The sequence below is a fragment of the Psychromonas algicola genome (assembly GCF_004378355.1).
In the GTDB taxonomy this organism is placed as follows: Bacteria; Pseudomonadota; Gammaproteobacteria; order Enterobacterales; family Psychromonadaceae; genus Psychromonas.
Window position 1 is genome coordinate 1 of record NZ_SNUB01000024.1, and the last position, 55,183, is coordinate 55,183.

At 36.8% G+C, this 55,183-nt stretch carries 50 protein-coding genes; 33 read left to right on the plus strand and 17 right to left on the minus strand.

What is annotated here, in order from left to right; genetic code table 11:
- The first annotated feature begins 393 nt into the window (after positions 1-393).
- The 3 genes from speA (at position 394) to E2R67_RS11840 (ending at position 4,036) form a co-directional block, all read left to right on the plus strand.
- Entirely contained in the window at positions 394-2,286 is a 1,893-nt protein-coding gene (gene speA / locus E2R67_RS11830; protein ID WP_166739380.1) for a biosynthetic arginine decarboxylase, read from the plus strand.
- On the plus strand, positions 2,287-3,234 hold the full coding sequence (gene speB, locus E2R67_RS11835; RefSeq protein ID WP_134291167.1) for an agmatinase: 948 nt from the start codon (positions 2,287-2,289) through the stop codon (positions 3,232-3,234). It begins immediately after the preceding gene.
- A gap of 190 nt (positions 3,235-3,424) precedes the next feature.
- A complete protein-coding gene (locus tag E2R67_RS11840) occupies positions 3,425-4,036 on the plus strand; it encodes a DNA-J related domain-containing protein (protein WP_208379519.1) in 612 nt (203 codons plus the stop codon).
- 7 nt (positions 4,037-4,043) lie between these two features.
- On the opposite strand, the gene E2R67_RS11845 is transcribed toward E2R67_RS11840, so the two are convergent.
- Together E2R67_RS11845 and E2R67_RS11850 are read right to left on the minus strand one after the other, a co-directional pair.
- A complete protein-coding gene (locus E2R67_RS11845; protein WP_134291168.1) occupies positions 4,044-7,259 on the minus strand; it encodes an EAL domain-containing protein in 3,216 nt (1,071 codons plus the stop codon).
- Between the two features lie 511 nt (positions 7,260-7,770).
- Positions 7,771-8,169, minus strand: a complete 399-nt coding sequence (locus E2R67_RS11850) for a hypothetical protein (RefSeq protein ID WP_134291169.1) — start codon at positions 8,167-8,169, stop codon at positions 7,771-7,773.
- A gap of 419 nt (positions 8,170-8,588) precedes the next feature.
- Between E2R67_RS11850 and E2R67_RS11855 the strand changes: the two genes are divergently transcribed.
- Positions 8,589-8,942, plus strand: coding sequence for an Imm51 family immunity protein (locus E2R67_RS11855; RefSeq protein ID WP_134291170.1), 354 nt, complete (start codon positions 8,589-8,591; stop codon positions 8,940-8,942).
- Between the two features lie 103 nt (positions 8,943-9,045).
- On the opposite strand, the gene pgl is transcribed toward E2R67_RS11855, so the two are convergent.
- The gene (pgl, locus tag E2R67_RS11860) at positions 9,046-9,765 is read right to left on the minus strand and encodes a 6-phosphogluconolactonase (RefSeq protein WP_134291171.1); all 720 of its coding nucleotides are present in this window, start codon (positions 9,763-9,765) and stop codon (positions 9,046-9,048) included.
- Positions 9,766-9,996: 231 nt separating this feature from the next.
- Here pgl and E2R67_RS11865 point away from each other — a divergent pair, with 231 nt between their 5' ends.
- Entirely contained in the window at positions 9,997-10,584 is a 588-nt protein-coding gene (locus tag E2R67_RS11865) for an LURP-one-related family protein (RefSeq protein ID WP_134291172.1), read from the plus strand.
- A 119-nt stretch (positions 10,585-10,703) separates the two neighbouring features.
- On the opposite strand, the gene ald is transcribed toward E2R67_RS11865, so the two are convergent.
- A complete protein-coding gene (gene ald / locus E2R67_RS11870) occupies positions 10,704-11,822 on the minus strand; it encodes an alanine dehydrogenase (RefSeq protein ID WP_134291173.1) in 1,119 nt (372 codons plus the stop codon).
- A 201-nt stretch (positions 11,823-12,023) separates the two neighbouring features.
- Between ald and lrp the strand changes: the two genes are divergently transcribed.
- From lrp to katE2, 7 genes are all read left to right on the plus strand, one after another.
- Complete coding sequence (lrp, locus tag E2R67_RS11875) at positions 12,024-12,488, plus strand: leucine-responsive transcriptional regulator Lrp (RefSeq protein ID WP_208379523.1); 465 nt, start codon at positions 12,024-12,026, stop codon at positions 12,486-12,488.
- Between the two features lie 162 nt (positions 12,489-12,650).
- On the plus strand, positions 12,651-13,529 hold the full coding sequence (locus tag E2R67_RS11880; RefSeq protein ID WP_134291175.1) for a DMT family transporter: 879 nt from the start codon (positions 12,651-12,653) through the stop codon (positions 13,527-13,529).
- Between the two features lie 343 nt (positions 13,530-13,872).
- A complete protein-coding gene (locus tag E2R67_RS16655) occupies positions 13,873-14,025 on the plus strand; it encodes a hypothetical protein (RefSeq protein WP_166739379.1) in 153 nt (50 codons plus the stop codon).
- 48 nt (positions 14,026-14,073) lie between these two features.
- On the plus strand, positions 14,074-14,715 hold the full coding sequence (locus tag E2R67_RS11885; protein WP_134291176.1) for a DUF4303 domain-containing protein: 642 nt from the start codon (positions 14,074-14,076) through the stop codon (positions 14,713-14,715).
- Between the two features lie 280 nt (positions 14,716-14,995).
- The gene (ahpC, locus tag E2R67_RS11890) at positions 14,996-15,553 is read left to right on the plus strand and encodes an alkyl hydroperoxide reductase subunit C (protein WP_134291177.1); all 558 of its coding nucleotides are present in this window, start codon (positions 14,996-14,998) and stop codon (positions 15,551-15,553) included.
- 225 nt (positions 15,554-15,778) lie between these two features.
- Positions 15,779-17,368, plus strand: a complete 1,590-nt coding sequence (ahpF, locus tag E2R67_RS11895) for an alkyl hydroperoxide reductase subunit F (protein ID WP_134291178.1) — start codon at positions 15,779-15,781, stop codon at positions 17,366-17,368.
- 296 nt (positions 17,369-17,664) lie between these two features.
- Positions 17,665-19,116 carry a catalase KatE2 gene (gene katE2, locus E2R67_RS11900; protein WP_134291179.1) on the plus strand — a complete coding sequence of 484 codons (1,452 nt, stop codon included), beginning with the start codon at positions 17,665-17,667 and terminating at the stop codon, positions 19,114-19,116.
- A gap of 178 nt (positions 19,117-19,294) precedes the next feature.
- Here the strand turns inward: katE2 and E2R67_RS11905 are convergent, their stop codons facing one another.
- Positions 19,295-20,164 (minus strand): flagellar protein MotY, encoded by an 870-nt coding sequence (locus E2R67_RS11905; RefSeq protein ID WP_134291180.1) that lies wholly within the window; start codon positions 20,162-20,164, stop codon positions 19,295-19,297.
- A 125-nt stretch (positions 20,165-20,289) separates the two neighbouring features.
- On the opposite strand from E2R67_RS11905, the gene rnt reads away from it, so the two are divergent.
- Positions 20,290-20,904, plus strand: coding sequence for a ribonuclease T (gene rnt / locus E2R67_RS11910; RefSeq protein ID WP_134291181.1), 615 nt, complete (start codon positions 20,290-20,292; stop codon positions 20,902-20,904).
- 67 nt (positions 20,905-20,971) lie between these two features.
- Here rnt and grxD read toward each other — a convergent pair whose 3' ends face one another.
- On the minus strand, positions 20,972-21,304 hold the full coding sequence (grxD, locus tag E2R67_RS11915; RefSeq protein ID WP_134291182.1) for a Grx4 family monothiol glutaredoxin: 333 nt from the start codon (positions 21,302-21,304) through the stop codon (positions 20,972-20,974).
- A 205-nt stretch (positions 21,305-21,509) separates the two neighbouring features.
- Here grxD and sodB point away from each other — a divergent pair, with 205 nt between their 5' ends.
- Positions 21,510-22,094, plus strand: coding sequence for a superoxide dismutase [Fe] (gene sodB, locus E2R67_RS11920; RefSeq protein WP_134291183.1), 585 nt, complete (start codon positions 21,510-21,512; stop codon positions 22,092-22,094).
- A 239-nt stretch (positions 22,095-22,333) separates the two neighbouring features.
- Here sodB and cysZ read toward each other — a convergent pair whose 3' ends face one another.
- Positions 22,334-23,119, minus strand: a complete 786-nt coding sequence (gene cysZ, locus E2R67_RS11925) for a sulfate transporter CysZ (protein ID WP_134291184.1) — start codon at positions 23,117-23,119, stop codon at positions 22,334-22,336.
- Between the two features lie 190 nt (positions 23,120-23,309).
- Between cysZ and zipA the strand changes: the two genes are divergently transcribed.
- The 3 genes from zipA to E2R67_RS11940 all read left to right on the plus strand — a co-directional run bounded on the left by zipA (position 23,310) and on the right by E2R67_RS11940 (position 26,602).
- Positions 23,310-24,194 (plus strand): cell division protein ZipA, encoded by an 885-nt coding sequence (zipA, locus tag E2R67_RS11930; protein WP_134291185.1) that lies wholly within the window; start codon positions 23,310-23,312, stop codon positions 24,192-24,194.
- A 91-nt stretch (positions 24,195-24,285) separates the two neighbouring features.
- On the plus strand, positions 24,286-26,310 hold the full coding sequence (ligA, locus tag E2R67_RS11935) for an NAD-dependent DNA ligase LigA (protein ID WP_134291186.1): 2,025 nt from the start codon (positions 24,286-24,288) through the stop codon (positions 26,308-26,310).
- Between the two features lie 31 nt (positions 26,311-26,341).
- A complete protein-coding gene (locus tag E2R67_RS11940) occupies positions 26,342-26,602 on the plus strand; it encodes a DUF5062 family protein (protein ID WP_134291187.1) in 261 nt (86 codons plus the stop codon).
- A 96-nt stretch (positions 26,603-26,698) separates the two neighbouring features.
- Here the strand turns inward: E2R67_RS11940 and dsbB are convergent, their stop codons facing one another.
- Positions 26,699-27,229: a disulfide bond formation protein DsbB gene (dsbB, locus tag E2R67_RS11945; RefSeq protein WP_134291209.1), complete on the minus strand. Its 531-nt coding sequence runs from the start codon at positions 27,227-27,229 to the stop codon at positions 26,699-26,701.
- A 211-nt stretch (positions 27,230-27,440) separates the two neighbouring features.
- Between dsbB and fadR the strand changes: the two genes are divergently transcribed.
- From fadR to serS, 6 genes are all read left to right on the plus strand, one after another.
- Positions 27,441-28,169, plus strand: coding sequence for a fatty acid metabolism transcriptional regulator FadR (gene fadR, locus E2R67_RS11950; RefSeq protein WP_347876782.1), 729 nt, complete (start codon positions 27,441-27,443; stop codon positions 28,167-28,169).
- A gap of 58 nt (positions 28,170-28,227) precedes the next feature.
- Positions 28,228-30,774 (plus strand): DNA translocase FtsK, encoded by a 2,547-nt coding sequence (locus tag E2R67_RS11955; protein ID WP_134291188.1) that lies wholly within the window; start codon positions 28,228-28,230, stop codon positions 30,772-30,774.
- Between the two features lie 3 nt (positions 30,775-30,777).
- Positions 30,778-31,392, plus strand: coding sequence for an outer membrane lipoprotein periplasmic chaperone LolA (lolA, locus tag E2R67_RS11960; RefSeq protein ID WP_134291189.1), 615 nt, complete (start codon positions 30,778-30,780; stop codon positions 31,390-31,392).
- A complete protein-coding gene (locus tag E2R67_RS11965; protein ID WP_134291190.1) occupies positions 31,392-32,720 on the plus strand; it encodes a replication-associated recombination protein A in 1,329 nt (442 codons plus the stop codon). Before lolA ends, E2R67_RS11965 begins: the two co-directional genes overlap by 1 nt.
- An 80-nt stretch (positions 32,721-32,800) precedes the next feature.
- Positions 32,801-33,187 (plus strand): fluoride efflux transporter CrcB, encoded by a 387-nt coding sequence (crcB, locus tag E2R67_RS11970; protein ID WP_134291191.1) that lies wholly within the window; start codon positions 32,801-32,803, stop codon positions 33,185-33,187.
- 8 nt (positions 33,188-33,195) lie between these two features.
- The gene (gene serS / locus E2R67_RS11975) at positions 33,196-34,482 is read left to right on the plus strand and encodes a serine--tRNA ligase (protein ID WP_134291192.1); all 1,287 of its coding nucleotides are present in this window, start codon (positions 33,196-33,198) and stop codon (positions 34,480-34,482) included.
- A gap of 81 nt (positions 34,483-34,563) precedes the next feature.
- Here serS and E2R67_RS11980 read toward each other — a convergent pair whose 3' ends face one another.
- The 4 genes from E2R67_RS11980 to E2R67_RS11995 form a co-directional block, all read right to left on the minus strand.
- A complete protein-coding gene (locus E2R67_RS11980; RefSeq protein ID WP_134291193.1) occupies positions 34,564-34,767 on the minus strand; it encodes a YaeP family protein in 204 nt (67 codons plus the stop codon).
- Between the two features lie 157 nt (positions 34,768-34,924).
- Positions 34,925-35,341 (minus strand): SulA-like leucine-rich domain-containing protein, encoded by a 417-nt coding sequence (locus E2R67_RS11985; RefSeq protein WP_134291194.1) that lies wholly within the window; start codon positions 35,339-35,341, stop codon positions 34,925-34,927.
- A gap of 318 nt (positions 35,342-35,659) precedes the next feature.
- On the minus strand, positions 35,660-36,850 hold the full coding sequence (purT, locus tag E2R67_RS11990) for a formate-dependent phosphoribosylglycinamide formyltransferase (RefSeq protein WP_208379520.1): 1,191 nt from the start codon (positions 36,848-36,850) through the stop codon (positions 35,660-35,662).
- A gap of 131 nt (positions 36,851-36,981) precedes the next feature.
- Positions 36,982-37,905, minus strand: a complete 924-nt coding sequence (locus E2R67_RS11995; RefSeq protein ID WP_243837011.1) for a phospholipase A — start codon at positions 37,903-37,905, stop codon at positions 36,982-36,984.
- Positions 37,906-38,174: 269 nt separating this feature from the next.
- Between E2R67_RS11995 and E2R67_RS12000 the strand changes: the two genes are divergently transcribed.
- Both E2R67_RS12000 and E2R67_RS12005 read left to right on the plus strand, forming a co-directional pair.
- A complete protein-coding gene (locus tag E2R67_RS12000; protein ID WP_134291195.1) occupies positions 38,175-38,591 on the plus strand; it encodes a GNAT family N-acetyltransferase in 417 nt (138 codons plus the stop codon).
- A gap of 41 nt (positions 38,592-38,632) precedes the next feature.
- Complete coding sequence (locus E2R67_RS12005; protein WP_134291196.1) at positions 38,633-38,980, plus strand: SpoIIAA family protein; 348 nt, start codon at positions 38,633-38,635, stop codon at positions 38,978-38,980.
- Positions 38,981-39,046: 66 nt separating this feature from the next.
- Here the strand turns inward: E2R67_RS12005 and E2R67_RS12010 are convergent, their stop codons facing one another.
- The 3 genes from E2R67_RS12010 to rdgC form a co-directional block, all read right to left on the minus strand.
- Entirely contained in the window at positions 39,047-40,810 is a 1,764-nt protein-coding gene (locus E2R67_RS12010) for a flotillin family protein (protein WP_445177042.1), read from the minus strand.
- Positions 40,811-40,869: 59 nt separating this feature from the next.
- Complete coding sequence (locus tag E2R67_RS12015) at positions 40,870-41,487, minus strand: OB-fold-containig protein (protein ID WP_134291198.1); 618 nt, start codon at positions 41,485-41,487, stop codon at positions 40,870-40,872.
- Between the two features lie 266 nt (positions 41,488-41,753).
- Positions 41,754-42,662, minus strand: a complete 909-nt coding sequence (rdgC, locus tag E2R67_RS12020; RefSeq protein WP_134291199.1) for a recombination-associated protein RdgC — start codon at positions 42,660-42,662, stop codon at positions 41,754-41,756.
- A gap of 227 nt (positions 42,663-42,889) precedes the next feature.
- Between rdgC and phoB the strand changes: the two genes are divergently transcribed.
- Positions 42,890-43,573: a phosphate regulon transcriptional regulator PhoB gene (gene phoB / locus E2R67_RS12025; protein ID WP_134291200.1), complete on the plus strand. Its 684-nt coding sequence runs from the start codon at positions 42,890-42,892 to the stop codon at positions 43,571-43,573.
- Between the two features lie 39 nt (positions 43,574-43,612).
- On the plus strand, positions 43,613-44,902 hold the full coding sequence (phoR, locus tag E2R67_RS12030) for a phosphate regulon sensor histidine kinase PhoR (protein WP_134291201.1): 1,290 nt from the start codon (positions 43,613-43,615) through the stop codon (positions 44,900-44,902).
- A 294-nt stretch (positions 44,903-45,196) separates the two neighbouring features.
- Here phoR and E2R67_RS12035 read toward each other — a convergent pair whose 3' ends face one another.
- Positions 45,197-46,987: an aminopeptidase P family protein gene (locus tag E2R67_RS12035; protein WP_134291202.1), complete on the minus strand. Its 1,791-nt coding sequence runs from the start codon at positions 46,985-46,987 to the stop codon at positions 45,197-45,199.
- Positions 46,988-47,163: 176 nt separating this feature from the next.
- Between E2R67_RS12035 and E2R67_RS12040 the strand changes: the two genes are divergently transcribed.
- The 6 genes from E2R67_RS12040 to E2R67_RS12065 all read left to right on the plus strand — a co-directional run bounded on the left by E2R67_RS12040 (position 47,164) and on the right by E2R67_RS12065 (position 53,151).
- The gene (locus tag E2R67_RS12040) at positions 47,164-48,477 is read left to right on the plus strand and encodes a CinA family nicotinamide mononucleotide deamidase-related protein (protein WP_134291203.1); all 1,314 of its coding nucleotides are present in this window, start codon (positions 47,164-47,166) and stop codon (positions 48,475-48,477) included.
- A 110-nt stretch (positions 48,478-48,587) separates the two neighbouring features.
- Positions 48,588-49,343 (plus strand): Nif3-like dinuclear metal center hexameric protein, encoded by a 756-nt coding sequence (locus E2R67_RS12045; protein ID WP_134291204.1) that lies wholly within the window; start codon positions 48,588-48,590, stop codon positions 49,341-49,343.
- Between the two features lie 153 nt (positions 49,344-49,496).
- On the plus strand, positions 49,497-50,600 hold the full coding sequence (gene leuB / locus E2R67_RS12050; protein ID WP_134291205.1) for a 3-isopropylmalate dehydrogenase: 1,104 nt from the start codon (positions 49,497-49,499) through the stop codon (positions 50,598-50,600).
- 102 nt (positions 50,601-50,702) lie between these two features.
- On the plus strand, positions 50,703-51,236 hold the full coding sequence (locus E2R67_RS12055; protein WP_134291206.1) for a YaeQ family protein: 534 nt from the start codon (positions 50,703-50,705) through the stop codon (positions 51,234-51,236).
- 90 nt (positions 51,237-51,326) lie between these two features.
- Positions 51,327-52,781 (plus strand): tRNA uracil 4-sulfurtransferase ThiI, encoded by a 1,455-nt coding sequence (gene thiI, locus E2R67_RS12060; protein WP_134291207.1) that lies wholly within the window; start codon positions 51,327-51,329, stop codon positions 52,779-52,781.
- A 187-nt stretch (positions 52,782-52,968) separates the two neighbouring features.
- On the plus strand, positions 52,969-53,151 hold the full coding sequence (locus E2R67_RS12065; protein ID WP_208379521.1) for a DUF1737 domain-containing protein: 183 nt from the start codon (positions 52,969-52,971) through the stop codon (positions 53,149-53,151).
- Between the two features lie 254 nt (positions 53,152-53,405).
- Here E2R67_RS12065 and E2R67_RS12070 read toward each other — a convergent pair whose 3' ends face one another.
- Entirely contained in the window at positions 53,406-54,380 is a 975-nt protein-coding gene (locus E2R67_RS12070) for an integron integrase (protein ID WP_347876783.1), read from the minus strand.
- Positions 54,381-55,183: the final 803 nt, after the last annotated feature.

Genomic DNA, 55,183 nt, shown 5'->3' on the forward strand with positions numbered 1-55,183 from the left:
TTGATGTGCGAGCGAGTGCTTCTGAAAGTTCCATAAAAAAATCCCATGACCTTTTGAGTCATAGGATTTTGATCTTCTTACGTTAAAAATCAACTAATTTTTCTTAACTGATCGGCATTACTCCTTTGAGCGGTTTTTTAATACTAAATTTTATTAATTTATCACTTAACTCCTGTATTTTAATTTTCTTTAACTCCCTATTTTCAAGCCTTCTAGGTCAATGTCTTGTATGTGCATTTTATTTTGTCAATACGACAAAAATAATTTGATAGACCGTGGTGATTTATTCGCCATAATCCGCCTCATCAATACTTTGTCAGGTTTAAATTTAAACAAGCTGACATTCATTACTTTATTTTTTTGTGAGATACGAATTTGCAACATTCAATTGATATGGAACGCATCCGAGCGGAATACAATGTTCGTTATTGGAGCCAAGGTTTTTACGGAATCAACGATCACGGTGACGTTTATGTTTCACCACGTAGTGACAATGCTTATCAAGTCGCGTTAAGTGATATTGCTGGCGAACTTGAAAAACGTAATTTAACTATGCCTGCATTAGTGCGTTTTCCTCAAATACTGCACCAACGTGTGCACAATATTTGTGATGCATTTAATCAAGCAATTCAAGAAGTGGATTACGAAAATCGCTATTTATTGGTTTACCCAATTAAAGTGAATCAACAAAAAGAAGTGGTTGATGAAATTCTAGCAAGCCAAGCAGAGTTAGAGCATAAACAACTAGGGCTTGAAGCGGGTAGTAAGCCTGAATTATTAGCTGTGTTAGCGCTTGCTCAAAAAGCAAGTTCAGTGATTGTGTGTAATGGTTACAAAGACAGAGAATATGTGCGCTTAGCCTTAATTGGTGAAAAACTAGGACACAGTGTTTTTATTGTTCTAGAAAAATTATCTGAACTTGACTTAGTGTTAGAAGAAGCGCGTTCATTAGGTGTAAAACCACGTATTGGTGTGCGTATTCGTTTAGCATCTCAAGGTGCGGGTAAATGGCAATCAAGTGGTGGTGAAAAATCTAAGTTTGGTTTAGCTGCATCACAGGTATTAACCGTGGTTGAGCGTTTAAAAACAGAGAATCAATTAGACTCATTACAGTTAGTACATTTTCACTTAGGATCACAAATGGCTAACATTCGTGATGTTCGTAATGGCGTCAGTGAGGCGGCACGTTTTTATTGTGAATTACGCAATGTTGGCGTACCACTTGAGTATTTAGATATTGGTGGTGGTTTAGCGGTTGATTACGATGGAACGCGTAGCCAATCACATAACTCAATGAACTATAGTTTAGCTGAATATGCACGTAATATTGTGATCACCATTAGTGATATTTGTGGTTTATATGAGCAACCAAAACCTGTGATTATTTCTGAATCTGGTCGTTCATTAACGGCTCATCATGCGGTGTTAATTACTAATGTTATTGGTGCTGAAACTTATCAACCGGAGCAGTTTGATGCGCCAGAGCAAGAAGCGCCTTTGTTGTTGCAAAATATGTGGAACAATTGGCAGTTATTGTCTGCGGGGAGTGATGACCGTGCATTAATTGAAATCTACAATGATACACAAAGTGATATCGTTGAAGTACATAACCAATTTGCAACGGGCGTATTAAGCTTGCATCAACGTGCTTGGGCAGAACAAGTCGCATTGCGTATCTATTACGAATTGAGCTTACAAATGAGCACTAAAAATCGTTTTCATCGTCCGATTTTAGATGATTTAAATGAGCGTTTAGCGGACAAGTTTTTTGTTAACTTTTCGTTATTTCAATCATTACCAGATGCATGGGGAATTGACCAAGTTTTCCCGATTTTACCCCTTTCTGATTTACAGAAAGCCGGTGAGCGACGCGCGGTATTATTAGATATTACTTGTGATTCTGATGGTGTGATTGATCAGTACGTTGAAGGGCAAGGTATTGAAACTACTTTACCTGTGCCACCTTGGACTGCAGATAAACCTTATCTTATGGGCTTCTTTTTAGTCGGTGCATATCAAGAAATTTTAGGTGATATGCATAACCTATTTGGCGATACGCACAGTGTTGTTGTGAATATGGATGAAAAGGGTGGATGGGAGATTGAATCAATCAACGAAGGCGATAGCGTTGAAGATATGATGAAATATGTACATATTGATGTTGAAGCTATTCGTGATAATTATCGCGCCTTAGCGTCTTCTCGTGTTTCGAAAGAAGAGCAACAAAGTATTTTAGATGAATTAGAGCAAGGGTTAGCGGGTTACACTTACCTTGAGGGATTTTAAATGACAGCGCAGTTTAACGATTTATTCAATAAAGAAGATTACTCTTTATATTCTAATGCGATGACGTTTATGCGTCGTCCTTTAGTGAAAAATCCACTCGCAGAGAAAGCTGATGTAGTTGTGTTTGGCGTGCCATTTGATATGGCGACTTCAGGTCGTTCTGGTGCGCGAATGGGGCCAGATGCCATTCGCCGTGCTTCGGTTAATTTGTCTTGGGAAAGTAAAAAATTCCCTTGGGATTTTAAATTATTCGACCATACACAAGTGATTGATGCTGGTGACTTGGTCTTTGATTGTGGAGATGCCGAAGATCTAACATTACGTCTTGAAGCGGCTGCAGATCATATTTTAGAAAGTGGAAAAATGTTATTGGGGTTAGGTGGGGATCATTTTATTACCTTGCCGTTATTACGTGCTTACAAAAAGCATTATGGTGAAATGGCATTAATTCATTTTGACGCGCATACGGATACTTACAATAACGGCAGTCGTTATGATCATGGGACTATGTTTTATCATGCGCCGAAGGAAGGATTGATTGATCCTGCTTCATCTGTGCAAATCGGTATACGTACAGAATATAAACAGCAAGGCCATGGTTTTAATGTGATTAATGCCATGCAAGCAAATGATTTATCCGCTGATCAAATCGTGTCACAGATAAAGCAAATCGTAGGTGATAAACCTGTTTATTTAACTTTTGATATCGATTGTCTCGATCCTGCTTATGCGCCAGGTACCGGTACACCTGTATGTGGTGGCATCAGTTCAGATAAAGCATTAAAAATTATTCGTGCATTACAAGGTATTAATTTAGTTGGGATGGATGTCGTTGAGGTTTCACCTGCTTATGACCAAAGTGAAATAACCGCACTCGCTGCAGCAACCATTGCATTAGAGCTATTATATGTTTGGACTGCTAATAAATTATCAGCGGCGACCAACTAATTACTTTCATTCAAAACCTTAATAAATGAACAGCTTACATTAATGTTAAGCCGTTCATTTTTATTATTGCCTACAAGTTACTTCGATAAACTCAACTTTACTGCGTCTTATTTATGTGAGCATAAATTTATACCTTTCCTTGATATCTGCTATTGTTGTTAAATTCGCAGAAATAGAGGAGTTTTCGTTAGTGATAGATTATCAAAACAGTGCATTGTTAAATCTGATTAAAAGCCAGCCAGCAGGCATTAAAGAATATGATTTACTAAAGTTATTACAAGAACAACTACCAGAAAATGAAAGAGTGACGCGTTTTGATAACTTAGTCTTATTTCAACAACATTTTCTTTTATTCCACGCACTTTATAAATTAAATGATCAACTCCACGCCGATCAAGCAGGGCAATTGTTAATTGGCGCTTTAAACATTCAATGGTTACCTCATACTACTGACAATAATGTGAACAGCTTAGTCGGGCATATACCTTTTGACCTTGTTAAAAGTGACCCGTTACGTGAATATTATTTAGATATCAAAAACCTGCAAGACACATCAAGTGAAGATGTTGATAATTTGCTGGCTAGTTTTTGGATGAATTTAGATGATGATGAAGAAAAAGCATCGGCATTAGCATTATTTGAGCTCAATGAGCCTTGTGATTTGGTTATGATTAAAAAACGTTATAGAGAGCTATTATCAGTGCACCACCCTGATAAAGGTGGGTGCGTTGAAATGACACAATCATTAAATGATGCAATGGCTGTATTAAAACGTTGTTATACTTGCAACCCTGCCATATAAATTGCCCTTAATGAGTCCAAGCAATGTCGGGTGTCCAGTCTGCAATCCATGCAGCCATATTTTCTGCAGGCATAGGTCTTGCTATTCCATAACCCTGTGCAAGCTCACATCCCATTGAAAGTAGCTGTGTTCCATGATCAATACTCTCAACACCTTCTGCAATCACTTGGCGGTTGAAGGCTAAAGCTAAACCTATTACCCCCATCACAATCGATCTATCATCTGGATCAATGAGCATATCTCTTACAAAGCTTTGATCAATCTTTAGTAATTCTGCCGGGAGTTTTTTGAGATAAGTGAGAGAAGAGAAGCCTGTACCAAAATCATCCAATGAAAAGCTAACACCAAGATCAAGGCAAGCTTGCATTGTTTTTAACACATCGGCCATTTCACCTAATGCGCTAGTTTCTAATATTTCAAGCTGTAATGAAGAAGCGCTTGGAGTTGGGCGTTTTTTAATTGCCTTTGCCAAATTTTCAACAAAATCAATTTGCTGTAATTGAAAAGCATCCACGTTCACACTGACGGGAATATCAAAACCTTCAGATTGCCATTTTACCATTTGATCTAAGGCGGTATCTATTACCCACTCACCAAGTCTCAAGCTGATTTGTTGATTCTCAATAATTGATAGAAATTCACCGGGAAGGAGTAAGCCACGTTCAGGATGTTGCCAACGAATTAATGCTTCAGCACCAATTATTGCACCTGTACGCATATTTACTTTGGGTTGATAGTATAAAACGAATTCATCTTGTTCTATTCCTCGTTTTATTTGTTCAATAATTTCGTGCTTACTCTGCATTGATTTGTCCTCGTGGACGTCGAAAAAATGATAACGATTTTTGCCCATTTGTTTTGCAATATACATTGCTTGATCGGCATGGCGCATAAGTTGATCTGCTTCTACACCATCTTGAGGGTAAAAAGTGACGCCAATACTGGTTGAAACTTTGACCTGCTGAGAGCCTATTTTAACAGGATTAGCTGCAGTTTTAAGTAAACGATTTAAGACTAATTCACAATCTCGCAGGTTTTCTAAGCCACTTAAAACAACCACAAATTCATCACCGCCAATACGGGCTAATGTATCATTTTCGCGTAATACTTTGACCATTAATTTGGATAAATTAATCAATAGTTGATCTCCCGCATCATGGCCGAAGGTATCGTTAATAGATTTAAAACCATCGATATCAAGATAAGCAACCGCTATAAATTGGTTATTATTTCCTTCAGTTTCTTTCATCGCTATAGAGAGACGCTCAGCTAATAACATTCGATTAGGAAGGTTGGTTAGTAGATCGTAGTGTGCTAAATGTTCGAGTTGTTGCTGGTGTTGTTTCATTTCTGTAATATCAGAAAATAAAGCAACATAACTTTGTGTTTTTCCTTGGGTATCAGATACTGCGCTAATCGTCATTAATTCAGGAAATACCTCGCCATTTTTGCGTTTATTCCAAAGTTCACCAGACCACTCTTTTTTTTCTAATAATGATTTCCAAATTTCTGCATAAAAAGCTTCATCATGTTTATCCGATTTAAGTAGTCTTGGGTTTTTATTTAAAACTTCTTCTCGACTGTAACCTGTAATATAACTAAAGGTATCGTTCACCTCTAGAATTGAGCCACTTAAATCGGTGATCATAATTCCTTCTCGAGCATGCGTAAAAACACTCGCGGCTAACTTTAGTTGCTCTTCGGTTTTCTTGGTTTTTGTGATATCTATAAATTCAATGACGCGGGCATTATGGCCTTTATAAACAATGTTTTTGCCTTTAATGGATAATGGATATTTTGTCTTATCTTTACGTACTCCTGTTACTTCATATTTTTCAGTATAACCTGTACGGATATTATTGAGTGCCGTATTTACATCCTTAGTATCAATCAGCTTAAGTCCATTCATGCTTATAAGCTCTTGATAACTAAAACCAGTTATGTCTGATAAGCCGGTATTACATTCCAATATTTCTCCATTTGTGTGGATTGCAATGCCACCTGAACTTGATTCAGTAAAGGCTTTAAAGCGTTCTTCGCTTTGCTGTAAGGTCTTTTTAGTGGCCTCTAAATGTCGGTTAAAACGATGTAAATAAAAAGAAATAGAGCTAAAAAATATAATCAATATTAAGGCAGTAAATAGTATGACTATTACCCAATGCGGTAACTTACTTGGGTTTGCATCATAAATAAATCCATCAAGCTTTGCTTTATCATCTACCAAACCTGATTTTATAAAAGTATCCGCCATATGTTGCCATCTTTCTGGATTCATATGTCCTATGTTAATGAGGTTAGGTAGGATTAGTTTACGCATTTCTGCGGCTTCAAAGCGTAAATGTTCACGGCTTTTATCTACCTTATATTTAGTTTTTAAAAGCTCAATGATTTCTTCTGGGTTGTCCATTGCATAGCGCCAGCCTTTTAAGCTTGCCCGTAGCATTGCTGCTACACGCCGCGGATTTTCAGAGAGTTCTTTTTCTGAAGTGAATAAAATATCACTATAAAAATCAACACGATAAGTCAATGGTTCAATGATATTAAAAGGGATATTTTGTTGTTTAAGTTGGTAAGGTTCGTTAGTTAAATAAGAATTAAATGCATCCACTTTTCCATTAATCAGATCGTTTAATTGATAGCTACTTGGTACCACATTTAATTGCTCTGGTGATATTTTTTCATTGAGGAACATAGTTAAAAAATCGGCATCTTGGTTGCTATTGGCTAACATTATCTTTTTACCTACAAGATCGTGTACAGAACGAATGCCAGAACTTTTTAAAGTAATTAAAACCGATGGAGAATGTTGAAAAATAGAGGCCAGAGCAACTAGAGGCTCTCCTTGTAAACGCTGAAGTAGTACTTCGCTATTGCCTTCAGCATATTGTGCATTACCTGATAAAACTTCGTTTACTGGTTGGCGAGAAGGGGCTCCGTTACGAATATGGACATTAAGCCCTTCTTCTTTATAAAACCCTTTTTCCAATGCCGCATAATAGCCTGCAAATTGAAATTGGTGAAACCACTTAAGCTGAATATAAACGGTTTCTTCTTTCGACGTTTCTAAAGCAAATGAAGCTGGGATTGAATAAGTAAGGGCAAATATCGCACCTAAAAACAGCGTTTTTATTGTTATCAAAACGAAGCAAACCAAATGAGAAGATCGCTTTTTTATTTTTTTGTCACTATTTTGTTGATAGACAGAGGTAACTGTTTGTTTCATTAATATAACGTCCCTGATGTACTTATTTTTGTTAAGTTTATTTAGTTTAGTTTCGATCCGTAGATAAGCAATTAGTCAGCATTTTTTATTGTATGATCTCAAAAATGCAGATCAAATAGAGAGGGGATATTGAAAGCATGATGTCGAAGCAATAAAACGATTAATTTTTTTGTAGGAGAGGATGGATTAGTAGATATTAAATGGAGTTTAAAGCCGATGAACAAAGGCCATTTTGATAAATGACCTTTAAATATAATCTAATGTATTAAAGAAGTACTTGTAGGTTTTTTAGCGGCCTTTGCTGCTTTTTTCTCTTTTGCTGTTAAAAGTGGTTTCTTTTTAACATTCTTCTTACTATCTTGGCCTTTACTCATGACACTTTCCTTTTACAGACAAACTTTAAACTAAGTTAGTTTGAGCCAACCTATCGCTTGGGTTATGCATTGGTATATAAATGGCTAACCTAACTCAGTATGGCCCTATGCCTTGATAATAGATAGTAATAGCTACACTATGTGGAAGCTTTCTTTCCGCTTTTTATAATTAACCAGAAAGTACCCGCGACAGTGCTTGATAAATAACAACCTACCAGAAATGCAGTTAACCAGTCGGTGAATAGAAATGCCATAACCGCAGCGGCAAACCAGCCAATGATATTAAGGTTGAATAAACTTAATAATTCATATTTTTGAAGTGCTGCTACCGAAGGGCCGCCCAATATAAAAGTAGCGGGGTAGGTCACAATCAATAAAATCAAAGACGCTGAAAATAAACCATTTAATATCAACCAAAAATCTTGATTTGCAGGTGCGTTGGGTAATTCAACAATTAAACCTCCGATAACAAAAGCGGGAATAATTGCTAGTGGGGAAATGAGAGAAGCAATTAAAAATCGTTTGATGGTTGTCATTTTTATTTATCCTTTGCGATAGCGGTTGTTGTATAGCTTTGAATTAAAATAATATACAGCTTGTTTTTGGCGTTAGTAAGTATATTTCATGAATGCGTCTTCTTGGTCACGTATCCTGCTCTGTTACTTTATCAATTTTGAGATATAAGGTGTATTTCTGAATTGATTCTACAAGGTAATAAATAATCTATTATTGGAGCTTAGTTGAACATTTTGTAAGCCTAAGTTCACTTATTTAAAATGAACTTTCACCTTGATTGGTTTTTGCTTATGTTGTTTGCTTCACAAATACAAAAATCTCAGCCATTTCACTATGCGTTAATGAATAATGTAGCGTAAAAGCATGATGTATAACATCATTCATAAAATACGACGGAGTACGATGAAGGTTAATCCATCCATTCAATAAGAGATCTGTTATGAAACAAGCTAACGCTTACCAACCTTTTTTGTTTTCAAGCTTTCAAAAATTACACAGCCTGACTTTAGGCGATCTTAAATGGAAGGCTTTTGAAGTTCATGACTTTTTAGGTGATGGTGAAGATTGGGGAATGGTTGTTGAAAATATGCTCAGTGAAAGAAACCCAGCGCTATTGGCAAAGTTAACCTTATGCGTTGAACATGACATGTTTTGTATTCGTAGTGAAGATAGAGATGCGTTACATGAAATTGCGGAAATGATCTTTGAATTTTATGATAATGACGACTTGTTAGACGCTTGTATTAAACGCTATGCACAATATGATTTTGTGCCTGTTGTCATGCAGAGCTAATCGATTTGAGAGCTTAGTTCATGATGTCTTCATTTGAAATACTGAAGTTATCGTGACTTTGAGTTTTTATGAATGAAATTGTGAACTCTAAAATAATTGAGTTTTAAAGTAATAAAAGTTTTGCAGCTTGTGAATCTAAATAAAACTCAGTGTTTCCAGTTTTTGATCTGATATATGCTGCAGGATATTTTCTATTGATGTCTGGTGATTTTGTATTAATGAGCTGAATCATCTTAGCTTTATTCTTACCCATTACTAAATAAGTAATATGTTGACTCTGCTCAATTAAATAAGCGGTTTTAGATATACGTAATTGGCCTGTTTGTGGCTGTGTTGCAATAAAGGTTAATGCTTTATCTTCACCTGCATATTGTTCAGGGAAAATAGAGGCAGTATGCCCATCTTCACCCATCCCTAAAATAATCCAATCAAATTGAGGAATATTATTATAGTTAGGAACTCTAACTTTTAGTTCCTGTGCATAACGAAGCACTTCTTCTGCTGGTGGGTTTTCGCCTCGAATTCGGTGAATATTCTCAGCTGGGATACTGATATGGTCAAATAGTCTTTGCTTACATTGGCCGTAATTGCTTTCAGGATCCTCCTTATCAACACAACGTTCATCTCCCCACCAAAAATGTAATTGTTGCCATTGGATGTTGTTTGCATAATCTGATGTTGCTATGTATTCAAATAACAAATTCGGAGTCGATCCCCCAGATAATGAAATATGAACAGCTTTGTTACTTTGACTCATTTTTTGCAATTCATTAGCGAGTTGCTTAAGTAAATCGTTTGTTGTTTTAAAAATAACATTATTCATAGTTTACTCGAATTGGTTGGGCCATTTTAGTGATAACGATGAAGCATTTTCTATATCAAGGGTAGCTTGCTTTTTATATTTTATTTATTTTTTACACTGAAACAATAAATGATTAATATAGCTTTTTAAAGATTAATTTATATTATCGGTCATCATTTTATGTAATCTATTGAATGATTTATCCAATCATTGAGGCAGAGTCGCTTTAATGGAACAGTGAAGGAATGAACAATGAGTAACGTCATTAATAAAAATGCATTTTTTATTAAAGAACACGTCGGGCTGTTTAAAGCGGCGAATAATTTTGATATTTACGACCCTGAAACCAATCAACTGATTATGGAATGCAGAGAGCCTAATTTAGGCTTCTTTACCAAGTTATTACGTTTTACTGACTACAAACGTATGACGCCCTTTGATGTACAAATAAGAACGCCCGACGGTCAACGTATCGTACGGATTAAACGCGGTATTTCTTTGTTTATCTCTGAAGTGGTGGTAACTGACCAAGATGACCAAGTGATCGGCGGGTTTGCACAAAAGTTCTTTTCGATTGGAGGAAAATTTGATGTGCAAGATAAAAATAATCAAACCATCTGTCAATTAGAAGGGAAGTGGACAAGTTGGGATTTCTATTTTAGAAATAATGGAAAAGAATTCGCGCATGTATCGAAAGAGTGGGCAGGTTTAGGTAAAGAAATGTTTACCAGTGCTGACAACTATGTACTGCAGATTGCAGAGAATGTACCAGAAAATGATGATATCCGTAAATTGATAATAGCTGCTGTAATGTGTATCGATATGGTTTTAAAAGAATAATTTTAAAGTAGATTTGCAATGAATAAAAAAGCCCTGTTATTTAGCGAAATGTAACGCTCTCTAACAGGGCTTTTTAGTCGTCATTTTATAAAACTAATAAGGACATTAAAAAGTATTAATTAAAGTCCTAGTGCAGTTTCAGCTGCAACGTATGGTAAATCGTGTGCTACAGCAACACTTTCTACCGTGATTTTACCGTCGATTACGTTAAGACCTTCTAATAACCCTTTATCGCTTGCTAATGCCGCTTTGTAACCTTGGTTAGCCAGTTTGATGATGTAAGGTAATGTTGCATTATTTAATGCAAATGTTGATGTGCGAGCAACTGCACCTGGCATATTGGCAACACAGTAATGAACAACGTCATCAACAATAAATGTTGGATCTTGATGAGTGGTTGCATGTGAAGTTTCAAAACAACCGCCTTGGTCGATTGCAACGTCAACTATCGCTGAACCTGCTTTCATTTTTGCAATGTGTTCTTTTGTTACTAATTTAGGGGCTGCTGCACCTGGAATCAATACCGCACCAATGACTAAATCTGCTGCTAGTACTTCTGCTTCTAACACATCAGTTGTTGAGTAAATAACTTTAGCAGTATTACCAAATTGAATATTTAAGCTGCGTAGTACATCAATGTTACGGTCAAGAATAGTTACATCCGCGCCTAGACCCACTGCCATTTGCGCTGCATTGTTACCTACCATACCACCGCCAATAACAACAACTTTAGCTGGAGCAACACCTGGTACACCACCTAATAGCATGCCGCTACCTTGGTTAGATTTTTCTAAACATTGCGCACCGGCTTGAATTGCCATACGACCAGCTACTTCCGACATTGGCGCTAATAGCGGTAAACCACCTTTAACATCAGTCACTGTTTCATAAGCGATACAGATAGCTTTTGAGTCAATTAAGTCTTTTGTTTGTGGAAGGTCTGGTGCTAAGTGTAAGTAAGTAAATAGAATTTGCCCTTCACGCAACATGGCACGTTCAACAGCTTGTGGCTCTTTTACTTTTACAATCATTTCTGCTTTAGCAAAAATTGTTGCTGCAGTCTCTTCAATGCTTGCACCTGCAGTGATGTAATCTTGATCACTAAAACCGATACCGATACCTGCATTTGTTTCTACAATAACATTATGGCCGTTTTGTACTAATTCACGTACACTTGCTGGCACCATGCCAACACGATATTCATGGTTTTTAATCTCTTTAGGTACACCGATAAGCATAACTCTTTCCTTTTGTGTTTATTATTTTTATAGTCACTAATAGTAGGTGGGCACTAAACATTGTTAGTAAAAATAGTATAAATATTTTTAATTAGTTTTATTAACTCTATTTTTTTATTTATTTTAAAATTTATAGATTATACTACTGCCGAATTGAACTTAATTAGTTAATAAATCTTCTACTAGGGGAATTTTCCGTTGATATCATTAGATCGAATCGACCGTAATATATTACGAGAGTTACAAAAAAATGGCCGCATTTCTAATGTAGAATTATCGCAAAGAGTTGGTTTAAGTCCGACACCTTGCTTAGAAAGGGTAAAGAGGCTAGAAAAACAAGGGGTGATCAACTCTTATACAGCCTTATTAAACCCTGAGTATTTAGATGCTTCCTTACTTGTTTATATTGAATTAACTTTAAAACGTTCGAGTGCTGATGTTTTTGAACGATTTAACGAAGCGGCTAAACAGCTTGATTCAATATTAGAGTGTCACCTTGTATCCGGTGATTTTGACTACCTATTAAAGACCCGTGTTGCTGACATGTCTGCTTATCGTAAAGTCCTCAGTGAAACCTTAATTTCCCTACCTGATATAAAAAGCTCAAAAACCTACGTAGTAATGGAAGAAGTTAAGTACTTAACTTCAATTAATATTCCTAACTAAACTCTTTGAACCTTTTAACCTACTATAAAGGCTAAATTTATTAATTAGCCTTTATATAAAATAACTCTGCTATACAGTATTTAAGTATTGTGTATAATGCCTCGCCCCAAATAACTACCGGGTTTAACTAACTACTTAGCTCTATTTCTTCTCGGAAAAAATATGCAACAAAAATCCATTACTCAAGCCATCCTGTTACTCGTGTTTGCTAACTTATTAGCTTCTCTTTCTGATGTTTCTTTAAAAGTGTTAAATGGAGAAGTACCTACCTTTGAATATGTATTTATTCGTCAATTGATAAGCTTACTTTTTATTTTACCTTTCTGGTTAAAACTGCCAAAGGCAAAATATAAAGAGGGCTGTTGTATGATCACTTTTTGGAGGGCGCAGTTTATTGTTGGTGGAAGTGCCTGTGCCATGATTGCTATTACACATCTTACTCTAGCAACTGCTAATGCTATGTTTTATGTTGCGCCTTTAATGATGTTACCCATGTCTATCTTTTTATTAAAAGAAGCACCGCCTTTAAGTAAATATATTGCGACAGGCATTGGTTTTATTGGGGTGTTAATCGTTTTGCGTCCTGAACAATTCCATTGGGCTGCGATTGTAGCGCTAGGTAGTGCTTTAACCATGGCTGTATGTAATATTTTTATTCGTCGTTTGCCCGCTGAACAACATTTAATTTCGACACTGTTTTGGACGACTGTCATGACCTTACCATTGGCGTTATTATTAGCGGTATTTGAATGGAAAGCTGTTTCTTTGGTTAACATTATGTGGATTGTTGCCATTAATGTTTTTGTATTGGGGTATCATGCATTAGTTGTGATTGCATATAAAAAATCTGCAGTGAGCAATATAGCTCTAGCTGAATACTCTGGACTCGCTTTTGTGACCTTATTTGGCATTATGTGGTTTGACGAAGTACCAGACCTATTAACTGGCTTAGGTATTTTATTGATTGTTGTTCCTATGATGCCGTTACCATGGAAAAAGTGGCTCACTAAGCAGAAACCCCCTTTATCTGTGGAATTATAAAAATACTTTTTCTAGCGACGAATTAATTCAAACCTGTGTTAATTCGTTGTGACTTTGTTATTAATCTTCATATTTCATTCACTACTTGTTGTTTAAATTCACTCAATCAATTATTTAACCTCAGTCCAATCACACTCCCTTATTTTTAATGCCGCTGCTATGATTTTTAAGTTTTTAATTCATTGAAATTAAAGGATATTATATTTTAGCAAAAATAATTGAAATTATATCAAGCTTTTATCGTTCTTTTACTTTTTGAGGGATGCGATCCCTCTTAATTCTATTGTCTCTATTGGTAAAACCTAAAACATCCGTGGTTATGTTTTTAATTGGCTGAGTACCTGTGATTGGCCTTGCTTCTGTTGGTGTGGTGGGAGATCTTACTTCAACTATTGCGTGTCCAAGCAGTGAATTAGGTATTCCTAAGTGTTATTTTTCCGCCGCATTAAGTGCAGCTATTGGCGTTTTATATTGGAAACTTTATAAAATACGTTAAGATAGAAATTTCTTTATTTTAATTAATAACTTAACTACAGGACTCACTATGAGTAATGAGCTTCTCAAGTCAATAGATACAAGCACTTTCGAAGATACGCTTTATAACGAAGCTAAAGTAACATTCCCTAAAATGATTGCTGAATATAAAGCTGAAAAAATTTATATGTTGGGCTTTTATCATAGCGGTTGTTATTCTTATATCTTTCCTATTGCGTTAACTGAAGCTGATTTGCTAGAAAAGCCTAAGCTTCGTTGGTTTGAATGTGATGCCAATCATCATTGTGAATATGAAGAGGGGACAAGCGAAGCTAATGAGTTATTAAGTGACTTTAGTGAAGTCATTATTTATGGTGACGAATTTGAAGATATGGATGAAGATGACATAGACGATTGGGATGAAGAAGAAGATGAGAAAAAAGTAGAGGCTTATTATCATTTTGTTGAACAGTCCGTCGCAAATGTTTTTACTCGACTAGAAAAAGAAGGGATCTTTGATGAGCTTGGTGATCGAAATAGTTATATTCTGAATCTAGTGTGTGGAGATCAAAGCTGGGAAGATAAATTAAATTATGCAAAACGTATAAATCCAGAGCCTGCATTAACTCAATTAGTATCGGATGTGAAATCTCGTAAAAAAGAGAATGACATTAAGTTAGCCAAATTCATGGAACAACAAGAAGCCCTTTAAAAAGGAACTCTTCCTCTTTGCTTTCTTTAAGGGTTATAACAATAACCCTTATTTATTCAATATTATTAACCTTTCATTTATTACAACTTATTAAGTTAACTATATAAATAACTCCTTTCATTATAGAAAATTAATTCAATAGGTTTTTTGTATTAATTTAATTGAAATTAACAATTTTACCTATCAAGAAATTTGCAACATAATGCTTTCCATGGATTCGCAAGACGGATTCAACTTTGTAAACAACTATGTATTAAATTAACTTAATAGGAATAAAAAAATGATCAACTCTAAACTTAAACCATTCAATGCAACAGCTTTTAAACAAGGCGAATTCGTAGAGATTTCAGAGAAAGATGTATTAGGTAAATGGTCTATTTTCTTCTTCTACCCAGCTGACTTTACATTTGTTTGTCCAACAGAATTAGGTGATGTTGCAGACCATTACGAAGAGCTACAAAAACGTGGCGTAGAAGTTTTCTCTGTATCAACTGATACTCACTTTACTCATAAAGCATGGCACGATAGCTCTGACACAATTGGTAAAATTAACTACTACATGGTTGGTGACCAATCAGGTGTTATCACAAATAACTTCGGCATGATGCGTGAAGGTCAAGGCCTTGCAAACCGTGGTACGTTCTTAATGGACCCTGAAGGTGTTATTCAAGCATTAGAAGTCACTGCTGAAGGTGTTGGTCGTGATGCTGAAGACCTAATGCGTAAAGTTAAAGCTGCTCAATATGTTGCTGCTCACCCAGGTGAAGTATGTCCAGCTAAATGGAAAGAAGGCGAAGAAACACTAGCTCCTTCTCTAGACTTAGTAGGCAAAATCTAATTCAAATTAACCTATAAATAGGTTGAATAATTTGAAGTAAATAGACTTCAGTCTCGTTAGACGATGACTGAAGTCATTTAAAAATAGATTTTTGGCAAGGCTTTTTACCTCTTTATTTACATAAAGATCCGCTAGAAAGTCGATTTTTAAATTAACCCAATTGCTGGCTACGTTATTTATAAAACGTATTTCTTATCGCTACAAATAGAATTAAAAGGTGACACTATGTTAGACCAAAACATGAAAACGCAATTAAAAGCGTACTTAGAAAATTTAAAAACAGAAGTACAACTTGTTGTTAGTCTTGATGACAGTGAAACAGCAAATAAACTGCAAACCTTGGCAAATGATATTGCTTCATTGCATGACAAAGTGACGGTTGTTGAAGATCAAAGTGCAAGTGCCCGTAAGCCTATTATGCAAGTTATTAACCCTGTTAATAATACTGCAATTGGTTTCGCTGGTTTACCAATGGGGCATGAGTTTACATCATTAGTATTAGCTTTATTACATAGTGGCGGTCACCCTATGAAAATAGAAGCGGATGTTATCGAACAAATCAGAAACCTTGAAGGTGATTTTAATTTTGAAGTGTTTATTTCATTAAGTTGTCAGAATTGCCCTGATGTGGTGCAGGCATTAAACATGATGGCAGCAATTAATCCTAATATCAAAACCACCATGATAGATGGTGCAGCCTTCCAAGATGAAGTCGCTGAACGCAATATCATGGCTGTACCGAGTGTTTATTTAAATGGTGAAGTATTTACGCAGGGACGCATTTCATTAACAGAGATCTTGAGTAAAGTTGATACTGGTGCGGCTAAAAAACAAGCGTTGGCATTAAATGAAAAAGACCCTTATGAAGTACTTGTTGTGGGTGGTGGTCCTGCGGGGGCATCTGCTGCGATTTACGCTGCACGTAAAGGCATTCGTACTGGTGTGGTTGCAGAGCGTTTTGGTGGACAAGTTATGGATACCATGGCAATTGAAAACTTTATTTCAGTTAAAGAAACACAAGGTCCAAAACTAGCTGCAGCATTAGAAGAGCATGTAAAAGAATATAATGTGGACATTATGAGTGAGCAACGTGCTAGTTCGGTTATCAGTGCTGAAAAAACACAAGATGGTTATATTCATGTTGAATTAGATAGCGGTGCTACGCTAAAAAGCCGTAGTGTTATTTTATCTACAGGTGCTCGTTGGAGAGAAATGAATGTCCCTGGTGAGCAAGAATATCGCAATAAAGGCGTCGCTTACTGTCCGCACTGTGATGGACCTTTATTTAAAGGTAAAAAAGTCGCTGTTATTGGTGGTGGTAACTCAGGAATTGAAGCGGCGATTGACTTGGCTGGTTTAGTCGAACATGTCACTGTTTTAGAGTTTGCAGACACATTACGTGCCGACCAAGTATTAGTAAATAAAGCAAATAGTATCGCTAACATTACTATCATTAAGAATGCACAAACAACAGAAGTACTTGGAGATGGTACTCGAGTAACTGCGCTGAATTACATTGACCGTGCAACGGGTGATGCAAAACAAGTTGAATTAGCAGGCATTTTTGTACAAATAGGTTTAATACCAAATAGCGATTTCTTAAAAGGAAGTGGTGTTGAGTTATCACCTCGCGGCGAGATTGAAGTTAATGCAAAAGGTGAAACATCAATAACGGGTGTATTTGCAGCGGGGGATGTTACCACTGTTCCTTATAAGCAAATTATTATTGCCATGGGTGAAGGTTCAAAAGCGAGTTTAAGTGCATTTGATCACTTAATTCGAACTCCTGCTCCTGTTGCCAATAAAGTTGCTTAACTATTTGTCAGTTTCAACCAGAGTATTTATTTTTCCGTTCAAGTTTTTACTCTGGTTTTTCTATTTTGAAAAGTAATAGAAAGATATAAAAGCAATAAATTAACGACACTAATTTGCTAAAGGTTATTTTTTTACTTTAAAAGTACTTGCTTAATTTTTTGTTATTTATTGCTTAGTTGTGCTGTATTACCTTTCTAGATAGATAAATTTAAACTATGTTACGTTATAACATATGTGCTCTTTGAATATGTTTTAAATAGATCCCCCCCTAATAATAATGATAGAAGGAACTGGTTATGAGTAAAAAATTAACAACGGCCGCAGGTGCACCCGTTGCACACAATCAAAATGTACAAACTGCTGGCAAAAGAGGCCCACAATTATTACAAGATGTGTGGTTTCTTGAAAAATTAGCGCATTTTGACAGAGAAGTGATTCCTGAGCGCCGCATGCATGCAAAGGGCTCTGGTGCTTACGGTACTTTCACTGTGACACATGACATTACTCAATATACGAAAGCAAAAATATTCTCAGAGATTGGTAAAAAAACAGAGCTATTTACTCGTTTTACTACGGTTGCTGGTGAGCGTGGAGCAGCAGATGCCGAACGTGATATCCGCGGTTTTGCAATGAAGTTCTATACCGAAGAAGGTAACTGGGATCTTGTTGGTAATAATACCCCTGTTTTCTTCTTAAGAGATCCTCTCAAATTCCCTGATTTAAACCACGCCGTAAAACGTGACCCGCGTACTAATATGCGTAGTGCAACCAACAACTGGGATTTTTGGACTTCATTACCTGAAGCTTTACATCAAATTACGATTGTCATGAGTGACCGCGGTATACCTGCAACTTATCGTCATATGCATGGTTTTGGTAGCCATACGTTTAGTTTCATCAATAGCGATAATGAGCGTTTCTGGGTTAAGTTCCACTTTAAATCTCAACAAGGTATTAAAAACCTATCTGATGCTGAAGCAGAAGCGATTGTAGGTAAAGACAGAGAAAGTCATCACCGTGATTTATTTGAAAGTATTGAAACACAAGATTTTCCTAAATGGACAATGCAAATTCAAATTATGCCTGAAGATGATGCATCTAAAGTGCCTTATAACCCATTTGATTTAACTAAAATCTGGCCTCACAGTGATTATCCATTGATTGAAGTCGGTGAACTAGAGCTTAACCGTAACCCTGAAAACTTTTTTGCTGAAGTTGAACAATCTGCATTTAATCCAGCGGCAGTGGTACCTGGTATTAGTTTCTCTCCAGATAAAATGTTACAAGGCCGTTTATTCTCATACGGAGATGCACAACGTTACCGCTTAGGTGTTAATCACCATAGTATTCCTGTTAATGCACCTCGCTCACCTGTGCACAGCTATCACCGTGATGGCGCAATGCGTGTTGATGGTAACTACGGTGGCACTGTTGGTTATGAACCTAATATCCAGGGGGAATGGGCTGAACAACCAGACTTCTCTGAGCCTCCATTAAGCTTAGATGGCGCTGCAGCACATTGGGATCATCGTGAAGACGAAGATTACTTCTCACAACCTGGTGATCTGTTCCGTCTAATGACGCCGGAGAAGCAAGCTATTTTATTCGATAATACAGCGCGTAATATGGATGGTGTGCCTGAAGAGATTCAAGTAAGACATTTGAAACATTGTTTTAAAGCGGATCCTGCTTATGCCCATGGTATCGCAAAACTATTAGATATTGATGCCAGTAAATACCAAGATTAAAATCAAAGTTATTAACTATCATTAAATGAAATAGGCTGGTTTGATACAGCCTATTTTTTTGATTTTTATAATATTCTCTGAACGATAAAGATGAGCTAAGGGAACTAATAGAGTTTATTGATGGGTTAAAAAGTAGGTGCTATTAATTTCACCTACTTCTTTAATATTTTAAGTGGTGTTAAATATCTTCTTTTTCTATTGAGATAATAACTCGTCTATTTTGATCACGGCCAATGATTGTTCTGTTATCGGCTATATGGTGTTTCTCACCTAGACCCGACACTTTAATTTTCTCATCGCTAAAACCTAAAGTTGAGAGGTATTCTTTAACCGAATTAGCTCTTTGTTCTGATAATTGCTTATTCGTGAATTCACCACCATAACTATCGGAGTAACCAGAGATTAAGATTACATTAATGTTGTCATCGTGCTTTATATATTCACCAATCATTTTTAATCGTTTCTTAGAAAATGTGGTGAGTAACGAGCCATTCTTCTTATAACGTAAAATACTGTAAGAAATATCTTCAAAGTTATAAGGTAATAATTGAGAAATACAGTGATTAAATTCATCAAAGCTTTTATTAAAATTGATTGATGATAAACCTACACTAACAACTTGATCATTATTATACCAATCATGGTAATAAAACGTTGGGTACTGTCCGCGCTCTAATTCATTAAGCATACGCCAAGCACTTTGTTTCGTAACATAACCATCATACTGTTGGTAAAATTTAACGGTATCAATTAATTGAGGTGCTGAGCCTGGACGCCATTGTGGTGGTACTGACTTTAATTGTACTGATTCAGTGGTTGGCATTTCCCTAAAACTATCCAGCCTAAAATCTAAATTGATTTTTTTGCTCGCTTTCGCTTCAAAGTTTGCTTGACCGTAACGTGGAATAGGGTGCTCTAATGTGCATTGAATAGGTGAAGAGCTGCTTAAATACCACTGTGAATTATCCAAGCTAGCATTATACTGCTGAGTTGCAGATAGTGCTGGCACGGAAATGAGTAGGGTTGTAAGAGATAGTATTCTTTTCATAATAGCTCGGCTTATTTTAATCACTAAACATTATATCGACTTGAATTGAAATATCTTTAGTAATTTTATGCGATTTTTATGACTTTCTGGCATAATCTTCTGACTTTAGTAAGCAGTGAGATCAAATGGACAATAAATTAGCAGAACGTTTTCGTGGGTATTATCCCGTTATTATCGATATTGAAACATCAGGTTTAGATTCTCAGTGCCATGCAATTTTAGAAATAGCCGCCATTTTTCCTGAAATGGATGAACAAGGTTATTTAAAAACAGTTGATAAAATGCATTTTCACGTGATGCCCTTTGAAGGTGCTGAATTAGACCCTAAAGCGTTAAGCTTTACGGGAATTGACCCCTTTAATCCATTACGTGGCGCGGTTGATGAACGTGAAGCATTAACTGAAATCTTTAAAAAAGTGCGGAAGTATCAAAAACAAAATGATTGTAACCGTGCCATCTTAGTGGCTCATAATGCAGCTTTCGACCAAGGTTTTATTAACAAAGCGACAGAACGATGCAGTTTAAAGCGCGTGCCGTTTCATCCCTTTGCTTCTTTTGATACGGCGAGTATGGCTGGATTAACGTTAGGACAAACCGTATTGGCTAAAGCTTGTTTAAAAGCGGGCGTTGCTTATGATAATAAACAGGCCCACTCAGCTTTGTATGATACAGAAGTGACGGCTGAACTATTTTATTACATGATTAACCGTTATAAAGCATTAGGTGGTTGGCAAGGTTAATTTTAGCATTTGTAAAAAAAGCCCGTCTTAATTTAAGACGGGCTTTTTTAATGCTGGAAAACAAAGCTTATTTTGCGGCTTCTGCTTTTTCTGCAGCAGCTGTAATTAATGGCTGTAATTCACCTTGCTGAAACATTTCTAGAATAATGTCACAACCGCCGACTAATTCGCCATCAACCCATAACTGAGGGAATGTTGGCCAGTTAGCGTATTTTGGTAACTCAGCACGAATATCTGGGTTTTGTAGAATATCTACATAAGCAAAAGGATGGCCACATTGCATCAATGCTTGAGATGCCTGTGAAGAGAAACCACAACTTGGTAGTTTTGGTGAGCCTTTCATGTATAGCAGAATAGTGTTTTCACTTAATTGCTCTTTGATCTTGTCCAATGTTTCCATTATTTTTCCTTAACGAGAGAATATTTAGTATCTATTGCACATTATATCAGTACTAGACGTGCAATTTTAGTGTAAATTTGAGACTATTCTATCATAGATGTAAAATGATCTAGATCAATTTTTGTTGTGGATTTTTGTATGCAAAGAAAGTATAAATAGACTCAATAAAAAGAACATCCCCCCAGCCTTTATTAGGAGAATTAAAATGGCTTTTGAATTACCAGCATTACCATATGCAAAAGACGCATTAGAACCACATATTTCAGCTGAAACTTTAGACTTTCACCATGGTAAGCACCATGCAACATATGTTGCTAAACTGAATGGTTTAGTTGAAGGTACTCCTCTAGCTGAAAAATCTTTAGAAGAAATCATTAAAACTTCTGAAGGTGGTATTTTTAACAATGCTGCACAAATCTGGAACCACACATTTTACTGGAACTGTTTAGCGCCAAATGCTGGAGGCGAACCAACTGGTGAACTTGCTGCTGCAATCAATGCAACATTTGGTTCATTCGCTGAATTCCAAGCTGCATTAAACGATAAAGCAGTTAATAACTTCGGTTCTTCATGGACTTGGTTAGTTAAAAAAGCTGACGGTTCATTAGAAATCGTAAATACTTCAAATGCAGGAACGCCATTAACTGAAGCAGGTACTACACCACTTTTAACAGTTGATTTATGGGAACATGCATACTACATCGATTACCGTAACGTGCGTCCTAACTACCTTAACGGTTTTTGGGCATTAGTTAACTGGGAATTTGTTGCTAAAAACTTCGCTGCATAATTTAAGTTAATCTCGGTATTAAAAAAGCCCATCATGATGTAATCAGATGGGCTTTTTTTATGTGTGTTAAATGAGTTTTTAAGATTCAACCAATTTATACCAATCATACTAATTAACTGCTCTATTTTACTTGTTAAAATGACTTATTTCTTTGTTATAAGTTTCATAAAGGAAACAACCCTTTACCTCAACTTATGCCTTGAACTAAGTCATTTTTATTGCGCAAAATTTAGAACACATTATTTAATGTAATTGGTATTACTTGGATCGGGTAATGCTTGAGCTTTATAGATATCAACCCATGCTGCTGTTGCGCCACATACCGCGATTGGCATAATAATAAAATTGATAACAGGAATACTTGTACAAAAACTAACGATCATACCAAAGGTAATATTTTTGCCTAATTTAGTGGCCAAGACTTGTTTCATTTTAGCAAATGAGACTTTGTGATTATCAAAAGGGTAATCTGCATATTGAATTGCCATCATCCATCCTGCAAAAATAAACCAAATGATAGGTGCGATAGTTTGTCCAATTACAGGTATTAAAAATAACAATAAGCAACCTATTATACGTGGAATAAAATAAAGCCACTTTTGACATTCTCGTTTAAATATACGTGGTAAATCTTTAAATAAATCAGCAAAGCTATCATCGTTAATGGATGAGTTGGTTAATAAGTTTTCTGTTTTTTCTGCTAACAAACCGTTAAAAGGTGCGGCGATAAGGTTGGCTACGGTTGAAAAAATAAAGGAAAATGAGAACAAAATTGACACAATAATAATTGGCCACAAAATATAAGTAAGCCAACTTAAAAATGAAGGTACTTGATCCATATAGCTTTCAATCCAACCAGTAATACTAAAAAATAAAAAACTAAATGCGCTTGCAAATATCACTATATTAATAAGTAGTGGGATAATCACAAAAACGCGAAGCTTAGGATGGCTCAGCAATTTTGCACCTTTAAGTAAGTATCCAATGCCAGATAAAGGTTGATTGATAAAATTTTCAGAGTTCATATTCATGCCTTGTTATTGATCTATAAAGTAATATTACCTTGTAAAAAGGCTATATAGGGTAATTAATTGGCTCTTTTTTAAATTCTATAACAATTTTGTAAAAAATAGTGGGCAAATGATAGACGCAAAGCGCGATACAAGGTAATTTACTCATTATAAAATTGTTTATCATGACTCAAGAGAATCAATAATGCAGAATTTCCAACCTATTCTTATTGCAATTGGCATTTTAGCTATACTCGGAGTATTAATTCATGGTTTTTTAATTAGTAAAAAAGAGCAAGAATCAGTACTTCCAGAGGAATATGAAGATTTAGAAGAAGATCCAACAGAAAGTAACGAAGAGCCTTACGTTACTATGGTGGAAAGCGACGTTGATGCAATGGAGTTTTATGGGATTGCTAGTCAAGAAGACGACGAGGATCTAGAAAGTTTTGATATTTCAATTAATGACGATAATGTCATAGACGAAGATGATTCCAACATCGACGAGCAAGATATGCTTATCGATGCAGACACTTTATTAACTGATAGTGAAGTGGCTGATAAAGATTTTGATGAGGTTAGCACGAAAAGTAATACCATCGGCAGTGAATTAGAAGATGAAGTTGCAACAGAGGAAGAAGTCTTAAACGACCCTGAGCAAATGTCCTCAATTGAAGAGCCTACAGATATTTTTGTATTTAATGTGGTAGCACGTGATGGCTCTAAATTAGGTGGACATGAATTATTGCAATTCTTTTTAACTTCAGGTTTCCGTTACGGTCATATGAACATTTTCCATCGTCATGAAAACTCTGATGGTACTGGTGAAGTCTTATTTAGTATTGCTAATATGATGGCACCAGGAACCTTCGATTTAGACTCAATGGAACAATTTCAATCCCAAGGCATTTCATTTTTCCTAACGGCTCCCAATGACAAGATTGATATTAAAAAAGCATTTGATCTTATGTTACGTGCAGTGGTACAAATTGCAGATGAATTTCATTGTGATGTATTAAATGAACAACGCGGTACATTAACAGAAGCACAATTTATAGAATATCGCAGTCGTCTATTACAATATACCTAATACTCGTTTAGGTGATGTGAGACTGCCTCCTAAAAAAGCCTCGTTTACGAGGTTTTTTTATTAGTAGAATGAGATAAAAAAGTGAAAAAATATGACAGATAAACAATTAACAGCAGAACAACAAGTACAACAATTTAGCGAGTTATTAGAAGAGTATAATTATCAATATTACGTACTTGATGCGCCTTCTGTTCCTGATGCTGAATACGATCGTATTTTTAAACTGCTTAAGCAATTAGAGACAGAGCATCCCGAATTATTATCCGCCAACTCACCAACACAAAAAGTGGGTGGAGCGGCCTTATCTAAATTTGAGCAAGTGACGCATCAATTACCAATGTTGAGTCTAGATAATGTATTTGACTCTGCTTCGCTTGATGATTTTATGCAACGCGTGATCGACAAATCTTCATTAGCTGAAACTGCTTTTTGTATTGAACCTAAGCTAGATGGTTTAGCGGCAAGTATTATTTATGAGAATGGATTATTAGTGCAAGCGGCAACTCGTGGTGATGGTTTAACCGGTGAGAATGTTACTGAAAATGTAAAAACGATTGCCAATTTACCCTTGAAGCTTAGAGGCGACAATATTCCTGCTGTGTTAGAAGTTCGCGGTGAAGTCTTTATGCTTAAAGAAGGGTTTAATAAATTAAATGCAGGCTTAGTAGCTGCAGGTGAAAAACCATTTGTTAATCCTCGTAATGCTGCTGCTGGTAGTTTACGTCAACTAGATTCTAAAGTTGCAGCAAACCGGCCACTTGCTTTCTATTGTTACGCAGTTGGCGTGTTTGATGGGGATCTTGCTGATAGCCAATACCAACGTATCGAACAACTTAAATCATGGGGCTTACCTGTTTCAAGTGAAGTAAAACGTGTTGTTGGTGAAGCTGCTTGTCATGAATTTTACGATAGTATCTCTGAAAAAAGATCATCATTAGCCTATGAAATCGATGGAGTGGTTTATAAAGTCGATGATATTAGTTTACAAGAAGAGATGGGGTTTGTTTCTCGCGCGCCGCGATGGGCAACGGCTTATAAATTTCCAGCTGAAGAAGCGGTCACAACCGTTGAAAATGTTGAATTCCAAGTAGGGCGAACAGGTGCAATTACTCCAGTTGCTAAACTCAAACCTGTTTTTGTAGGTGGAGTAACGGTTTCTAATGCAACTTTGCATAATAAAGATGAAATCGAACGTTTAGGTATTTTAATTGGTGATGTCGTCGTAGTTCGTCGTGCTGGTGACGTGATCCCACAAGTTGCGCGTGTTGTTGTAGAGCAGCGTGATGCTAATAAAACGTCTGAAATTGTATTTCCTGAAACTTGTCCCGTTTGTGATAGTAAAGTCGAGCGCATAGAAGGAGAGGCTGTTACACGCTGTACAGGTGGGTTATATTGCGAAGCGCAACGTAAACAAGCGATTAAACATTTTGCATCGCGTAAAGCATTAGATATTGATGGGCTAGGTGACAAGCTAGTCGATTTATTGGTTGATCATAATATGATCAAAGACCCATCGCAGTTATTTTCCTTAACTACGCAGCAACTTTCTAGTTTGCCTCGTATGGGTGAAACCTCTGCGAAAAAACTAGTGAATAGTTTGCAGGTCAGCAAAAAAACAACACTAGCGCGTTTCTTATATTCTTTAGGTATTCGCGAAGTCGGTGAAACAACCGCTGCTAATTTAGCGAAACATTATAAAAAATTACCAGCGATACAAGAGGCAAGCATCGAGTCACTAAAAAGTGTTAGTGATGTAGGTGAAATTGTCGCCAAGCATTTATATTATTTTTTCCGTCAAGATCATAATTTAGAAGTGGTTAATCAATTATGCGATGCCGGCATTCATTGGCCTGTCATAGAAGAAGTTGATGATAGTGAATTAGTATTGCTAGGTAAAACCTTTGTGATAACCGGTAGCTTTGATGCGATGTCTCGTAATGATATTAAAGCCGCATTACAGGCGCTAGGCGCAAAAGTATCGGGAAGTGTCTCTAAGAATACCAATACGTTAGTTGCTGGATCGGCTGCAGGCTCTAAACTTGCTAAAGCAACCGAGTTAGGTATTGAAATACTAGATGAAAGTGGTGTACTCGCATTATTGGGTAAAACAGAATAATTAACTTATTAGTACATATTAAGGCGGTCATATGAAAAAGATTAAAAATGAATCTCAATTGTTACAGCATGCGACTAAGCTTGGCACAGCTTATGCCCTTAAAAGAGGATACGTTGGTATTGACAGCACGACTTCCGCTAAGGATAAACAAGAATGTATTTACCGTTTATTAGTACAAGATAAACTGATCAATCCATTGAATGAAGCAGATGAAAATACCGCTAATATTCGTCATAAATTGGTTGTGTGGATAATGAAAAACCTACCGGCTGATCATTCTCTTTTACAATAATCACTCGTTGTTAATTCTTCTTGTGAAGATTATGAGGCGGGGTAGTAGAAAATAGATAAAAGCCAATGCCGTTGGCTTTTATCGACTAAAGATGATTTATAAAATCGCTGAGTTAGATTTTTTAGGCAGCATGGCTGTGATAGCGACAACAACAAATAAAACTAGGTAGATTACAAAACATACAATTAACCATTGTGGCATTGAATAACCAAAAAATTGCCACACAATATCAGCACAATCGCCAGTTGGGTTAAATAACCAAGGCACCATTTCATGTAATGGTAACCAAGTAGGGAAGTTAGGGAAGAAGTCGCAGGTTGCAAAAGGAGAAGGATGCAGTTGATAGTGGACATGTTCGTTGGCTAACATTAATCCCCAAACTGCCCCGACTGCCCAAACCGCGAAAGCAATTAAACGAATAAATAGGTTTTGAGGAGCAATTGCTCCAATTAAACCCGCAGCAACAATGGCAAGCATGGTAAGACGCTCATAAATACACATAACACAAGGCTCTAAATTCATTACGTGTTGAAAGAAAAGGGCGCATAACTCTAAGACTAATGCACTACTTGCAAGTAATAACCAAGAAGAGCGTTGTAGCGATAACTGTTTTAAGTTTGAATAAATGGAAGAGTTCAAAATTGTTTCCTTAAGGAGTTTATTAATCTACTAATACTTTACCGCTTAAATGTTTAAAATAAAAAGACTATTAATGAGTTAACTGAAAATTAGTTGATATTGATTGTGAAGAAAGTCACATTTGTTTGTTTGCTTATACTGTTTTTACAAACAGCAAGCTTTGAATAGAACGAATATGATAATATAAGGTCATATGTTATTGGAAAGTCAAAATAAAATGATAATGAAAGCGAAAGGTCCTGCCGACGTTGCAGAACAATACCTTATTGAATCGATATGGAACGGAACGATCCCTATTCATTCTGATTTACCTGCAGAACGATTTCTAGCAGATAAAATAGGCGTAACGCGTACCACCTTGCGTGAAGTATTACAGAGATTATCAAAAGAAGGGTGGATAACCATTCGCCATGGTAAAGCAACCAAGGTAAATGATTTTTGGGAAACCTCTGGCTTAAACGTATTAAGTACATTAACGCGCTTAGACAATGAACGTCGTGGCGACTATATTGATCAATTAATGTCAGTACGTACTAACATTAGTACTATTATTTTACGTATGGCCGCTAAACATAACAGCAAAAGTGTTATAGAGTTTTTAGAAAACATTCCCTCAAGTGATGCAAGTAGTGCTGTATTTACTGAGTTCGATTATCGTTTTTACCATCATGTTGCAGTGTCATCTAACAACATGATTTATGTATTGATTTTAAATGGCTTACAAGATTTATATCGTAAAGTCGGTACATTTTATTTTTCTAACAGTGAAGCTAAATTAATTGCACTGTCATTCTATGCAGATATCAAAGCTGTATTTGAAAAAGGTGACGGGCAACAAATCATGCAAATAGTACGGGACTCCGCATTTGCAAGTGGGAAAATATGGTTACGTTTACGTGATCAATTACCTGAAAACTTTTTAGATTAAAATAGCTTCTTTTATTTACCAACATGCCATCGTGCATATTTATAGTTAGGGTACTTTTTTGTCAGATACCAAATTGTTAAACCACCTCTCTGGGGTGCAAAAATTATCAGAAGTAGGCATTATTGTTAGTGCGTTTGTTGCTATCTTTATTGTGTTATCACTCTCCACCTTTTCACCTGTTGACCCAAGTTGGTCACAGCAGCAATGGGTTGCCGATATTGAAAACTCAGGCGGTCGCGTGGGAGCATGGGTCGCCGATATCTTATTTTATGGGTTTGGTTTTTTAGCTTATTTAATTCCTGTGGTGATTGTCAGTGTTGCATGGGCCATTTTATGGAAGCCAAATTTTAGCTTCAATATCGATTTCCTTAATTTAAGCTTGCGAATTGTTGGCTTTATTTTCACCTTCTTTAGTTTAAGCGCACTCGCAGCTATTAATATTAGTGACTATCACTATTATCCGTCTGGCGGTTTAGTGGGAGATATTCTCGCACAAAGTATGTTAAGTTTTTTCAGCCTATTAGCAGTTAACTTAATTCTATTAACTTTCTTAGTGTCTGGTACCACATTATTGTTTGGTTTTTCATGGATCCGTTTAATTGATGGCCTTGGTGACTTCACGATAAGAGCGGTGACTTGGTTAATTAATTTACCCAAAAAATTGAAAAGCCATAAAGAAGAAAATGCTGAAATCAATGCAGAGAAAAACCAGCAACGTCAACTTGAGAAAGAACAACGCTTATTAGAAAAAGAGCAAATTAAACAAGAAAAACTGGATAAAAAATTAGAGAAGCAAGCGCTTAAAGAGCAAAAGAAATTAGATGCGTTAGCTAAAAAAGAAAACAAGAAAAACAAAGATGAAGAGCAAGACGAAACGCCAATGATCGACTTCTCAAGCCCATCTGAGCAAGATTCAGATATTTTCAGTGGTGATACCTTTATCGGTAAAGATGAAGTCTTACCTGAATTAAATGAAGATATTATTGATTGGGAAGGGGCGAGTGAAGAAGTCGAGGGCATTCAACAAAAAAAGTCAGTGACTAAAAATGACTTTTCGCATTTACCTGAACACGCGCGTCCAACGGAAAGGTTTGTTGCTGATCAAAATATAGATCCATTACCAAGTATTGAGTTATTAGATAGACCAGATAAGAAAATTAATCCTATTTCTCAAGAAGAATTAGATACGGCAGCGCGCTTAGTTGAAGCTAAACTACTTGAATTTAAAATCAAAGCTGATGTTGTGAATGTATTGCCGGGACCCGTGATTACTCGCTTTGAGTTGGATCTCGCACCAGGCATGAAAGTGAGTACAGTGAGCAGTCTAGAAAAAGACTTAGCTCGAGCATTGTCTGCAATGAGCGTGCGAGTGGTTGACCAAATACCAGGTAAGTCAGTGATTGCATTAGAGTTACCTAACAGGCATCGTGAAATAGTTTATATTTCAGAAGTACTTGATTGTAAAAAATTCAATGATAATAAATCGCCTTTAACCATGGTGCTAGGCGCTGATATTTCAGGTTTACCTGTGGTGGTTGATTTAGCCAAAATGCCACATCTTCTGGTTGCTGGTACAACGGGTTCAGGTAAGTCTGTGGGCGTAAACTGTATGATAGTCAGCCTATTATACAAATCTGCTCCAGAAGATTTACGTATGATCTTAATTGACCCCAAAATGCTTGAGTTAAGTGTTTACGAAGGTATTCCACATCTCTTAACAGAAGTGGTCACTGACATGAAAGATGCTGCTAATGCATTGCGTTGGTGTGTCGGAGAAATGGAACGTCGTTATAAATTATTAGCTGAAATAGGCGTTCGTAATTTAGCAGGTTATAACTCGGCAATTAAAAAAGCCAAAGCGGCTGGTGAACCGATTTTAGATCCGTTATGGAAACCAGGCGATAGCATGGCTGAAAGCGCTCCAGAATTGGAAAAATTACCAACTATCGTCGTAGTGGTTGATGAATTTGCCGATATGATGATGATTGTTGGTAAAAAATGTGAAGAGTTGATCACGCGTATTGCACAGAAAGCTCGTGCGGCGGGAATTCACTTAATTCTAGCCACACAGCGCCCATCGGTTGATGTCATTACAGGTTTAATTAAAGCCAATATTCCAACGCGTATTGCCTTTCAAGTATCAAGTAAAATTGATTCTCGCACCATTCTTGGTCAACAAGGTGCTGAAACCTTATTAGGTCATGGTGATATGTTATATATGCCTCCGGGTGTGGGGGTGCCAACGCGTGTTCATGGTGCCTTTGTTGACGATCATGAAGTCCATAAAGTGGTCGCTGATTGGAAAAAACGTGGTCAACCTAATTATGTAGAAGAAATTTTAGCCGGCGATGTGGATATGGACATGCTTTTACCTGGTGAACAGGCTGAAGGGGATGAAGAAATTGATCCATTATTCGACGAAGTAGTTGGTTTTATTACAGAAACCCGTAAAGTATCGATCTCAAGCATACAGCGTAAATTCCGTATTGGTTACAACCGCTCTGCACGTTTGGTTGATCAATTACAAGCTCAAGGCGTGATCACCGCACCATCGGGTGCAAATAGTAACCGTGAAGTACTTGCTCCACCTCCAATTAAGGATTAAAGAATGAAAAGAAGTGTTATCGCTTTCTTATGTATTTTAGTGTCATCAGTTCAAACTGTTATTGCACAAACTGATAGTGAACTTTTACAAAGTAAATTAGCTAAAGTAGACGTTATTCAAGCTGATTTTAAGCAACAAGTGATTAATCCTGAAGGGCGACTTATTCAAGAAAGTACTGGGCAATTAACTATTTCTCGCCCTGGTAATTTCTATTGGCAAGTTCAACAACCTGATGAAGAGCTTATTGTTTCTAATGGTAGCAATATTTGGCTATACAGCCCATTTATCGAGCAAGTAACGATCATGAACTTTGTGGATGCCGTTGATGGTACTCCTTTTGTTTTATTGTCTGGTGCAGATGCCTCACAGTGGAAAAACTTCGAAGTTACAAAATTTGATAATCAATTTATTGTTAGTAACAAAAACAATATTGATAATAAAACCAAATTTACTTTTATCTTTGATAAGAACGACAATATTAATGAATTTAGAGTAGAAGAAAGTCACGGACAAGTGAGCTTATTCAAGTTAACGCCTAACCAAAAAAGTAAAAAGCTAAGCAGCGACTTATTTGAATTCAAAATACCTGAGGGTGTTGAGATAGACGATCAACGCTAATGCAAGATTTATTCGCCGTTGATAATCAATTTAAACCTTTGGCTGCGCGCATGCGGCCAAAAAACTTTGACCAATATATCGGTCAATCACATCTTATTTCCAAAGAAAAACCACTACGTAAAGCGTTAGAGTCTGGCTTTGCACATTCAATGATTTTATGGGGCCCACCAGGAACCGGTAAAACAACGTTAGCAGAGTTAATTGCAGAATATTGTAATGCACACGTCGAACGTTTATCTGCTGTGACTTCTGGCATTAAAGAAATACGTGCCGCTATTGATGTTGCTAAACAAAATCAAGCTGCAGGGCGACGCACACTTTTGTTTGTTGACGAAGTACATCGCTTTAATAAAAGTCAGCAAGATGCATTTTTACCTTATATCGAAGATGGCACTTTTTTATTTATTGGTGCGACCACCGAAAACCCTTCCTTTGAACTAAACAACGCTTTGTTATCACGTGCGCGTGTATATTTATTAAAAAAACTGACTGAACAAGAAATTGTCGCGGTTATCAAACAAGCTTGTGAATCACAGGATGGATTAGCAGAGCACAATATTGAGTTTGAACAAGGAGTGTTAGATAAACTTGCGCAACTTGTACAAGGTGATGCACGTAAAGCCTTGAACTACCTAGAACTATTAACTGATATGGCGATCCCTAATCAGCAAAAATTGGTGATTGATACTTCATTGTTAATGGAAATTGCTGGTCGTGAAGGCGTGAGTTTTGATAAACAGGGCGATCTGTTTTATGACTACATTTCAGCCTTTCATAAGTCAGTACGTGGTTCAGATCCCGACGCAGCTTTATATTGGTATGCAAGAATGCTCGCTGGCGGTTGTGACCCTCTATATGTGGCTCGGCGCTTATTAGCCATTGCCTCTGAAGATATTGGCAATGCCGATCCTCGCGCAATGCAAGTCGCTATGTCTGCATGGGATTGTTTTACACGTATTGGACCTAAAGAGGGCGAGAGGGCGATTGCACAAGCTGCCGTTTATTGTGCTTGTGCTGCTAAAAGCAACGCGGTTTATAAAGCCTTTGCTAAAGCCAAACAAGCAGTTGAAGCTTATCCTGACCTTGAAGTGCCGTTGCATCTACGTAATGCGCCAACTGAATTAATGAAATCGTTAAATCATGGTGAAGGTTACCGTTATGCCCATGATGAAATTGGCGCCTACGCAGCTGGAGAAGTTTATTTACCTGAAGCCTTAGAGGGAATAGAATTCTATGAACCGACTGAGCGTGGATTAGAAAAACAGATTTCAGAGAAATTACAGTATTTAAAAAATTGTGACCAGCAGAGTCCTAATAAACGTTATTAATCAGATTAGCAGTTACGTTAATAAAAATAATAAAAGTTTAAGCTGCTGCAATCGCTAACATTTATAAATAGAGAATTATTATGAATAATATCATGCTCAATATTGGTTTAGTGGCTTGTGGGGGGGCATTTGGTGCAACTTTCCGTTATTTAATTGGGATTGGCATAGTTAGTCTCTTTGGAAAAGGTTTTCCTTTTGCTACACTTACGGTTAATGTAATTGGCTCGCTGATCATGGGTTATATTTTTCAGTTAGTTCAGCAAGGCACCTTGGGTAGTTCCAATTGGTGGCCATTAATTGGCGTGGGTTTTTTAGGTGCATTAACCACATTTTCATCATTCTCTCTGGATAGCTTATTGCTGATCCAACAGGGAGAATTATTTAAAGCGCTGTTAAATGTGGCATTAAATGTAGTGGTATGTCTGCTTGCAGTCTACCTAGGTACTTTATTAGTTTTGAAAAGTTAGGGAATAAAATGTTAGACGCAAAGTTTTTACGTAATGATATTGAACAAACTGCGGCGTTATTAAAAAAACGTGGTTATGAGTTAGATGTAAGTTTATTGAGTGGATTAGAAGAAAAAAGAAAATCGCTACAGATCTCTACTGAAAACTTACAATCAGAGCGTAATACTCGCTCCAAAGATATCGGTCTAGCGGCTAAACGCGGCGAAGATATCAAACCATTACGTGAAGCAATGAATGAACTTGGAGAGCAATTAGAAAGCTCAAAAGAAGAGTTAACATTGATTGCAGAACAAATTAAAACAATTTCAGATATGGTACCTAATTTACCACATGAATCTGCACCAATCGGTAAAGATGAAACTGAAAATGTAGAAATATTAACTTGGGGCACACCGAAAAAATTTGATTTTGAAGTTAAAGATCATGTTGAATTGGGTGAAGCCTTAGGCGGTTTAGATTTTAAATCAGCGGTTAAAATCAGCGGTTCGCGTTTTATCGTGATGCAAGGTCAAATTGCTAAATTACATCGCTCATTAGCGCAATACATGCTTAACCTTCACACTAACGAACATGGTTATACAGAAATGTATGTCCCTTATTTAGTGAATGCAGATAGTTTGTATGGAACCGGACAACTGCCTAAGTTTGGTGAAGATTTGTTTAACACTAATCCAGCAACGGAAGAAGGTGTTGGCATGTCATTAATTCCAACCGCAGAAGTGCCATTAACCAATATGAGTCGTGATGTGATTTACGATGAAGCTGATTTACCGATCAAAATGACTGCACATACTCCTTGTTTCCGTAGTGAAGCGGGCTCTTATGGTCGTGATACGCGTGGACTAATTCGTCAACATCAGTTTGATAAAGTTGAAATGGTACAATTAGTTCATCCAGATAAAAGCTTTGAAGCATTAGAAGAGCTAACAGGCCATGCAGAGCAAGTACTTAAGAATCTAGAATTACCTTACCGTAAAGTAGTTTTATGTACTGGTGATATGGGCTTTAGCGCAACCAAAACTTATGATTTAGAAGTGTGGTTACCAGCGCAAGATACTTATCGTGAAATCTCATCTTGTTCAAACGTGGGTGATTTCCAAGCTCGCCGTTTACAAGCTCGTTTCCGTCGTGCTGGCGCGAAGAAGCCTGAGTTACTACATACACTTAATGGCTCTGGTTTAGCGGTTGGCCGTACCTTAGTTGCTATTTTAGAAAATTATCAATGTGAAGATGGTCGTATTGAAGTACCTAAAGTATTACAACACTACATGGGCGGATTAACGCATATTGGTTAATCGTTTAAATTAACTTATACACATTAAAAAAGGAGCCTAGGCTCCTTTTTTAATGTCTGGGATTTACATGATTAGTACGAGCTAATCATTATCATTGTAATCGCTTAATACTAGGTTCGCTGCAGCAAAAGCTGCTGATTCTCTGGTCGCTTCTGGTAATGAAGGATCGTTAGCTATTTGATCTAATGTTTTAATGGCACAGGTTATTGCTTTAGGCACATAAGCAGCATCGCCACTACCAATCAAGTTAATTAATTGTTTTGTTTTATCACTGTATGGGTACATATTCACCTTCTATTATCCAAGTCTCAAATCCATTGCATTCATATTGATAGTAACCAGTAAAATGGTCTATGCCAATGAGTATCATTGAACAACATTAATAAACACTGATACGCATCAATTGATATTATGTTGTGACACTTATAAAAACTAAAAAGGCTTATTGCTTACAGTAAATAAAGCAGCTTGTGTTTGTTGATTTAGCATCAGCTTCAATGGTTAAACGCGTTTGTTCTGAGACTTCATTTAACCAAGTGACAACTGTACAGTAGTTATTACTTTTTAGGAGAGTAGAAAGGAGAGCAAGGTTATCATTTACTTTGCTTGAATCTATCATTAATACTCGGCTTTTATCGATCCCTGCTTGTTCAAAGAAAGCTGTATTTGGTTTACCAGGAGGAGCAAGAAACAATATCCAGCCCTGATCTTCGCCATTCTGTATATAATCTAACAAGGCTTTATAATCATTTTGTTGGTAATGCACATTAACTAATTTATTTGTCGCAATTGATTTTGCTTCGAAATCATTTAACAAACATGGACTAGCTTGTGTTGCTTTAATTACTGTAGATAACATATAAATAACCTGTATGAATAAACACTGTATAAACCAACAGTATTGGTATTTGGAGCAATAATCAAGCTAAATTTCAATTTTTTGTGCGTTTTTTGTGTTTTGTGCTTATTTGTTGAACTATTTTGGTTTTTTTTAGCTAAATAGAAAAGGATAAAAAGTTTTTTAATAAGAGGTATAAACAGAAAGTTAAACTCAAAAAGCTTTAAAGTAGACATAAAAAAAGCAGTACTGTTTTCACAATACTGCTTTTTAGTCTTTCTCATTCTTATAAAAAATTAAGTGATGAGAAGCTGAATGATGGAAATTGAATTAATTTGTTTAATAATTGATTTTAACAGCACGACTTACCGATTTTGCATTCTCGATCGCTTCTTCTATATTTTCACCACGAGCAATAGCAACGCCTAAACGACGGCCACCGTTAATATTCGGTTTTGCAAATAAACGTATTTGCGCACCAGCCACTTTACCTAACGCATTACCCACATTTTCAAATTGAATATCTTGAGAGCTGCCATTTCCTAAAATCACACTAGAAGCTGAAGGGCCGTATTGTGTGATTTTTCCAATAGGAAAACCTAAAATAGCGCGCACATGCAAAGCAAATTCAGATAAATCCTGTGAAATTAAAGTGACTAAGCCTGTGTCGTGTGGGCGAGGTGACACTTCGCTGAAATATACTTCATCACCTTGTACAAAAAACTCCATCCCGAATAAACCAAAACCACCTAATTCAGTCACTACCTTGGTCGCAATCTCCTGTGCTTTTTGTAATGCCGCTGCAGACATGACTTGTGGCTGCCATGACTCACGGTAATCGCCGTCTTCTTGACGATGTCCAATAGGTGCGCAGAAGTGAACACCATCGATGGCACTGACTGTTAATAGAGTAATTTCATAATCAAAAGGCACAAAACCTTCAATAATAATTCGGCCTTCGCCTGTACGGCCGCCTTCCTGTGAGTAAGTCCACGCCTTATCTAAATCAGCATCGTTTTTTACCACGCTTTGGCCCTTACCTGAACTGCTCATCACTGGCTTAATAACACAAGGTTGGCCGATTTCTTTTACTGCTTTTAAGTATTCTTCTTTAGTATCTGCGAAGATATAAGGAGACGTTTTTACAGCTAAAGTTTCAGCAGCTAAACGTCGAATACCTTCTCTGTCCATAGTCAATTTTGTAGCGCGAGCAGTGGGAACAATATTAAAACCCTGTTGCTCCAATTTTAATAACGTATCCGTAGCAATGGCTTCCACTTCTGGAATGATAAAATCAGGTTTCTCTAAGCGGATAATTTCATCTAAACGATCGCCGTCTAACATGCTCACTACATGAGAACGATGTGCAATTTGCATCGCAGGTGCGTTGGCATAGCTATCTGCTGCGATAACTTCGATACCAAACCGTTGTAGTTCAATGGCAACTTCTTTACCTAACTCGCCTGAGCCTAATAATAATGCTTTGGTTGCGCTTGCTGATGTTGCTGTGCCTAAAATTGAAAGTGTCATGACATTCACTCTTATATGGATGAAAGGAAGATAACTAAATAAATCATTAAATAACCGAATTCTACTAGATAATCAGATAGGCGTTCATTGATTAATTAAAATAAACCACCTTTTTATAAGCGCAAAAAAGCCTATAAAAAATCATTAATGGAAATACCTATGCCGATTGTATTGGTGTAAACATTGTATTCAATCAAACTATTACCGTAACCAGAAAAGACTTGAACATAGCCTCTCACATTTTCGAATAATGGAAAACTCAATGATGCTTGAACGGAACCTTTGCTAAATCCACTTTCTATATTATTACGACTGATAATAGCAAATACACGATCCGCATTTTTATAAACCAAGGTCATTTGCCCGTGGCCATAATAATCTAGCAAGTCAGGATTATCGTCATCTGCTTCTGATTCTTCAATACGATACCAAGGGATGATTGCTATCGCTACATTTTCTTTACCAAATACAAAGCTACTATTTAAACGATTCCAACTACGAGAAATGGGTTCTGAACGGCCATTTGATTGGTGTACAAACCCCATCGAGATCCCTTTCAAGTACCAGTTTGAATGGAGTTCTTTATTAACATTCCATCTCAAAAATAGCTCTGGCTCATAATTCGTTTCACGAAAAGGTGAAGATCCTTCAGTATTATAACCTTGCCAGAATGAGGTTTGTGTATATGCAACGTAACCTGAGATAGGTAAGTGTCCAATATGATGAATCAAAGGAACTTTAAAACTTATTTGATATTTAATTTCTGTTTGTTGTGTATTACTTAAATTTTCTGAATCTTGATAAAATGAATAACCTTTGAGCTTATCATTAAAATTAAATGGCAATAAATAAGTTGGCTTATGCGGTATTAATGAAAATTTAGACTCTTCAACCTTAGTTTCATCATCCAAACGTTGATCAATAGCACTCACAATAGGTTGTTCATTAAGTTTAGTTTCCTCTTCAGTTACTTCCTTGATGTGATTTATTTCAGAGAAAGCAAGGGGACTAAACATACAAATAAATAAAATTGAAATGTAAAAAATAACGCGCATGATAATGCCCTTAAAAACGAGAGTAAATAATAAGTTTGGATTCTAACAGATAATCAACCTGGTGAGGACTAAAAAGGATTGTTGAAAGTTTTGTATTAATTAATGACAAAACAAAATTATTTATGCAGTAGTACTTTAGGGTGTTACCGTTTAGCATTTATATAAAGCGTTTAAGAAGGATTTAGTCTTTTCTGCTTTAGAGTCTATATAATTTTAAAAACGTGTTCAGGTACTCAATAGACATCCGCTATGAAAATAGGAAAACTAAAATGACTCACACTATTCGTGCAGTTAAAAAGTCTGATGCACTACAAATAAACGAAGTTTCACAACATATTGGCTATTCTCAATTGTCAGACGATGAAGCTTATGAAAAACTTGATTTCTTAATTAACCCTTCTCAAAATCGTGTTCATATTGCAGAAGTCGATGGAAGAATTGTTGGTTGGATACACATTTTCTATGCGCCCAAGTTAGCATCAGAATCTTTCTATGAAATTGCTGGTTTAGTGGTTGCGCCTGAATATAGAAATGAAGGTGTCGGTCGAAGTCTGGTTGATTACGTTCTTAGACTCTTTAATGCCAAATTTCGTGTCCGCTGCAATGAAAACAGAATTGATGCTCGCCAGTTTTACGAGTCAATTGGCTTTAAAAATAATAAAATCCAGTACATATTTGATAGATAACAACAGCATCCTGTAAATAAAAAATAATTAGTGAGAATGTAATGCACCAAACTAAAAGCTCTGCAAGCCCTTATCTTTATGAGATTAAGATTGATAATGGATACAAATTAACTTCCCAAGATGTTAAAGAATTTATTAGAGAAGTCGCGCAAGGTGTCGCTGTTTATGGATATACGCCTAGTATATTGATGCTTTCAGCATCATCTTATGAGCACTGGGAATCCCTTTCATTGCTATTGAAAGTGATGGATACAGGTAAGTTAGCGATTTGTAGCGATGATGAAATAGATACGGTTATTGAAAATTTATCCGCTTTGTTTTCTGCGATTGAAATTAAAGCCTTTAGGAAATCAGCTTCAAAAGAAGCAAAAGAATGGATAATAGGGTAATTACAAAAAGCTCAGTAATTAACTGAGCTTTTAGATGTAAATAATAGATTAAAGAGTAAAGTTATATTACTTACTTAAGCTATCAATATTATTTTCTACTGTTGTTGATGAACCTAGGTTATCAACATTATTGCTTACTACTGGTGTTGCATCTTGAGGATTCAATGCTTGTTCTATTATATTGTGCTCACCATTTAGCAAATCGTTAAGAGATCCAGTTTCACTGTTTACAATACCTAATTCTTTCAACATGCTATCAACTAACGGGGCATTAGCTCGGTAATTTAAAGCTGCACTTGTTATTTGCTCTGCCATTCCTGCTTTACCGCCGCTGTGTGTTGATGTGCTACCCGTTGCTGCTGAACCACTTCCATATCCTTGTAGGATTTTAATACCTTCAATGTTTTCTAATGGCTTAACTGAATTTGCAACAATTTCAGGAAGCACTTCTAATATCGCCATTGATTTTTGTAATGATATTTGTTCATCACGTAGTGAATTTTCTGCTTCGTATAATGCGCGTTTACCTTCGGCTTCAACTGCAAATACTTTTTCATCAGCTTCTGCTTGTAGTACTTTAGCGTTTGCTGATGCTTTAGCTTCAATCAATACTGCATCAGCTTTATCTAGTGCTGCTGATTTTTCTGCTTGAGCTTGAACGGTGACACCAACTGCTTCTCGTTCTGCTTCTTTTTTAGCGTCAATCACTTCAATTTCTTTACTACGATTTGCTTGTGCAATTTCTTGCGCAGTAATAACGGATTCTTCTTTTTCTACTTTTATTTTTTCAGCTTCGGCGGCTTTAGCGCGTGCAGCAGATTCCTCTTCTGATTTCTCTGCTATTGCAATGCGTTTATCTTGCTCAGAGACTTCAATATCTTTTGCTTGCTGAATACGAGATTGTTCTAGCGTTTTGTTTTTATCAATTTCCTGCATTTCAATTTGCTTGGTTTTTTCAATTTCAGCTAATTGAACGGTACGCTCTTTAGATATTTCTGCTTGACGTTCTTCTTGCTCATTTTGCTCGCGTTGTTTAATGATTTCCGCTTGCTGTTGTGAGCGTTTAAATTCAAGAATTTGCTCTTGTGCTAATTGCGCTTCTTCTTTTTCTTGCTTAATTGTAAGAGATTGTTTTTCTGCTTGTAGGTTACGCTCTTCAATTAAGACCCTGTTTTCTTGTTCAATATCATTGGTTTCTTTTCGTTTTTGTTCAATGATTTTAGTTAAGCGGGCACGACCTTCGGCATCAAAGGCATTGTTTTCATTAAAAAATTGCAATTCTGTTTGGTCAAATCCAGTCAAAGAAACAGATTCTAATTCTAGTCCATTTTTCTCTAAATCGTTCATCACACTGTGTTGTACTTTTTGAACAAATTCAGCACGTTGCTCATGCATTTCTATCATGGTCATTTCAGCAGCAACCGCGCGCAACACATCAACAAACTTTGATTCCATTAATGATTTTACTTCTTGTACTCGCATGGTTCTTGTGCCTAATGTTTGAGCTGCCATTGAGATGCCTTCAAAATGAGGTGCGACACGTAGGTAGAAGTCTGCTTTAACATCAACTCGCATACGGTCTTTTGTAATCAAAGCATCTTTTTGTATTTTGCTGACTTCAATACGTAAAGTGTTCATGTTCACTGGAATGGTTTCATGAAGAACTGGTAAAACAATTGCTCCGCCATCTTTAACTACTTTTTCACCACCCATACCTGTACGTACAAAAGCCACTTCTTTTGTCGCTCTATGATAAAGTTTGGCAAATATAAGCCCAATAGTGATTAAGGCAACAATGAATATGCCTGAAATAATCATTATAAATTGCATGTTTTGTCCTAATAATTGTTCCATTTATAAATAACCTTATTTAAATAAATATGTAAAAACTAACCATGAAATTCAATGGCTAACCAAGTACTTTTTTGTTTTTGAATTAATACGACTTGCATTCCCTGTGTGAATATTTTCGATGACTCCTCTGGTTCAACTAATACATAGTGCTTTTGGTTGTAACTATCCTTTACAACCGCTTCTGTTGGGTGGCCTTTTGATGCCTTTCCTATCGTAATTGTTGCTACTTTTCCTACAAAACTACTAGAAGACGTTGCTGAGCTTTCATTCTTAGGAATAATTTTCGATAAATGTTTTGCTAAAAAGCGAGTAATAAAAACAGTTGCCACAATGGTAATAGGTAGAGTTAACCAAAGCGGTAATAGGACTAAATAATTTAATGTCACTCCCACTATCCCAAAACTAGAAAGCAGCAATAATAGCCAGACTAACATTGGTAAGCGATGTAAATATAACCAACCTAATGTTGCACTAATGCCTCCGCTAGGTAGCTCTGTATCATTAACAAAATCAATAGAAAATAAGTCTTCAAGGAAGTTAGATATACTTAATCCAATTAAAAGGCCAACGCCTTCTAAACATGCAATGGCAAAAACAATAGAAATAGAAATAGAGTAGGGTAGGTTAAAATCAGCAAGAAAAAAATCTAACAATTTAAGCTCCTCGAGGTAACTAAATAACACCTTTTGTAAAGATAGGTTTTATCTTTTAGAAGCATTAGCTTAGCGGGTGCGATATAAATTATTCAGAAGGTTATAATATTTTTTTGAAAATAAAAAGAATTATTTAACATACTAGTCAGAAACTTAACGCTGTGTTTACAAGTAATTAATGGTAGTTTAACGATTGTTTGTATAACAAGGTAATGATAAAAAGCCCAGGAATAACTGAGCTTTTAGAAGGGATTAATTAGTCGGGATTAAAGGTTTTGTTCACCACCAAATAAATCTATTAATGATGGAACCAGTTGTTTGATTTCACCTGTCATCAAGATAAAGTCTGCGTCGAAACGTGCTGCAAAATCATCTGATTCAATATGTTCATTTTGTTCTTGTAATACGTCTGAGAATTTAAGGCGTTTTAGTGCAAACTCTTCACCCATGATAAATGAAATGCTGTCAGCCCAGTTTAGCGCTAGTTTAGTCACAAATTTATCTGAGCTTAAATGGATCTTGATTTCTTCTGACAATAGATCTTGTTGCTTACATTTAATAATGCCGCCGCCTTCCAATGCAGAGCATAATTCAGCTTCATCTTCTAATTTAAAGTTTGTTGGAATATTGCCTTCTACTAACCAATCCGTCATTACCACATCGGTTTGATTTTGTAGCTGTACAGGAACAACAGGTAAGCTGCCGACTGTTTTACGTAACAATGAAATTAACTCTTCAGCTTTACGAGAGCTAGAACAATCTACGTATAACATGTCACTTTCAGTATCAATCCACGCATAGGTTTGAGAAGTACGACTAAATGCACGCGGCAACAATTGCATAATGATGTCGTCTTTTAAACTTTCTTTCTCTTTTTTCTTTAATGAACGACCTTGCTCTATTTCAATCGCTTCAACACGCTCATCAAGTTGATCTTTGATAACGCCTGCTGGTAGCATTTTTTCTTCTTTTTTAAGACAGATTAAAATCTGTTTTTGATTCACATGTGTATACATGCTGCCACTTTTGCCCATTGGGAAAACCCAACCTAGTTTTGAGATATCTTGGCTACCACAGGGTTTAAATTTAAATTCTTCTAGGCTTCTTTCTAATGCATTTTCATCTTGTTCCATTGGACGCGTGAAACGGTAAACTTGTAGATTTTTAAAAAACATGACAGACCCTTTTATTAAATGATCGGAGTGGAAAATATAATTCGATTGACGCAGTTTAAAGTATTTTTTATAAAATCGTAAAAAGAAGATCATATTTTTTTCTTAGATTCACATAATAGGCACAATACACAAGTTTTATGACACTTTATTTATATTTGTAATATAAGTGTCATAATGACAAGCAATAATGCATCTACTTAAAATAGCATCTACGGAATTAATACAATATGGCAAGCCGAATTTTAGTGGTAGAAGATGAAGTCGCAATCAGAGATATGCTGAGCTTTGTATTAGAGCAACACGGTTATGAAACCATTGAAGCTGATAATTATCAATCTGCATTAGACAATTTGCACGAACCTTATCCTGATCTTATTTTATTAGATTGGATGTTTCCGGGTGGCAGTGGTATTCAATTACTTAAATTTTTAAAACAAGATGAAATATTACGCCAAATCCCTGTGGTCATGTTAACTGCACGTGGTGAAGAAGAAGATAAAGTCAGAGGCCTTGAAAATGGTGCTGATGATTATGTCACTAAGCCTTTTTCGCCTAAAGAGTTAATGGCTCGCCTTAAAACAGTGATGCGTCGAGTTAATCCAACATCATTGGATGACACGTTAAAAGTAGGGGAGTTGAAGTTAGATCCTGTTTCACATCGCGCAACCTTAGGCGATACGCCATTAGAAATGGGACCGACTGAATTTAAATTATTACATTTCTTTATGACACACCCAGAGCGTGTATACAGCCGCGAACAATTGTTGAATAATGTGTGGGGTACTAATGTGTACGTTGAAGATCGTACTGTTGATGTGCATATCCGCCGTTTACGAAAAGCACTGTCTAATCATGACCACTTAGTACAAACTGTACGTGGAGCAGGATATCGCTTTTCAACACGTTCATAGGCTACGATTCCATTTATCGCATAATATAGAGTTCGTCATTTGAAAACATATACATGGAAACAACTGTTTTGGACAATGTGCTTAGTCTATTCCCCTATTTTCTTATTAGGGCTATTAACAGACTTAGTACTTGAGCTTTTATTAGCTACGACCACATTGCATATCCTATGGCACTATTATTTCTTAAAGAAGCTTAATGATTGGTTATGGGTGAGCAAAAGTACGGTATTACCTCCTGGTAAAGCTTTTTGGGAGCGTGCTTATATTGGTATTCACAATATGCAACAGCGTCATCGTAAACGCCGTAATAACCTTGCTAGCGTCATTAGTCGATTCCGTGAAGGCTCGGAAGCATTGCCTGATGCGGTTGTTGTATTCAAAAAAGATGGTGAGATTGTTTGGTGTAATCGCCTTGCTCAATTTCAATTAGGCTTTAAATGGCCTGAAGATGCTGGTGAAAACATTACCAATTTAATTCGTCATCCAGATTTTGTTGAGTACGTTTACAGTGATAGTTACAACGAACCCCTTGATCTTGTTTCTCCAATTAATAACGATAAAATTCTAGAGTTTAGGGTGATGCCTTATGCAAAGAGTCAGCGTTTATTGATTGTGCGTGATGTATCAAACTACCGTTTAATGGACGAAAATCGTCGTCATTTTGTCGCTAATGTTTCCCATGAGTTACGCACGCCGTTAACCGTGTTGCAAGGCTATATTGAAATATTAGAGATGAACGCAAAGGGCGATAAGTTACAGCTAAAAACAGTACAAGTACTAGAGCAACAAACTGCTAGAATGTGTGCCTTGGTTGATCAGCTGATGACCTTATCGAAAATTGAAGGTGCGGGGACTTTAGATTTTCAAGAAAGTATTAATGTACCAGCCTTGTTAACGCAAATTGAAAATGAAGCGGTGACATTAGGGCGTAAAAAGACACAATCAATCAACTTCAAAGTGGATCCTAAGCTCTCTGTGGTGGGATCTGAAATGCAACTACGTAGTGCGATGGCGAATCTTGTTTATAATGCCATTAATTACACACCTGAAAATGGCTCTATCAAAGTGATATGGAAACAACTGCCAGAAGGGGCTTACTTTTGTGTAATGGATACAGGCGACGGCATTGCGCCAGAGCATATTCTGCATTTAACTGAGCGTTTCTATCGCGTTGATTCTTCTCGCTCTCGTGATACTGGCGGCTCAGGATTAGGGTTGTCGATTGTTAAACATGCGTTAACGCATTATGACAGTGAGTTGCATATTGAAAGTCATGTGGGCGAGGGCAGCCAGTTCTCGTTTGTTATTCCAAATAGTTACCTTTGCTAAATAGCCTCATAGTAGCGTAAGCAACATGAGGCAATATCGCTGTTTTTGTGGTTTGCTCTCTACCTATGTGATACCAATTGTATTAAATAACTGATCTAAATTTTGCGCTGGAAAAATAGCTTAGTTTGAGGCGTAAGTTGATGTAAATGGTTGTTCCCTTTACGAAACTTACAACGAAAAAATAAGCCATTTTAACAAGTAAAATAGATCAGTTACTTACTATGATTGGTATGAAAGCCCATTAATATTAAACCTGCTTACAGAGTGAACAGGCTTAATAAAACAGTTTAAGAATCAGATAGCTTGCGTGGCTTTTCTTAACCATTCTAAATCGGACCCTGTTAATAAGGGAGCAATCTTTTCATTAACTTCAGCGTGATAAGTATTAATCCAATTAATTTCTTCCTTGGTCAATAAAGTGCGTTCAATGAGTCTCAAATCAAATGGCACTAACGTTAACGTTTCAAATTGATAGAATTTTTTGCCGTCATTAGCCAGACCTTTGTCAGCGACATAAATCAGGTTTTCACAGCGAATGCCATAACCATCTTGTTTATAATAACCAGGCTCATTTGAGACAACCATACCCACTTGCAATGGCACAGTGTTAGCATTTTTAGCAATTCGATGTGGGCCTTCATGCACATTTAAAAAACAACCGACGCCGTGACCCGTTCCATGATCATAATCATAACCTTGCTGCCATAAAAATTGGCGTGCAAGAGCGTCTAGCTGACTGCCACTTGTGCCTGCAGGGAACTTCATATTTGCGAGGGCAATGTGACCTTTTAATACCAGAGTGAACATCTTTTTGTGTTCAGCGGAAGGTGTGCCGATGGCAACCGTACGTGTAATATCTGTTGTACCATCTAAATATTGTGCGCCTGAATCAACCAAATAAAGGCTGTTCATGGGTAATACTGCAGGCGTACCATTGAGATGATTGTAATGACACATGGCTGCATTTGAACCTGCGGCTGAAATGGTATCAAAACTTAATTCCACATAATGTTCATTCGTTTCTCTAAAGGTGGTTAGCTTGTCCGATAAAAAACCTTCATCGTGCAAATGGCCTTGTGCCACTTCTGTTTCTAACCAGTGTAGAAACCTAACTTCTGAAGCGCCATCGCGTATATGTGCTTGTTGCATGCCATATAATTCAACATCATTTTTACAAGCTTTAGGCATCGCCACTGGGTCAAGCCCTGCAATTAAAGTTGCACCTGCCTTTTCTGCGGTTAATTGACTGAAAGCATTAGACGTTTCAGGATCGGCAAGTATCGTAAGCTTTTGTTCTCCTAAGGTTTGATATGTTGCTGCAGCGTCGGATTCTTGCGCTAATGTGACACCTTCACCAACATGTTCATGAAAACCGGTAGGTATTTTGGCGGGATCAGCAAAAAAGATCATTGAGCCATCTTTTTTGAGCACCGCGCTACCGAGAATGACACAAAAACAATGAATATCTTTACCGCGAATATTAAGTAGCCAAGCGATTGAGTCGAGAGCGCTAATTAAAGCTGCATCTGCGCCTTTTTTCGCAATATCCAATCCGATTTTTTGTCGCTTTGCTAAACTTGAAAGACCTGTATATTTTTGATCCAGTAACAATCCCTCATGTTGAGTCGGAGTCGGGCGATCGTTCCAACTCATATCAACAAGGTTATTTTTCACTGCAACTAATTGCATTTGTTTTTCTGATAACGTTTTAAGTGACGCTTTGTACCAGTTTAAGTTATGTACTTTTGCATCAAACCCGATCTTTGCACCTTGAGGAAGCTGCTCACTTAACCAAGCAATATGTGGTGTATCAATAAGATGATAAAATTCAAATAATTTAGCGTTTACCTGTTGTTTAACTTGGATAGTATAACGACCATCAACAAAAATAGCGGCGCGATCTTTTAAAATAATGACTGACCCTGCAGTGCCTGTAAATTCACTACACCAAAAAAGGCGTTGATTATGTGCTGGCACATATTCCCCTAAATATTCATCGGCGCGAGGAACGATAAAGGCATCTAAATTTTGTTTTTCCATTTGTTGGCGAATAGCGTTTAATTTTTGTGCTGTGCATTGGGTCATAACAATCTCATATCAAATTAAGATAAAATTAAAGCGTAAACAGTACCTTGTTAGCGTTATGTTTTGCAAGCGTGTTACAGTAAATAAAAGTCAAACTTATTAATGCTTTAATTATCTTCCTTTATGAGGTTGTTGATTAAATGACAGATGAATAATAAACAAATACCGAGAACACAATGAAATTAGAAATGATATGCACTGGCGAAGAAGTACTTGCAGGACAAATTGTCGATACTAATGCTGCATGGTTGGGCAACCAACTCATGGATAACGGTTTTGAGATGCACCGTCGAACCACCGTTGGTGATCGTTTAGCTGATTTAGTTGAAGTCTTTCAAGAGCGTAGCAGTGTTGCGGATATCGTGTTAGTGAATGGTGGATTAGGGCCAACGGCCGATGATCTTTCTGCTTTAGCCATGGCGAAAGCAATGGGTGTTGAGTTAGTAGAAAATAATGAGTGGAAAGCAACATTAATACAATGGGCAAAAGACCGTGGTGTGCCTTTGAATCCCAAAAACTTAAAGCAAGCACTGTTACCAGCAGGTGCCATTATGGTTGATAACCCAGTTGGCACGGCTTGTGGATTTAGAGTCAAGTTGAATCGTTGTTGGTTTTTCTTCACACCGGGCGTGCCGCATGAATATAAAAAAATGGTCTTAGAGCAGTTCATTCCTTTTGTAAAATCTCAAACTGGATTGCAGAGTCAGGTCGAAGTGACTAAATTATTGTGCTTAGGTATTGGAGAATCTGATATGGCGGAACGCTTAGAGCAACTCTCTTGGCCGACAGGTATTACGTTAGGTTATCGCTCTTATATGCCTTATTTAGAATTAAAGTTAATTGCGCGTGATGTGAATCAAGCTGATCAAGAGCGCGCGATAAAGCAAGCTGTTGCCTCGTTAGGTGATGGTATTGTTGCTCGCAATAAAAATACATTGGCCGCTGAAGTACATGATTTACTAACACAAAGAACAAACACTCTGAGTGTTGCAGAGTCATTAACGGGTGGTGACATTTGTAGTCAGTTAGTCGCTTTCGCTGGTAGCTCTCATTACCTTAAACAAGGTATTGTGAGTTACTGCAATGAAGCCAAAGTGGGGTTGTTAAAAGTATCGCAACAAACAATTGATGAAGAATCAGAGGTGTCATTGGCTAGTGTTGCGCAAATGGCGGCTGGCGTTGCGTGTGCTCATTCAAATTTACCAGAATCTGATTATGCCATTGCAACAAGTGGCATTGCTGGCCCTGGGGGCGGTACAGATGCAAATCCAGTTGGAACAGTTGTTATTAGTGTGAAAGCAAATAATAAAGTTTATTGTCAAAAAATAAAGTTTTCAGCCAAACGTCCTCGTCAGCATATCCGTGATTTAACTGTGGCAATTGCCTTTGATATGTTACGTCGGTCAATATTAAATTTACCACCGATTGCTGATTACAGTTATATCGAACGTGTTGATGCAGTGACTTATGACATGGATAAATGCATTTAAAAGAAATCTAAATGGAGTATAGGTAAAACATTTCATTAAGTTTTTAATTTTATCTATAATGCCTTTTTAGGCTAAATTCAGTCATTTCTTCTATTTTAAAAGTGAACAATATGAATAATCGCAAGCTTGCTAATAAACTCGACCAGTTTCTAGAAATACATCAATTTAAAGATTATTGCCCTAACGGATTACAAGTTGAAGGTCGTGAACAAGTAAAAAAAATTGTTACTGGTGTTACGGCTAATCAAGATTTAATTGATGCGGCAATAGCTGAAAATGCCGATGCGATTTTAGTTCATCACGGCTTTTTCTGGAAAGGGGAAGCGCAGCAGATCGTCGGTATGAAATATAATCGTATCAAAGCACTGATTGAAAACGGCATCAACCTTTATGCTTATCACTTACCATTAGATGTACATCCTGAATTAGGTAATAACACGCAACTTGCTAAGCTATTAGGGATCACCGACAGACGTCCATTAGAACCTTGGGATAAACGCAGCGTAGGTCGTGCAGGTAAGTTTGAAGAAGCAGTAACGCCAAACCAATTAATTGAAACGATTACAAAGCAGCTTAATAGAGCGCCATTATGGATTGACGGTGGCAAGCCAGAAATTAAAACCATTGCTTGGTGTACTGGTGGTGGACAAGATTATATTACCATTGCCGCAGAGCAGGGTATTGATGCTTTTATTAGTGGTGAAATTTCAGAGCGCACAACGCATATCGCCAAAGAAATGGGTATTCATTATTTTGCAGCAGGACATCACGCAACAGAACGTTATGGGGCAAAAGCATTAGGTGAATGGTTAAGCGATGAAATGGGCTTTGACGTCATCTTTATTGATATTGATAATCCCGTTTAACATTTTACTATTCATTAACATATTCATAAAAACTGCATAAATAATCACTTAAAGTGTAAAAAAGTGGCCCTCTCGTTTGAAACTAGGGGCGCTTTTCCTTATTATGCATGCAGAAATTTACACCCATTTAAAATAATCATTTAGGGAATTAAAATGACAACATATAACATTGCTTTACTAGCAGGCGACGGTATCGGTCCTGAAGTAATGAAAGAAGCTGTAAAAGTTTTAAAATTAGTTGAAGAGCGTAACGCTGATGTTAACTTCGAATTAAACGACGTACTATTTGGTGCTGCTGCTTATTTCGCTACTGGTAAATCTTTCCCTGAAGAAACTAAAGCCGCTTGTGATAAAGCAGATGCCATCTTAAAAGGCACTATTGGATTAAATCACGAAGACTCTCAAAAGATCCCTGTTGATGAACAGCCAGAACGTGGCGCATTATTACCATTACGTCGTCGTTACAATACTTACGCTAACTTCCGTCCAGTTTATTTACCAAAAGGTCTTGCACACTTTTCTCCATTGAAAGAGTCGGTAGTAGGCGAAGGCATCGACATCATGTTAATTCGTGAATTAGTGGGTGGGTTATACTTTGGTGAAAAAGAAACAGGCGTTGATGCTGAAGGCAAACGTTACGTTCGTGAAGTATTAGAATACGATGAAGACCAAATTCGTCAAATCGTCCGTGTTGGTTTTGAAGTATCTATGAAACGTAAAAAAATCATGCACAACATCCATAAATCAAACGTGCTAAAATCAAGCGTGTTATGGAATGAAATCGTAGAAGAAGAAAGCAAAAACTTCCCTGAAGTTGAAGTGGTTAACATTCTAGTTGATGCTGCAGCCACTTACCTATGTTTAAAACCAACTATGTTTGACGTAATGGTCATGGAAAACATGTTCGGTGATATCTTAAGTGACCAAGGCGGCGGTATCTTAGGTTCTTTAGGTCTTATGCCTTCTGCGTGTAAAGGTCCTGAAAAATCTTACTACGAACCATCGCACGGCTCTGCTCCTGATATTGCAGGTAAAGGGATTGCAAACCCATACTCAATGATTGGTTCAGTCGCATTAATGCTAGAAATGAGCTTTGGCATGGAAAAAGAAGCGAAAAACCTTTGGGCAGCAATGCAAGGCGTATTTGAAGACGGTTACTCAACTTCAGACCTGTCTAAAGAAGGCGAAGCTAACCTAGTTAGCACGGCTGAATTTGGTGATTTAGTGTGCGCTAAATTGGCGAAAATGCCTGTTTAATTCTTAGTTCCTTATACTAAGTTTTAAGTTCTAAGGTAATAACAAAAATAGATTTTTATTTAAACCACGTTTTACAACGTGGTTTTTTTTTGGAGAAACACCATGGCGTTAAAGCCGACTATTTTCAAAATGAACATTAATGTCTCTGATTTAGATAATGACGTTTATGAAACCATCGTACTCACGGTTGCACAACACCCATCAGAAACCACAGAACGTATGGTGACGCGTATCTTGGCGTACGTATTAAACAACCAAGAGTTTTTAAGTTTTACGACAGGTTTAAGTGAAGCCGATGATCCTGATATTTGGGCGAAGAATTACAGTGATGAATTTTTATTGTGGGTGGATGTGGGTGAACCCGCTTTCGATCGAATTAAAAAAGCAGCAAGACAAGCTAAGGTCGCTAAAGTTTATACGTTTAATACCAAGTCTGGTGTGTGGTGGAAACAATCTCAAAAAGACTTTGCAACCATTAAAGCCGAAGTGTACCAATTTGAGTTTGAACAAATTCAACAATTCGCCGCGTTAGTAGAGCGCACAATGGATTTTAGCATTACTATAACTGATGGTGTTTTCTATATCGCTGCCAATAAAGGTAGTTGTGAAGTGAACTTAACCACCTTACAAAGCTAACCTAAGCATAGTAAAGATTGCGCCTACCAACGTAGTGCGTATAATTCGCACTTCAAAATTAATACAGTCCAGAATTCAAGAGTGGTACCCATGAAATTTATCGTCAAACTTTTTCCAGAAATTATGATGAAAAGTAAACCCGTACGTAAACGTTTTAGTAAAATGTTGCAGGGCAATATACGTAACGTACTGACGCGTCATGACGAAGACATTAAAGTGATTCTTGAATGGGACAAAATTATTGTTCGTAGTGAAAACAACGACCCCGACAACAAAGCTAAAGTCATTCATTACCTACAAAGCACACCGGGTATTGCGCATTTCTTAGAAGTGAGCGAAAGTACCTTTACTGATATTCATGATATCTACGAGCAAACGAAAGCCAGTTTTGGCGAAAGCTTAGCCGGTAAAACATTCTGTGTACGTGCAAAACGCATTGGCACACATGACTTTGGCTCAAATGAAGTGGAGCGTTATGTTGGTGGTGGTTTAAACCAGCATACAGACGCGTTATCGGTTAAATTAAAAAATCCTGATGTGACCGTGAATATTGAGATCAATGAAAATAAATTATTCATGATCGACCAACGTCATCAAGGACTTGGTGGTTTCCCACTAGGGACACAAGAGTCTGTATTATCATTGATTTCTGGTGGATTCGATTCTGGCGTTTCAAGTTATCAATTATTAAAACGTGGATCGCGCGTTCATTACTGTTTCTTTAATCTTGGCGGCGCGGCACATGAAATCGGTGTGAAACAAGTGGCTTATCACTTATGGGAACGTTTTGGCGCTTCTCATCGTGTTAAGTTTATTTCTATACCTTTTGAACCTGTTGTGGCTGAAATCTTAGAGAAAGTCGATAACGGCCAAATGGGCGTTGTATTAAAACGTATGATGATGCGTGCTGCGGCTAAAGTAGCTGCAAATTTAGAGATTGAAGGGTTAGTCACAGGCGAAGCATTAGGCCAGGTTTCAAGCCAAACCTTACGTAATCTTTCAGTGATTGACCAAGTAACGGACACCTTGATCCTACGTCCATTAGTAGCAACGGATAAACAAGATATTATTGATTGTGCTCGCGATATTGGTACCGCAGAAATCTCTGAAACTATTCCTGAATACTGTGGCGTTATTTCACAGCGTCCAACGGTAAAAGCGGTAATGAGCAAAATCGAAAAAGAAGAAGCTAACTTCGATATGTCATTAATCGATAAAGTCGTGTTTGATGCAAAAATTCAAGATATTAAAGACATCGCCGCAGATGCTAAAGCGCAGCTGGTGGAAGTTGAGTCTGTTTCTGCCTTTGCAGACAATGAAGTGGTGTTAGATATCCGCTCCGCTGACGAAAGAGATGAAAAACCATTAGAAATTGAAGGCGTTGAAGTAGAGCACTTACCCTTCTTCAAACTAGGCAATCAATTTGAAACTTTAGCACAAGACAAAACTTATCTACTTTATTGCGACCGTGGTGTAATGAGTCAACTGCAAGCGCTTTACTTAAAAGAAGCTGGCTTTGAAAACGTAAAAGTTTATCGTCCATAAGCGTCGCGCGAAGAACAAAGATCAAAGGTAATTTGATTACCCATCAATCATTAACTAAACGGCGCTCAATGTGCCGTTTTTTTATGCATCCAATTGGTTGAATCACATTTTTGTTTATAGTTAATAGGTCTTTTAAATGAATCACCGTATGCTGATTTGAGTTTATAACGTATTCAAGGAGTTCAATATGCCAAATTCAATCCAGAATTACAGACTAATCACAGGCAAAGACGACAGTGAATTTTGTAGTCGTATTACTAAAGCATTAAGCGAAGGTTACGAGCTTTACGGATCACCGACCATGACCTTTAACGGAGAGCATGTTGTCGTCGGGCAAGCGGTCATTAAAAGACCTTCTCAACTGGTATAAATCACTAGAATGAATTCAATGAAAAAGCCCGTTAGGGCTTTTTTTATGAGATATTTTTATTGGCTAATGAAGTGGTTGTGTTTACTTATACCAATTACGTTAAATAAGTGATCTAAATTTTGCGCAGGAAAAATGGCTGATTTCAAGGCGTAATTTAAGTTAAATAGTTGTTCTATTTGCGAAAATTACAACGAAGAAATAAGTTATTTTAACAAGTAAAATAGATCAGTTAATTAACGTGATTGGTATTAAACTTAAAATTTATGATGAATGTTGTCAAATGGACTAACCGTTCCGGCATGCCTTTCACCAATGACGTGTGTGTAGATCTCAGTTGTTCTTAAGTCAGAATGCCCAAGTAGTGTTTGCACTGTTCTTATGTCAGTTCCATTAAGTAATAAAGCCGTTGCAAAGCTATGACGAAATGTGTGTGCTGATACTTTCTTAGGAATCTTTGCTTTTATAACTGCTTGTCGTAAATGTCGAGTTAGCGTTGATGGATGAAGATGGTGGCGACAAATATACCCATCGATAGGATGCTCACAACGAGTGGAGGAAGGGAAAATATATTGCCATGCAAAATCTTTCATTGCTGCTTTATATTTTCTATGTAATGACGCAGGTACTGAAGTTAAACCAAATCCATCAAGCAAATCTTGTTTGTGTATAACTTCAACATGATCTATTTGATCTGTAATTATTTCATTAAGCGCTTTAGGTAATATTGTTAATCTATCTTTTTGTCCTTTTCCTCTAAAAATAAATATAGTTTGATTTGAAAAGTCGATATCTTTTACTCGTAACCTCAACACTTCATTCAACCGTAAACCCGAACCATACAAAATAGAAATGATTAATTGATAGGGCATTTTTAAGTTAGTAATAATTGCAGCTACTTCATTTGGAGAAAGTACTGTTGGAATATTTTTAGGGCGTTTAGCGTATGAAAAAATTAAACCATCAAATTGTTGTTCTAACATGTGCTTATACATGAAAACTAAAGCGCACAAAGCTTGATTTTGTGTTGCAGCGCTAACGCCTCTATTAACAGCTAAATGAGTTAAAAAGTGGTTTATTTCTGCTGCGCCCAACTCTTTGGGGTGCCTTTTATCATTAAACATAATGAAAAACTTAACCCAATATAAATAACTTTTTTCTGTTTGTAGGCTATATCGTTTTGTTCGAATTACATCTCGAAGAGATTGTAAAAAAGGAGATTTGATAATCATAAAAACACCTTACTGCAACTGTTTATTTATACAGTTATAATGGGTTTTCCCAAAAAAGGCAATATTTTGTGTAGAAAGTAAGCACTAATATGCTCACTTTCTACATAGGTAAATTTCTAATTTATTGATTTATAGTATTTAATTTTTTAAGCACTGCGTCATACTCAGCACAAAATAGCTGAGTATGACGCAGTGCTTAGTTTCTACAAGGTTAATACTTCAAATAAGATCACTTCTTTGACTATAAAGCTTTGACTGTTAATGAATTAATTGTTATTTTTTATGTTAATTTTATAATCTATGATCCGTTACTATCGTGAATTATGGATAATATACTGTTAAGCATCACAAGTTATGAATATTGAGTATGGTTGGAGGGTAGATAAAAATCTGCCAATGTTAAACGAAGAGGAGTGGGAGCAACTGAGCCCACTCCTTACTGATACAATTAAGAAGATTAAGGCTTATCGGGCTGAACATGGATGTGATATTCCCACAGCAAGAGCCAATTGTTGCCCAGAGGCGGTAGAAAAGTTTGAGGAATTAACAGGCTATAAGAATATGGGTTACGACGTAATCTTTTATTTACGGCGTAGTAGTTATGGCCCAAAGTGCAACAAGTGTAGTAAGTTATTTCGCACACCAAAAGCCAAATTATGTGTAGCATGCGGCCAATCGTTAGAGAAAAATGCTTAACAAATTGCTCCAATTGACGCAGCGGTCTACGTTCCTTTTTGTGCACTCGCTTCGCTCATTATTGCACAAAAACTCTCTACACCGCTGCGCAATTGAGCAAGGCGTTA

Excerpts from the sequence above, each read along its gene's own strand:
- speA (WP_166739380.1), top strand. The coding sequence starts at position 394 with ATGGAACGCATCCGAGCGGAATACAATGTTCGTTATTGGAGCCAAGGT.
- speB (WP_134291167.1), top strand. The coding sequence starts at position 2,287 with ATGACAGCGCAGTTTAACGATTTATTCAATAAAGAAGATTACTCTTTA.
- E2R67_RS11845 (WP_134291168.1), bottom strand. The coding sequence starts at position 7,259 with ATGAAACAAACAGTTACCTCTGTCTATCAACAAAATAGTGACAAAAAA.
- E2R67_RS11850 (WP_134291169.1), bottom strand. The coding sequence starts at position 8,169 with ATGACAACCATCAAACGATTTTTAATTGCTTCTCTCATTTCCCCACTA.
- E2R67_RS11855 (WP_134291170.1), top strand. The coding sequence starts at position 8,589 with ATGAAACAAGCTAACGCTTACCAACCTTTTTTGTTTTCAAGCTTTCAA.
- pgl (WP_134291171.1), bottom strand. The coding sequence starts at position 9,765 with ATGAATAATGTTATTTTTAAAACAACAAACGATTTACTTAAGCAACTC.
- E2R67_RS11865 (WP_134291172.1), top strand. The coding sequence starts at position 9,997 with ATGAGTAACGTCATTAATAAAAATGCATTTTTTATTAAAGAACACGTC.
- ald (WP_134291173.1), bottom strand. The coding sequence starts at position 11,822 with ATGCTTATCGGTGTACCTAAAGAGATTAAAAACCATGAATATCGTGTT.
- E2R67_RS11880 (WP_134291175.1), top strand. The coding sequence starts at position 12,651 with ATGCAACAAAAATCCATTACTCAAGCCATCCTGTTACTCGTGTTTGCT.
- E2R67_RS11885 (WP_134291176.1), top strand. The coding sequence starts at position 14,074 with ATGAGTAATGAGCTTCTCAAGTCAATAGATACAAGCACTTTCGAAGAT.
- ahpC (WP_134291177.1), top strand. The coding sequence starts at position 14,996 with ATGATCAACTCTAAACTTAAACCATTCAATGCAACAGCTTTTAAACAA.
- ahpF (WP_134291178.1), top strand. The coding sequence starts at position 15,779 with ATGTTAGACCAAAACATGAAAACGCAATTAAAAGCGTACTTAGAAAAT.
- katE2 (WP_134291179.1), top strand. The coding sequence starts at position 17,665 with ATGAGTAAAAAATTAACAACGGCCGCAGGTGCACCCGTTGCACACAAT.
- E2R67_RS11905 (WP_134291180.1), bottom strand. The coding sequence starts at position 20,164 with ATGAAAAGAATACTATCTCTTACAACCCTACTCATTTCCGTGCCAGCA.
- rnt (WP_134291181.1), top strand. The coding sequence starts at position 20,290 with ATGGACAATAAATTAGCAGAACGTTTTCGTGGGTATTATCCCGTTATT.
- grxD (WP_134291182.1), bottom strand. The coding sequence starts at position 21,304 with ATGGAAACATTGGACAAGATCAAAGAGCAATTAAGTGAAAACACTATT.
- sodB (WP_134291183.1), top strand. The coding sequence starts at position 21,510 with ATGGCTTTTGAATTACCAGCATTACCATATGCAAAAGACGCATTAGAA.
- cysZ (WP_134291184.1), bottom strand. The coding sequence starts at position 23,119 with ATGAACTCTGAAAATTTTATCAATCAACCTTTATCTGGCATTGGATAC.
- zipA (WP_134291185.1), top strand. The coding sequence starts at position 23,310 with ATGCAGAATTTCCAACCTATTCTTATTGCAATTGGCATTTTAGCTATA.
- ligA (WP_134291186.1), top strand. The coding sequence starts at position 24,286 with ATGACAGATAAACAATTAACAGCAGAACAACAAGTACAACAATTTAGC.
- E2R67_RS11940 (WP_134291187.1), top strand. The coding sequence starts at position 26,342 with ATGAAAAAGATTAAAAATGAATCTCAATTGTTACAGCATGCGACTAAG.
- lolA (WP_134291189.1), top strand. The coding sequence starts at position 30,778 with ATGAAAAGAAGTGTTATCGCTTTCTTATGTATTTTAGTGTCATCAGTT.
- E2R67_RS11965 (WP_134291190.1), top strand. The coding sequence starts at position 31,392 with ATGCAAGATTTATTCGCCGTTGATAATCAATTTAAACCTTTGGCTGCG.
- crcB (WP_134291191.1), top strand. The coding sequence starts at position 32,801 with ATGAATAATATCATGCTCAATATTGGTTTAGTGGCTTGTGGGGGGGCA.
- serS (WP_134291192.1), top strand. The coding sequence starts at position 33,196 with ATGTTAGACGCAAAGTTTTTACGTAATGATATTGAACAAACTGCGGCG.
- E2R67_RS11980 (WP_134291193.1), bottom strand. The coding sequence starts at position 34,767 with ATGTACCCATACAGTGATAAAACAAAACAATTAATTAACTTGATTGGT.
- E2R67_RS11985 (WP_134291194.1), bottom strand. The coding sequence starts at position 35,341 with ATGTTATCTACAGTAATTAAAGCAACACAAGCTAGTCCATGTTTGTTA.
- purT (WP_208379520.1), bottom strand. The coding sequence starts at position 36,850 with ATGACACTTTCAATTTTAGGCACAGCAACATCAGCAAGCGCAACCAAA.
- E2R67_RS11995 (WP_243837011.1), bottom strand. The coding sequence starts at position 37,905 with ATGCGCGTTATTTTTTACATTTCAATTTTATTTATTTGTATGTTTAGT.
- E2R67_RS12000 (WP_134291195.1), top strand. The coding sequence starts at position 38,175 with ATGACTCACACTATTCGTGCAGTTAAAAAGTCTGATGCACTACAAATA.
- E2R67_RS12005 (WP_134291196.1), top strand. The coding sequence starts at position 38,633 with ATGCACCAAACTAAAAGCTCTGCAAGCCCTTATCTTTATGAGATTAAG.
- E2R67_RS12010 (WP_445177042.1), bottom strand. The coding sequence starts at position 40,810 with ATGCAATTTATAATGATTATTTCAGGCATATTCATTGTTGCCTTAATC.
- rdgC (WP_134291199.1), bottom strand. The coding sequence starts at position 42,662 with ATGTTTTTTAAAAATCTACAAGTTTACCGTTTCACGCGTCCAATGGAA.
- phoB (WP_134291200.1), top strand. The coding sequence starts at position 42,890 with ATGGCAAGCCGAATTTTAGTGGTAGAAGATGAAGTCGCAATCAGAGAT.
- E2R67_RS12035 (WP_134291202.1), bottom strand. The coding sequence starts at position 46,987 with ATGACCCAATGCACAGCACAAAAATTAAACGCTATTCGCCAACAAATG.
- E2R67_RS12040 (WP_134291203.1), top strand. The coding sequence starts at position 47,164 with ATGAAATTAGAAATGATATGCACTGGCGAAGAAGTACTTGCAGGACAA.
- E2R67_RS12045 (WP_134291204.1), top strand. The coding sequence starts at position 48,588 with ATGAATAATCGCAAGCTTGCTAATAAACTCGACCAGTTTCTAGAAATA.
- leuB (WP_134291205.1), top strand. The coding sequence starts at position 49,497 with ATGACAACATATAACATTGCTTTACTAGCAGGCGACGGTATCGGTCCT.
- E2R67_RS12055 (WP_134291206.1), top strand. The coding sequence starts at position 50,703 with ATGGCGTTAAAGCCGACTATTTTCAAAATGAACATTAATGTCTCTGAT.
- thiI (WP_134291207.1), top strand. The coding sequence starts at position 51,327 with ATGAAATTTATCGTCAAACTTTTTCCAGAAATTATGATGAAAAGTAAA.
- E2R67_RS12065 (WP_208379521.1), top strand. The coding sequence starts at position 52,969 with ATGCCAAATTCAATCCAGAATTACAGACTAATCACAGGCAAAGACGAC.
- E2R67_RS12070 (WP_347876783.1), bottom strand. The coding sequence starts at position 54,380 with ATGATTATCAAATCTCCTTTTTTACAATCTCTTCGAGATGTAATTCGA.